The sequence below is a fragment of the Cytobacillus citreus genome, assembly GCF_018343665.1.
In the GTDB taxonomy this organism is placed as follows: Bacteria; Bacillota; Bacilli; order Bacillales; family Cytobacillaceae; genus Cytobacillus; species Cytobacillus citreus.
The window spans coordinates 295,028-352,698 of the sequence record NZ_JAGYPM010000004.1 but is presented as its reverse complement, the minus strand read 5'-3'; the positions used below and the strand labels follow the sequence as shown (position 1 = coordinate 352,698).

At 36.9% G+C, this 57,671-nt stretch carries 46 protein-coding genes (2 of these 46 running past the window's edge); 10 read left to right on the top strand and 36 right to left on the bottom strand.

The features are described 5' to 3' along the window. On the bottom strand, positions 1 to 646 hold the 5' portion of the coding sequence (locus tag KHA94_RS18250) for a hypothetical protein (RefSeq protein ID WP_213103557.1). 116 nt of this gene lie to the left of the window's left edge; 646 of the gene's 762 nt are visible here — the first part of the coding sequence; it begins with the start codon at positions 644 to 646; its stop codon lies beyond the left edge, outside the window. Between the two features lie 137 nt (positions 647 to 783). Between KHA94_RS18250 and KHA94_RS18245 the strand changes: the two genes are divergently transcribed. Then, complete coding sequence (locus KHA94_RS18245) at positions 784 to 1,839, top strand: lactonase family protein (protein ID WP_213103556.1); 1,056 nt, start codon at positions 784 to 786, stop codon at positions 1,837 to 1,839. 315 nt (positions 1,840 to 2,154) lie between these two features. Here the strand turns inward: KHA94_RS18245 and map are convergent, their stop codons facing one another. Together map and KHA94_RS18235 are read right to left on the bottom strand one after the other, a co-directional pair. Then, complete coding sequence (map, locus tag KHA94_RS18240; RefSeq protein ID WP_213103555.1) at positions 2,155 to 2,898, bottom strand: type I methionyl aminopeptidase; 744 nt, start codon at positions 2,896 to 2,898, stop codon at positions 2,155 to 2,157. Positions 2,899 to 3,131: 233 nt separating this feature from the next. Continuing rightward, positions 3,132 to 3,914, bottom strand: coding sequence for a MerR family transcriptional regulator (locus KHA94_RS18235; RefSeq protein WP_213103554.1), 783 nt, complete (start codon positions 3,912 to 3,914; stop codon positions 3,132 to 3,134). Between the two features lie 257 nt (positions 3,915 to 4,171). Between KHA94_RS18235 and KHA94_RS18230 the strand changes: the two genes are divergently transcribed. From KHA94_RS18230 to yunB, 5 genes are all read left to right on the top strand, one after another. Then, on the top strand, positions 4,172 to 5,908 hold the full coding sequence (locus KHA94_RS18230) for a sensor histidine kinase (RefSeq protein ID WP_213103553.1): 1,737 nt from the start codon (positions 4,172 to 4,174) through the stop codon (positions 5,906 to 5,908). Further along, positions 5,909 to 6,640 (top strand): LytR/AlgR family response regulator transcription factor, encoded by a 732-nt coding sequence (locus tag KHA94_RS18225; protein WP_213103552.1) that lies wholly within the window; start codon positions 5,909 to 5,911, stop codon positions 6,638 to 6,640. Between the two features lie 311 nt (positions 6,641 to 6,951). Then, complete coding sequence (locus KHA94_RS18220; protein ID WP_213103551.1) at positions 6,952 to 8,403, top strand: carbon starvation CstA family protein; 1,452 nt, start codon at positions 6,952 to 6,954, stop codon at positions 8,401 to 8,403. Next, positions 8,385 to 8,552, top strand: a complete 168-nt coding sequence (locus KHA94_RS18215) for a hypothetical protein (protein WP_213103968.1) — start codon at positions 8,385 to 8,387, stop codon at positions 8,550 to 8,552. Before KHA94_RS18220 ends, KHA94_RS18215 begins: the two co-directional genes overlap by 19 nt. A gap of 190 nt (positions 8,553 to 8,742) precedes the next feature. After that, positions 8,743 to 9,510: a sporulation protein YunB gene (gene yunB, locus KHA94_RS18210; RefSeq protein ID WP_213103550.1), complete on the top strand. Its 768-nt coding sequence runs from the start codon at positions 8,743 to 8,745 to the stop codon at positions 9,508 to 9,510. A gap of 260 nt (positions 9,511 to 9,770) precedes the next feature. Here the strand turns inward: yunB and KHA94_RS18205 are convergent, their stop codons facing one another. The 12 genes from KHA94_RS18205 to KHA94_RS18150 all read right to left on the bottom strand — a co-directional run bounded on the left by KHA94_RS18205 (position 9,771) and on the right by KHA94_RS18150 (position 26,420). Then, complete coding sequence (locus KHA94_RS18205; protein WP_338030818.1) at positions 9,771 to 11,612, bottom strand: M6 family metalloprotease domain-containing protein; 1,842 nt, start codon at positions 11,610 to 11,612, stop codon at positions 9,771 to 9,773. 446 nt (positions 11,613 to 12,058) lie between these two features. Continuing rightward, positions 12,059 to 13,048 carry a LacI family DNA-binding transcriptional regulator gene (locus KHA94_RS18200; RefSeq protein ID WP_213103548.1) on the bottom strand — a complete coding sequence of 330 codons (990 nt, stop codon included), beginning with the start codon at positions 13,046 to 13,048 and terminating at the stop codon, positions 12,059 to 12,061. 13 nt (positions 13,049 to 13,061) lie between these two features. Continuing rightward, positions 13,062 to 14,111 carry an aldose epimerase family protein gene (locus KHA94_RS18195; RefSeq protein ID WP_213103547.1) on the bottom strand — a complete coding sequence of 350 codons (1,050 nt, stop codon included), beginning with the start codon at positions 14,109 to 14,111 and terminating at the stop codon, positions 13,062 to 13,064. Next, positions 14,108 to 15,613 (bottom strand): UDP-glucose--hexose-1-phosphate uridylyltransferase, encoded by a 1,506-nt coding sequence (galT, locus tag KHA94_RS18190; RefSeq protein ID WP_213103546.1) that lies wholly within the window; start codon positions 15,611 to 15,613, stop codon positions 14,108 to 14,110. The genes KHA94_RS18195 and galT overlap by 4 nt, the downstream gene beginning before the upstream one ends. A gap of 10 nt (positions 15,614 to 15,623) precedes the next feature. Then, positions 15,624 to 16,613: a UDP-glucose 4-epimerase GalE gene (galE, locus tag KHA94_RS18185; RefSeq protein WP_213103545.1), complete on the bottom strand. Its 990-nt coding sequence runs from the start codon at positions 16,611 to 16,613 to the stop codon at positions 15,624 to 15,626. Then, a complete protein-coding gene (locus KHA94_RS18180; protein ID WP_213103544.1) occupies positions 16,614 to 17,795 on the bottom strand; it encodes a galactokinase in 1,182 nt (393 codons plus the stop codon). A gap of 604 nt (positions 17,796 to 18,399) precedes the next feature. Continuing rightward, the gene (mglC, locus tag KHA94_RS18175; protein ID WP_213103543.1) at positions 18,400 to 19,422 is read right to left on the bottom strand and encodes a galactose/methyl galactoside ABC transporter permease MglC; all 1,023 of its coding nucleotides are present in this window, start codon (positions 19,420 to 19,422) and stop codon (positions 18,400 to 18,402) included. 12 nt (positions 19,423 to 19,434) lie between these two features. Then, positions 19,435 to 20,937, bottom strand: coding sequence for a galactose/methyl galactoside ABC transporter ATP-binding protein MglA (mglA, locus tag KHA94_RS18170; RefSeq protein WP_213103542.1), 1,503 nt, complete (start codon positions 20,935 to 20,937; stop codon positions 19,435 to 19,437). Positions 20,938 to 21,033: 96 nt separating this feature from the next. Continuing rightward, positions 21,034 to 22,098: a galactose/glucose ABC transporter substrate-binding protein MglB gene (gene mglB, locus KHA94_RS18165; protein ID WP_213103541.1), complete on the bottom strand. Its 1,065-nt coding sequence runs from the start codon at positions 22,096 to 22,098 to the stop codon at positions 21,034 to 21,036. A gap of 274 nt (positions 22,099 to 22,372) precedes the next feature. Further along, positions 22,373 to 23,959 carry a response regulator transcription factor gene (locus tag KHA94_RS18160; protein ID WP_213103540.1) on the bottom strand — a complete coding sequence of 529 codons (1,587 nt, stop codon included), beginning with the start codon at positions 23,957 to 23,959 and terminating at the stop codon, positions 22,373 to 22,375. Then, positions 23,953 to 25,419 (bottom strand): sensor histidine kinase, encoded by a 1,467-nt coding sequence (locus KHA94_RS18155; protein ID WP_213103539.1) that lies wholly within the window; start codon positions 25,417 to 25,419, stop codon positions 23,953 to 23,955. Before KHA94_RS18155 ends, KHA94_RS18160 begins: the two co-directional genes overlap by 7 nt. Further along, entirely contained in the window at positions 25,419 to 26,420 is a 1,002-nt protein-coding gene (locus tag KHA94_RS18150) for a sugar-binding protein (protein WP_213103538.1), read from the bottom strand. Before KHA94_RS18150 ends, KHA94_RS18155 begins: the two co-directional genes overlap by 1 nt. Before the next feature lie 389 nt (positions 26,421 to 26,809). Between KHA94_RS18150 and KHA94_RS18145 the strand changes: the two genes are divergently transcribed. Further along, positions 26,810 to 27,541 carry a DUF3784 domain-containing protein gene (locus KHA94_RS18145; protein WP_249365595.1) on the top strand — a complete coding sequence of 244 codons (732 nt, stop codon included), beginning with the start codon at positions 26,810 to 26,812 and terminating at the stop codon, positions 27,539 to 27,541. Between the two features lie 53 nt (positions 27,542 to 27,594). Here the strand turns inward: KHA94_RS18145 and KHA94_RS18140 are convergent, their stop codons facing one another. Next, entirely contained in the window at positions 27,595 to 30,036 is a 2,442-nt protein-coding gene (locus KHA94_RS18140) for a S8 family serine peptidase (protein WP_213103537.1), read from the bottom strand. 308 nt (positions 30,037 to 30,344) lie between these two features. Here KHA94_RS18140 and KHA94_RS18135 point away from each other — a divergent pair, with 308 nt between their 5' ends. Beyond that, positions 30,345 to 30,809, top strand: a complete 465-nt coding sequence (locus KHA94_RS18135) for an SRPBCC family protein (RefSeq protein WP_213103536.1) — start codon at positions 30,345 to 30,347, stop codon at positions 30,807 to 30,809. Positions 30,810 to 30,911: 102 nt separating this feature from the next. Here the strand turns inward: KHA94_RS18135 and KHA94_RS18130 are convergent, their stop codons facing one another. From KHA94_RS18130 to KHA94_RS18115, 4 genes are all read right to left on the bottom strand, one after another. After that, positions 30,912 to 32,228 carry an alpha/beta hydrolase family protein gene (locus tag KHA94_RS18130; protein ID WP_249365594.1) on the bottom strand — a complete coding sequence of 439 codons (1,317 nt, stop codon included), beginning with the start codon at positions 32,226 to 32,228 and terminating at the stop codon, positions 30,912 to 30,914. A 24-nt stretch (positions 32,229 to 32,252) separates the two neighbouring features. Further along, the gene (locus KHA94_RS18125) at positions 32,253 to 33,347 is read right to left on the bottom strand and encodes a DUF1648 domain-containing protein (RefSeq protein WP_213103535.1); all 1,095 of its coding nucleotides are present in this window, start codon (positions 33,345 to 33,347) and stop codon (positions 32,253 to 32,255) included. A gap of 33 nt (positions 33,348 to 33,380) precedes the next feature. Continuing rightward, entirely contained in the window at positions 33,381 to 33,758 is a 378-nt protein-coding gene (locus KHA94_RS18120; RefSeq protein ID WP_213103534.1) for a GntR family transcriptional regulator, read from the bottom strand. Positions 33,759 to 34,409: 651 nt separating this feature from the next. After that, entirely contained in the window at positions 34,410 to 34,919 is a 510-nt protein-coding gene (locus tag KHA94_RS18115) for a ribonuclease H-like YkuK family protein (protein ID WP_213103921.1), read from the bottom strand. Positions 34,920 to 35,200: 281 nt separating this feature from the next. Between KHA94_RS18115 and KHA94_RS18110 the strand changes: the two genes are divergently transcribed. Then, complete coding sequence (locus KHA94_RS18110) at positions 35,201 to 35,929, top strand: DsbA family oxidoreductase (RefSeq protein WP_213103533.1); 729 nt, start codon at positions 35,201 to 35,203, stop codon at positions 35,927 to 35,929. 53 nt (positions 35,930 to 35,982) lie between these two features. Here the strand turns inward: KHA94_RS18110 and KHA94_RS18105 are convergent, their stop codons facing one another. Further along, entirely contained in the window at positions 35,983 to 37,011 is a 1,029-nt protein-coding gene (locus tag KHA94_RS18105; protein ID WP_213103532.1) for a DUF2332 domain-containing protein, read from the bottom strand. A gap of 161 nt (positions 37,012 to 37,172) precedes the next feature. Here KHA94_RS18105 and KHA94_RS18100 point away from each other — a divergent pair, with 161 nt between their 5' ends. Then, on the top strand, positions 37,173 to 37,928 hold the full coding sequence (locus tag KHA94_RS18100; RefSeq protein WP_213103531.1) for a class I SAM-dependent methyltransferase: 756 nt from the start codon (positions 37,173 to 37,175) through the stop codon (positions 37,926 to 37,928). 56 nt (positions 37,929 to 37,984) lie between these two features. Here the strand turns inward: KHA94_RS18100 and KHA94_RS18095 are convergent, their stop codons facing one another. The 15 genes from KHA94_RS18095 to KHA94_RS18025 all read right to left on the bottom strand — a co-directional run. Beyond that, positions 37,985 to 39,259, bottom strand: a complete 1,275-nt coding sequence (locus KHA94_RS18095) for an MFS transporter (RefSeq protein WP_213103530.1) — start codon at positions 39,257 to 39,259, stop codon at positions 37,985 to 37,987. Next, complete coding sequence (locus KHA94_RS18090; RefSeq protein WP_249365593.1) at positions 39,260 to 39,736, bottom strand: ArsR/SmtB family transcription factor; 477 nt, start codon at positions 39,734 to 39,736, stop codon at positions 39,260 to 39,262. It lies immediately after the preceding gene. 405 nt (positions 39,737 to 40,141) lie between these two features. Further along, positions 40,142 to 41,152 carry a tagatose-bisphosphate aldolase gene (lacD, locus tag KHA94_RS18085; RefSeq protein ID WP_213103529.1) on the bottom strand — a complete coding sequence of 337 codons (1,011 nt, stop codon included), beginning with the start codon at positions 41,150 to 41,152 and terminating at the stop codon, positions 40,142 to 40,144. Between the two features lie 15 nt (positions 41,153 to 41,167). Then, the gene (gene lacC / locus KHA94_RS18080; protein WP_213103528.1) at positions 41,168 to 42,103 is read right to left on the bottom strand and encodes a tagatose-6-phosphate kinase; all 936 of its coding nucleotides are present in this window, start codon (positions 42,101 to 42,103) and stop codon (positions 41,168 to 41,170) included. Continuing rightward, positions 42,100 to 43,266: an N-acetylglucosamine-6-phosphate deacetylase gene (gene nagA, locus KHA94_RS18075; RefSeq protein WP_213103527.1), complete on the bottom strand. Its 1,167-nt coding sequence runs from the start codon at positions 43,264 to 43,266 to the stop codon at positions 42,100 to 42,102. The genes lacC and nagA overlap by 4 nt, the downstream gene beginning before the upstream one ends. Before the next feature lie 19 nt (positions 43,267 to 43,285). Continuing rightward, entirely contained in the window at positions 43,286 to 44,452 is a 1,167-nt protein-coding gene (locus KHA94_RS18070) for an AgaS family sugar isomerase (protein ID WP_213103526.1), read from the bottom strand. 16 nt (positions 44,453 to 44,468) lie between these two features. Then, complete coding sequence (locus KHA94_RS18065; protein ID WP_213103525.1) at positions 44,469 to 45,359, bottom strand: ROK family protein; 891 nt, start codon at positions 45,357 to 45,359, stop codon at positions 44,469 to 44,471. Positions 45,360 to 45,806: 447 nt separating this feature from the next. Further along, on the bottom strand, positions 45,807 to 48,383 hold the full coding sequence (locus KHA94_RS18060; RefSeq protein WP_213103524.1) for a beta-galactosidase: 2,577 nt from the start codon (positions 48,381 to 48,383) through the stop codon (positions 45,807 to 45,809). 129 nt (positions 48,384 to 48,512) lie between these two features. Next, on the bottom strand, positions 48,513 to 49,391 hold the full coding sequence (locus tag KHA94_RS18055; protein WP_249365592.1) for a carbohydrate ABC transporter permease: 879 nt from the start codon (positions 49,389 to 49,391) through the stop codon (positions 48,513 to 48,515). Between the two features lie 4 nt (positions 49,392 to 49,395). After that, a complete protein-coding gene (locus tag KHA94_RS18050; protein ID WP_213103523.1) occupies positions 49,396 to 50,277 on the bottom strand; it encodes a carbohydrate ABC transporter permease in 882 nt (293 codons plus the stop codon). An 84-nt stretch (positions 50,278 to 50,361) separates the two neighbouring features. Further along, the gene (locus tag KHA94_RS18045) at positions 50,362 to 51,645 is read right to left on the bottom strand and encodes an ABC transporter substrate-binding protein (protein ID WP_213103522.1); all 1,284 of its coding nucleotides are present in this window, start codon (positions 51,643 to 51,645) and stop codon (positions 50,362 to 50,364) included. A 332-nt stretch (positions 51,646 to 51,977) separates the two neighbouring features. Then, positions 51,978 to 52,577, bottom strand: coding sequence for a YesL family protein (locus KHA94_RS18040; RefSeq protein ID WP_213103521.1), 600 nt, complete (start codon positions 52,575 to 52,577; stop codon positions 51,978 to 51,980). Beyond that, positions 52,574 to 54,193, bottom strand: a complete 1,620-nt coding sequence (locus KHA94_RS18035) for a response regulator transcription factor (protein WP_213103520.1) — start codon at positions 54,191 to 54,193, stop codon at positions 52,574 to 52,576. Before KHA94_RS18035 ends, KHA94_RS18040 begins: the two co-directional genes overlap by 4 nt. 2 nt (positions 54,194 to 54,195) lie before the next feature. Next, positions 54,196 to 55,962: a sensor histidine kinase gene (locus KHA94_RS18030; RefSeq protein ID WP_213103519.1), complete on the bottom strand. Its 1,767-nt coding sequence runs from the start codon at positions 55,960 to 55,962 to the stop codon at positions 54,196 to 54,198. A 600-nt stretch (positions 55,963 to 56,562) separates the two neighbouring features. Next, on the bottom strand, positions 56,563 to 57,671 hold the end of the coding sequence (locus tag KHA94_RS18025; RefSeq protein WP_249365591.1) for an endo-alpha-N-acetylgalactosaminidase family protein. It continues 3,055 nt past the right edge of the window; only the last 1,109 of its 4,164 coding nucleotides appear in the window; its start codon lies off the right edge, out of view; it ends in the stop codon at positions 56,563 to 56,565.

The following is a 57,671-nucleotide window of genomic DNA, read 5'->3' as shown; positions in this document are numbered from 1 at the left end:
TAAAAATTCCTTCCGTAGTACTTAAAAAGCTCTCCCAATTGTAGAATTCCCAATGGGCAATTTCATTTTTATAAGGTGTTCTAACTTCCAAAAGGGGTCTCGGATCGATTTGATTTTGTGAAAATTCAGCAGCTTTTAAGAATAAATTCTTATCTATTGGTTCTGTATTATAGATTTGGTTAGAAATTTTCCCATTAGGTCGATGATAGTTCACCTCTAAGTGAACACCTTCTACATTCACTTGAACTAATGCAGCTGGAAAGAATCCGCTATACTTTTCACCTGAGAAGTCTTTACGTTGTTGATCAATTAATATAGGATTTAACCACTGATCTCCTAAGTCACATAAATAGCGTCTCCCCTGTTCGTCTAATGCAATGACTGCCGCATGTGCACTTTCTGAATGGATGTTATGACCAATTGGATAAGCTTCAATCCCATCCTTCTTAAATTCATCCAGCAGCCAAATAGCGAGGTCAAAGCAATTCCCCGAAATTCTATACTGGATTCGATGCTCCTTCATAAGGGATACATCTCTTTGCTTTTTACTATTTGTCTTATTGTGGAACCAAGCTTTAGTTAAAGTCTCCATAGGAAAATCATCAAATTTTCTCCATATGGAGAGAATATATTCTGGTGCTAACATGTAACCATCCTCTCGTAGACCTTAGGTATGGATTATTCTATCTCCGTTAATTATAATCCTTTTTTGAGAAACGAAGGTCATTTTGCCATTAGAATTTTTGTGATAGAGTTAAGGAATAAAACGGAGGTCATAAAAAAATGAAAAACAATAAATATATTGGATATGTCGGTACATATACAAATGAGAAAAGTGAAGGTATTTATTCCTTTATTTTAGATGGTGAAAAGGGGCAGCTTTCTGAGGTAAAATTAGCCGCGAAGCTTGATAATCCAACGTATTTAGCTATTAGTGAGGATCATCAGTTTCTGTATTCAATAATAAAGGAAGGCTCATCTGGCGGGGTAGTTGCATTTAAAATTAATCCTGAATCCGCTGAGCTGCAAGCATTGAACCAAAATGTTTCTGAAGGTGCCCCTCCTTGTCATGTAAGTGTTCATCGTGATAACAGCACTCTCTTTAGCGCAAATTACCATAAGGGCACGGTAGAATCTTATTTACTTAATACTGATAACGGTTCTGTTTATTCGCCCACATCTGTTATCGAGCATATAGGATCAGGACCTGACGAAAGACAGGAAAAAGCTCATACCCATTATGCTGGCATTACTCCTGATGAGAAATATGTAATAGCTGTTGATCTGGGAATCGATAAAATTTTTACTTATACAGTTCATCGGGGAGAGTTAACTGAAAAGAATAGCCTTTCTGTCAAACCAGGCAGTGGACCAAGACATCTTGTATTCCACCCAAACGGAAAATATGCATATATCATGACTGAATTTAGCTCAGAAATTATCGTGTCACAATACGATTCAAACAACGGGGAATTTACTCAGATTCAAATTGTTTCAACTCTTCCAGAAAACTTTAAAGAGAACAACCAAGGTAGCGCTATTCATATTTCTTCTGATGGGCGTTTTATCTATGCAGGAAATCGCGGACATGACAGCATTGCTGTGTTTAGTGTTCATTCGGAAACAGGAGAGCTTCAATTCATTGAACATACTTCTACAGAAGGGCATTGGCCGAGAGACTTTGTACTTGATCCTACTGAAAAGTTTATCGTTGCATCTAATCAAAAATCAAATAATCTCGTCCTATTTTTGAGGAATGAAATGTCAGGAAAACTTACTTTATTACAATCAAATATCTTTGTTTCAGAACCAGTATGTATAAAATTTATCACCGACTAACAATCAGAACGAATCGACACAAAGTCTTCGTTATAATCAATCAGTAGGGGTATCGACTTTGAACCCCTACATGATGATCAATGGAAACCAATCAAGGCAGTTTATAATTATTTATTATATCCTCCATATCATTAGCCATATGTAACAATGGATGAGCTAATTTCCTCAATTGTTGCAGTCTGTTGCTGCGAGTTTTTTTGCATATTCTAAACAATTCTTTTAACCAAAAAAACTCACTGTTTATAGGAGAAATTCTCGCTACAAACAGTGAGTTTAAAATTTTTTTACAGTAATCCATGAACTGTTCAATCCATATTACAGCGTAATAATAATCGGTTCTCCCTTTGTAACGACAATAGTATGCTCGCATTGAGCAACAAGGCTCTTGTCTGGGGTAACGAATGTCCAGCCATCATCGAGTTCGATTACGTGTTCCGCTCCTGTTGAAATAAATGGTTCAAATGCAATAACCATTCCTTCCCTTAATAGCTGAGAATCCCATGGTTCAAAGTAATTTAAAATATGATCAGGCTTCTCATGAAGGGATCTTCCAATTCCATGACCAGTTAGATTTTTTATTACCGTATAGCCATGCTGATTAGCCGTTCTGTTGACTACTTTTCCAATCATGCTTAGTTTTGAACCTGCTTTTATTTTTTTCAAGCCCTCTTCAAAAGCCTTTTGTACCGTCTCACAAAGTTCAATGAGCTTTTGATCACTATTACCAACTACGATGGACAGACCTGTGTCTGCAAAGTAGCCGTTTTTGGAGCCAGATACATCAATATTGACAAGGTCGCCTTCCTTGATTACACGGCTTCCTGGGATTCCATGGGCAACTTCCTCATTGACACTAATACAAGTGTATCCCGGAAAGTCATACTCTCCCTTTGGACCAGAAATCGCTCCATATTTTTCAAAAAGCTCACCAGCATAATCATCCAGTTCCTTCGTTGTCACACCTGGTTTTGTTCGCGCAATTAATTCATCACGTATGGAAGCAACAATCTTCCCAATCTCTTTAAGAGCTAACAATTCTTCTTCATTTTTAACAATCATTTCTTTCCTGTCCCTTCACTAGTTGTTTTCTTTTCTTATTATATTCTATTTTAGAGTAACTTAAGAAAAACTTTGCGAACGTCAAGTCCTTTCGTGGAATTCTACATTTCTTATGCGATCTTTATCGTTGTTACCTTATCGAAATGGCAATTTCGCTTCTGTTCGTTTATTAATTTTAACATTCCTATTTGCAAAAAAATAGAGCTGCCTTGGCAACTCTATTAAAATGAATCTTATTCTTGATTATCCTGTGGATCAACCATACCGTTTTGAACCATATAATATTCCATTGCCTGATTTAACCAGTCCTCTTCTTCCTTTGTAAATGGAGAAGGCACCATCTCTTGCAGCTTATCCGCTTCACTCAAATCCATTTCTGCCAAAGCGTGCATTGCTTCCTCTCCAATAAAATCAAGAGTAGCTTTCGTATATTGATCAATTAGCTCCTGTACCTGCGGATCTCCGAATGGCAAGCCGACTAATTCCTTAACCTTTTTTGATAAATGAATATATTCCTTGTCCAATGCCAATACATCATCTTCTGATTTATTATATAAATAATTGACTACATCTTTAGTAGTCCGCTGCTCAAGCCATTCACGCATGTTTCTTTCTGTTTGAACCGTATTGATTAAACTCATTAGGATCGCACTATCCACTTCTCCTTCTTCTTCAAGCAGCTTAATAGTTCGATTAATGGATGTAAGCGCCGCTTCAATATGAAGTTTCTCCTCCTCTAAAGCCTTCTTTTGGATTTGCAATGATTCATTTAAGCTAACATCATAACTGGACTCATGGATCATTCCTTTAATTTGCTCCAGACTATAACCTAGGAATTTCAAGCTAACAATTTTTTGCAATGTTAATACATCCTTATCTGAATAATGCCGGTGACCTGAGCTTGGATCCTTATCTGGTTTAAGAAGGCCAATTTCATCATAATAATGCAATGTCCTCACTGAAGTACCTGTCTTTTCAGAGAATTCCCCAATTAAAAATGTTTTCTTCTCATTCATATCAGTTCCTCCTAGCTAAATTGAAAGTTTTCTTTATAGTTCGATCATAGTCCCTAACGTCACTGTAGGTGCAACAATTAAATTTAAAAATTGAAATTAATTTTTTCTATAAGTGAGTTACATTCGATCGTTAAGAATTGCAGCCATTAAGGCAGTTTTTTCTCTTTAAAAATAGTTTGAATAATCTAAATTTATATTATTTTTTATGTTTTTATTTTAAAATAGATGAAACAATTACTAGCTAAAGGAGAAATCATATGTTTGAATTGCTCTTTACGATGCTAGAACGTCTAGGAATTATTGTGACGATTGCTTTTATCCTAACACGGCTGCGGTTCTTTAGAGATATGATTTACCAAGAACAATTAAATCGGCAGCAGCAGTATAAAGCCATCCTTTTCTTTGGCTTTTTTGGAATTATCGGCACTTATTCTGGTCTAGCTTTTAGTACAGAAACCCTACAATTCAATCGATGGGCTTCTGGTCTTGCATCCGATGAGGCTCTTGCAAATTCTAGAGTTATTGGGGTTGTAATTGCTGGACTTCTTGGTGGCTATAAAATCGGAATAGGAGCAGGCTTAATTGCCGGAATTCATCGGTTTACACTGGGGGGATTTACGGCCATTTCATGCGGTTCCGCTTCAATAATTGCCGGAGTTATTGCTGGGGCTTTTTATCGAAAAAATAAGCATGTAAAGCTTTCATCTGCCTTCCTAATTGGAGCTGTTGCAGAAGGCATTCAGATGCTCATTATCTTATTAGTTTCCCGTCCCTTTGATAAAGCACTATCACTAGTTGAAATGATTGGTGTGCCTATGATTATCGCAAATGGCCTAGGCTCAGCGCTCTTCCTTCTGATTATAAAAAATGTAGTGAACGAAGAAGAAAAAGCTGTAGCATTCCAAGCACAAAAAATACTTCGCATCGCAGATCAAACACTCGTTTATCTTCGGAAAGGCATGACCAACTATTCTGCAGAGGCAGTCTGCAGAATCCTTCACAAAGAAATACAAACTAGTGCCGTTGCCATGACAAATCTGAGTGATATATTAGCTCATGTAGGTGTTGGTGATGATCATCATCGTGCTAATATTTCCATTCAAACTCAAATAACGAAAGATGCGATTAGAGAGGGAAAAATTACTATAGCTAATGACGAAACGATCCATTGCCAAAGTTATAACTGCCCTCTTGGTGCGGCAGTCATTGCTCCTTTGAAACAACGAGGTGTAACAATCGGAACATTAAAGTTTTATTTTCATTCTGAAAAGGAAGTGACTCCTTTTGTAAAAGAATTAATAACAGGATTAAGTGTTCTCCTCAGCCATCAGCTTGAGATTGCCGAAGCTGATAAGGCATACCAGTTAGCTAAGGAATTAGAGATCAAGTCACTGCAAGCCCAAATTAGTCCACATTTTTTATTTAATACATTAAACACGATTGTTTCTTTGATTCGTATTGATCCAGGAAAAGCAAGAAAGCTGCTTGTTTCCCTCTCCCATTTTTTGCGGCAAAACTTGGCGGGAACAACATTAAGTATGACAACACTTGAACAAGAGCTCAAGCATGTAAAAGCCTATCTTGAAATAGAAGAAACGCGATTTGTCGATAAACTTGAGGTCATCTATGATATTGATGCTGAAGCATTGTTAGTCAAGATTCCGCCACTAACCTTGCAGCCGATTATTGAAAATGCCATCAAGCATGGGATCAAGGATATGGATAAAGATTGTGTGATCAAAATCTTGATAAAGAAGCAGGAAACTTGCACTCTTGTCTCGATTGAAGACAATGGCAAGGGGATGCATCAGGAGAGAGCCAATTTAGTTGGAAAAAAAATTATTGGTTCGGAATCTGGAACAGGTCTTGCCCTTTACAATGTCAACCGAAGACTAACTATGATGTTCGGAAGTGAAGCAGCTATTCAGACGAGAAGTGAACTTCATAGAGGAACTGCCGTTACATTTGCAATCCCACTTTTGGAGGAACAATAAATGGAACAAATCATTAAAGCTTTAATTGTTGATGACGAACGATACAGTCGAGATGAACTTAAGCATTTATTAAAAAGCTATCCTTTTATTCAAATTGTAGGCGAGGCAGAATCTGGTGACGCCTCTATTATGAAGACTATTCAATTACAACCTGATGTTGTTTTTCTGGATGTCGAAATGCCAAAAATGAATGGGATGGAAGCTGCAAAATTGTTAATGGAATTAAGGAAAAATCCATTAATCATTTTCACAACCGCTTTTCCACAATTTGCAGCAGAGGCCTTTCGCTATGAAGCAATCGATTACTTGCTCAAGCCATATGATGAGGAACTGCTTCATGAAACGATTCATCGCATTGAAAAAAAATTGCAGTCTCATAGAAATTATAAAATAGCTAAACCATCGGGAAAGCTTGCTGTGGAGGAAAATGGGGAAATCTTCTATATTGAACCAAAATATATCTTATATATGTATAGAGATGATAAAGTTACAAAAATAGTTACAAAAACTGGAGAATTCGAAACAAAGACTCCTTTAAAAGAACTTGAGAATCGACTTAATCCTTTTTCTTTTTTTCGAATCCATAAAGGTTACCTCGTAAACCTTGATTATGTTACCAGGCTAACCCCTTGGTTCAATGGTGCCTATCAGCTTGAAATAGAAGGAAGATATGAATTGCTTTCCGTCAGCAGGAATTATGTTAAGACTTTACGAGTTCGTCTAGAAATTTAATATGATCTTAAGCATCGGACCTCTGATGCTTTTTTTCGCTACTAGGAAAGTTTAAGTTTATTAACGTACTAAAGTAAAGTGTGTTTTTAATTAAATATCTGCTAATAAGATCGCATAAGTAAAACTAAGGCATTCGCCAAATAGGAATTGGCGAACGCCAAGTTTTTCTAATATTTAAATGCGTTTTAATCTATTCTAGCTACATGATAACCTCTTATTTATGCATCTTGATCACAAAATGTTCTTGATTACTGAAAATCTTTTATAATTTTTGTAAACGCATTCATCTTTTATTATAAGGAGGGAATCTTTTGATTACTTTTTTAGCCTGTATTGCCCTTTTAATTGTCGGATACTTTACTTACGGCAAGTTTGTTGAAAAAGTATTCGTGGTTAATGAAGGAAGACCGACCCCAGCTTTCACACATGAAGATGGTGTTGACTATCTGCCAATGAATACAAAGAAAAATTCTTTAATCCAGCTTTTAAATATCGCAGGTGTTGGGCCGATTTTTGGACCGATTATGGGAGCTCTTTACGGTCCTGTCGCGTTCCTTTGGATCGTGCTTGGCTGTATTTTCGCTGGGGCAGTTCATGATTACTTAACAGGAATGATTTCAATCCGAAACCGTGGGGCTCATCTTCCTGAGCTAGCTGGTAAGTTTCTTGGAAAAGTGATGAAGCATGTCGTCAATGCCTTTGCTATTCTTCTTCTTTTATTAGTTGGTACAGTATTCGTAACAGCGCCTGCTGACTTACTTTATAATTTATTGAACGGTAAGGTTGGTTTAGGACTTATTATCGCAGCTATTTTTATTTACTACATTTTAGCAACACTCCTTCCTATTGATAAAATTATCGGAAGATTCTATCCGTTTTTCGGTGCATTACTATTAATAAGTGCTATTGGCGTTGGTGGTGGCTTAGTGGTTACTGGTGCACCAATTCCAGAACTTTCATTACAGAATTTCCATCCAGATAATGCACCTATTTTCCCATTACTATTCTTAACAATTTCTTGTGGGGCGCTGTCTGGATTCCATGCTACACAAACACCGATCATCTCTCGGACAACGCAAAATGAAAAAAAAGGCCGTAAAATTTTCTACGGCATGATGATTGCTGAAGGAATTATTGCGATGATTTGGGCTGCTGCAGCTATGAGCCTTTTTAATGGTTACAATGGACTTAATGATATGCTTGCAAGTATTGGAACTGCAGGAATAGTTGGTGAAGCTTCTAAGATGATGCTTGGCGCCATTGGCGGAACATTAGCTATTCTGGGAGTTATCATTCTGCCAATTACGTCTGGCGATACTGCGTTCAGAAGTGCACGCATGATTATTGCTGATTATATGAACTTTTCTCAAAAGAAAATCTCGAGTCGTCTATGGATTGCTCTTCCACTATTCGCTATTTCAATCGCTTTAACGAAAGTTGATTTCACGATCCTTTGGAGATATTTCTCTTGGGCTAACCAATCAACGGCTGTCATCGCATTATGGGTCGGTGCAATGTATCTTTTCATCGCAAAGAAAAATTATTGGATTGCCATGATACCTGGTACTTTTATGACAATGGCAACAATGACTTATATCTTAAATGCAAAAATTGGATTTGGTTTATCGTTAAACACTTCGTATATCGGAGCAATCATCATCACAGCTGTCATTATCGTCCTATTCTATATCGGTGCTAAAAAGGCGAGAATGAATAATCTCCCTCTCGAAGATGATGTCTCCGGATGGAAAAAGGTGTCATAATGGGCTGCTGTAGTCCTAATTACCGGAAAATCGTAAATGAAGACGAGGATAAGGTGAATGAGAAGGGGAAAGAGTCCATTCCCCTTTTCGTTAAAATAATTTCTGCTGTCATCATAATCGGAGGACTAATGATCGCATTTCTTATTTAAAAAAGTGCACGTGAATCGTGTACTTTTTTTAATGAGTAGCTTCTTTCAACAAAACCCTTCTAATAACGACAAAAAGCTTATGTTTATTTTCTCATTGTGGACATATATTTGTACAAAGCCCGATTTTTCAAAATGATGGATTTGTCAATGATTCGAAACAACGAGAACTTTCAGAACGGGAGGGTTTTATTTGCGAAAAAAGAGAAGAAGGAGATGGACTTTCAAAAAAGGGCCTTTGCCATTCAAATATGTATTTCTAATTACATTAATGATCTTTTCACTATTAACCATTTTCAGTTTAATCATTATTAACAGAAACTTAGAGCCATTTTTAATGGATATTGCTAAAACGAAAGCGACCCAGTTTGCTGTCCAAGCAATCAATGATGCAATCGACAAAAATATCTCCGAAAGCATTGATATAAACGAACTCATTGTAAAACATGAAAATGCAGGTGAACCAAGCTACAGCTTTAATCAACAAATGGTCAATAAAGTCAATTCTCAGGCTGTCAAAAGGATTCAGAAATATTTAGATTTAGTTGAGGCTGGCGAATTAGATAAATTAGATAATTTTAAGAATGATATTAATATAGATCCTGAAAAAACGAAGGATGCCAATGGTATTGTTTATCATATTCCTTTAGGGATGGCAACAAATATGACATTACTATCTAATTTAGGCCCAGAGATTCCTGTAAGATTACAAATTCTTGGGGACGTCACACCTAATGTGGAAACAAAGATTGTTTCTACGGGCATTAACAATACTTATATTGAAGTCTATATTAAGGTGAATGTTCAAATGAATGTCATTATCCCTCGTATGGAAGAGCCAATCGAAATTTCCAACCAAGTTAAAGTTGGAGATCTATTCCTCCCTGGGAAAGTTCCACAATATTATAACGGTCCAGGTTCTGAAAACTCAAGCCCTATTGTAGTGCCGCCACCGCAATAAAGTGAAACTTCCATCAGTGGGGGTTTTTCGACGCACAGGACGTGCTAGTGCCGACGTTGCCACACGATGTGGCGCTTTTAGTCTGTGTTCATTTTATGGGCCTTTACGGGCAGTTGATCCCCCACTTAGGTTTCTTTGATTCTTTCGCAAACTTGTAGTGGGGGTCTTACTGCCCGTTAATCTGCGATAAATTCACATTCAATAATCTTGTTCAATAGTAAAACCTGATTCTATATTTAGAATCAGGTTTTACTTTTATATTATTTGTTACCTTGATTTGACTTGTAGTAGAATTTAGCAGTGATTGAACCGTCGTTATTTTCAACAATATCTGTTACATGGATTCCAGAATCAGCAGGTTTTGAGTTTTGGCCCTTCCAGAAATAATAGGATCCTGTATGAACATTACTTGATACAGGTGTTAACTTGCTTCCAGTTTTGAAGAAATCTCCTGCATCTCCACGGTTCGCATTTTTCTCAAGATCATATTTTCCATCTGCTTGAATGACAGATAAGCCATAGTGCGTAACAACTGTTCCATCACTAGCAGTTTCGGACTGATTGTACTGGAACCTCTTGTTCATCCAGTTTTCCACATTGTTTGGACGGAAGCCGGCAGTTTGATAGAGATTAATAATATTTTCATCGACATGCCATGCCACTAATCCATGTGCATTTGCACCTTGGCGAATTAATCCTTTATTAAATCCGTCTTGTTGGACATTTTCAAATAAGAAATACTCTGTTCCATTTGATCCTGGAACTTCCATTTTCACAATTCCGTTATCAGCTGATGCTTTATTAATTGAAGGTAAAGTAATTTCTTGAACACCATCTTCTGGTTTTACTTCGATTGGATTTGCCCATCCTAAGAAAATTTTCGAGAATGGATCGAAGTGAGTTGGTGAGTTACCTGAATAGGCTGCACTATCAGGATAGCGCATCCACGATCCGCCTGCCATCATTGAATAGTTACCTACTCCTTCAGATGAATACGCTGTGTCGTAGAAATCTGGCAATCCTAAGGCATGACCGAATTCATGTGCATACACCCCAGTTTGGGCTGGATATGGGCCTGTCTTTTTCGCGTCATTGTATGCTCCGGTAGCAGTATCAAATCCGGAAACATTTCCGCCAATTGCTGGCTGAATATTATAGTTGTTTACGATAACGCCATCATAAATCATTTCTTCAGCAATTGTTTTATTTACCCAATCATCTTCGCTCATCCCGGCATGAACATCTGCAGTTTTCCCAGTTTCATAATACTTTCCATAGTACATAGCACTTAATAGATTCCATTTATGGGACCAGATTTGTGCTGGATCCCTGCTGAACTCAGCACCTGTTCCTTCATGTACGATAAAAATATTCGGAACCTCTCCGTCTTCAGCATATTGGGAAAAGTCGATTTGCTCGTCCGCTGCCTTCAATAAATCACGAACAAGTTCCCCCATATGAGCGTCTCCATTTTCATTTCCAATAGCATATTTGCCACTTTCCGCATATTTGCCCTCTTGATCTAAATAGTATGATGCACCATGAGGCAATTCAACCCACACAAATTCCGTGTTTTCTTTACGAACGAGATTTACCTTTCCATTACTAGATTCCTTATAAACATTTTGCATTGTACGATCCGTCGAAACTTTCTCCCCATTAAACTCTGCATATTGTTTAAACTGGTCAAGCTCATATGGATTATATTCCGTTCCAAATATTAAATCCTCATAATAGTGAGCAGGAACCTGCCCCTCCATATCCCCTACTGGCTCATCACCATCTTTATATTTTGCTAGAATGACAAGAACAGGAATATCTCCTTCTGCCTTTTTATAGGCAACATGATTATTTCCTGCTTGCTGAAATTTCTTCCCTTGCTTAGCCGCTTTTTCAGCAGGATCGACCTTTGACAAATCAACTCCTAATCTTTTTGCTTGTTCCGCAAGCTCTGGAGCAATGCCTACATGATGAGCTAGGTCCATATTATATGTACTCTTCTCTTTGGCGGTTATATCCGCATTGTTTCCCCCTGTAAAAATCGTACTTCCAGCTAAAGCTATAGCTAAGGCTGAACTTGATAGAACCTTTAACAAATGCACCACTCCTTCAGAACTATTTTTATTCTCAGAATCAATAATACTAAATATTCTGTATTTTCAGAATAAGTAATTAGTACTCTTTTTAAAGAAAGTTTACATACCAAAAGACTTATTTCATTTTACTTAAAAAATAATATAGAATTGAATTTCAATTCGGTAGAGTGTTAGTTTTTTGTGTGGCTTATGTATGTAATTCCAAGAAAAAAATTGTAGCTATATTATTTGTAACTGCACTTTTCATGTCTATGGAATGCTAGTTAAAAAAAACTCGCCGATTGGCGAGCCTTGGAAAGGTGAAGATAGATGCGTAGTAGTAGCACTGATCGCGCACATACATGCCACGGCCTCCCAAAAGCTTCTCTTTTGGTCGTGCGATGTATCTCTGACGAAGATTTCCTTATCCTGTGGCATTCGCCCAACTAGGACATCCTCGTAAAAGCTATCACTTAAAAACTACTGTCCCTAATAATCAGCTTCGTTGCGATCATAATTTTTTTAGATGTTTTTCTGCCTTCAATTCTCTCCATTAACGTATCAACGGCTGTTTCGCCCATTGATTCCGTATCAACCTTTACCGTGCTTAAAGATGGAAAGACATATTTTGTAATACTAATATCATTTACACCGATGATATTAACACGATCTGGAACAGAAATTCCTTTCTCCAATAAGGCTCTTAATGCACCTACTGCTATGGAATCATTTCCAGCAAAAAAAGCGGTTGGCAATTGCTCCCTATGTTCATCAATCGCCTTCGTCATCAAATAATGACCATCCCGAACAGAGAAATGGCCAATATACATAAATGCTTCATTTAACAACCCTTTTTCTGTTAAATAGCGCTTGAATATAATTTCCCTTGGATCTTCGATCATGGAAGTTTTGTCTCTATAAGATTCTCTTCCTCCGATATAGCCAATTTGTTTATGTCCTTTATCCATAAAATGGTCGAGTACTTTTTTGGTTGCCCTTTCAAAATCAATGACAATCGAATCAAATCGATCTTCGTCAGGTGAGCTGTCAACAAAGACTATATTACTAGTAATTGTAAGTAATTCTTCCACCTGATTATGACTAAATTTACCTATAGCAATAAGCCCTTGAAAATCAGCTTCTTTCAATTCATCAATGTTATCTTGAAAGTATTTGTGTACTTGTACACCTAATTGACGGCAGCGATTTTCTACCCCTAGTCGAATCGACATATAATACAAATCTTCTAGTTCCTCTTTTTCTGTATACCACTGCAAAAGAGCAATTCTCCCAGTCTCTAGTTTCCGAATACCCTTCTTTTTATATGATAATTCTTCAGCAGTTTCGAAGATTTTCTTCTTCGTTTCATCACTAACAGAAAGAGTACTATCATAGTTTAATACCCGCGATACAGTGGCAATCGAAACACCTGCCATTTTAGCAATATCCTTTATTGTAGCCATTAATCTAAACTCCTCACTTATCGAAAAGAAAACGATACTTCGTTGTTGAATAGTATAGTTCCTCTCGTTCTAAAATGATAGATGGAAAATCAGGGTGATTGATCGCATCTGGAAACACTTGTGTCTCAAGGCAAACCCCTAAGTATTTTCTCGCTGGGACATCTGATATAGAAAAGGGGCCTTCCAATTGATTTCCTGAGTAGAGAACAACACATGGTTGATCAGTTGTAACAAGTAAAGTGCGCCCACTTTCCTCCTCCCTTAACACCATTGTATGCTCACCATCGTTAGCGAAAACAAGCGGATGGTCATAACCTTGACCAACAAGAACATTTTGGGGATGGGACGAATGGATGCCGTCCTTTAACTTTCGACCTTGCTTAAAATCAAATGGAGTGTTCTTAGCATCAAGTAATCTCCCAGTAGGTGTAAAATCAGGACTTAACTCTAAAAAGAAATCCGTTTCTAATTGAAGGCTATGCTCCAAACAATCCCTTTTTAAATTACCACTTAAGTTAAAGTAAGAATGATTCGTTAAATTAACCAAGGTCTTTTTATCCGTCTTTCCCTCATACGTAATTTTCAGTTCATTGTCATTCGTTAAAAGATACGATACGGTTACATCTAAATTTCCAGGATACCCTTCTTCTCCATCAGAACTATGATAGAAAAACTTCAGACCAATTGCATTTTCTTCCTCCATTTTTTCCGTTTTCCAAATGACGGAGCTAAGGCCTTCTTTTCCACCATGTAAATGGTTATGATTGTCATTAGCTGCTAGGCTATATTTCTTACCATCCAGGTTAAACGATGCACCTTTAATCCTTCCAGCCACTCTTCCTACTATCGCTCCAAAGTACGGTGACCATTTTAAATAGGCATTAAAATCCTCAAAACCAAGGACAATATTTTCAACGTTCCCATTACGATCAGGAACCATAATTTTCGAAATGATACAACCGTAATTTAGGCATGAGACTGACATTCCTGAATCATTGTAAAGAGTATATTCTTTGACGGATTCACCCTTGTAATGGCCAAACAACCGTTCAATTATTTTCATTGGATTATCTCCCCTTTTGGAGCAGATAAGGAATGGATAAAGCGATGAAATCCAGCGAGCCCTGCTTCATCCCGTTTAAAAACACCTGCATCTTCTAATGCTTTCAAAAATTTCTTCCCTACTTCTTCTCTCATAATCGATTCGATATTTGTTTCGTTAGCAACAGAGAGATACTGCCTTTTTAACTCTTTAGCCCATTCTAAATGATAATCCGCAACGACTTTTGTTTTATTAAGAATGTACTCTCCAACTTCTTCAAGTTCATTCTTTAGTCGCGCAGGTAACACAGCCAGCCCCATGACCTCAATAAGACCAATGTTCTCCTTCTTGATATGGTGAACATCTTCGCGTGGATGAAAAATCCCAAGTGGATGCTCGGAGTTCGTTCGGTTATTACGAAACACTAAATCTAATTCAAATAAGTGGCCATTTTTACGAGCTATCGGGGTAATCGTGTTATGAAGGTCCTCCCCTGTTTTCGCTAAGATTCCTAATTCTTCGTCACTGTAATTTTTCCAAGCTATTAAAATTCTTTCCGCTGCTTCAACTAGTGTGCTCGATTGTTCCGATTGCAACCGAATGACAGACATTGGCCATTTCAAAACTGAACCTTGAACATCCCGAAACTCGTGCAATTCAAAAGTCCGGTCAACGTCCGCTCTAGCCATAGCAAATTCATAACGACCACTCTGATAATGATCATGAGATAAAATCGAGCCACCTACGATAGGTAAATCGGCATTGGATCCAACAAAATAATGTGGGAATTTCCCAACAAAGGTTAACAATCGTTCAAATGTCTTTCGGTTAATGACCATATTTGTATGTGTTTTGGATAAAACAATACAATGCTCGTTGTAGTACAGATAAGGTGAATACTGTAAGCACCAAGTTTCTTCCAATAAATCGACTCGAATCATACGGTGATTGGAACGAGCTGGATGACCGATTCTCCCTGCATAACCTTCATTTTCAATGCAAAGCAAGCATTTGGGATAGTCCCTTTTCGGAGCTGCCCGTTCTAATTCAATACTTTTTGGATCTTTTTCTGGTTTAGACAAATTAATGGTAATATCTAATTCACCATATTCAGTCGACACCTTATACTCAATATTTTTCTTGATTTGCTTCATCTGAATATAATTACTATTTTTACTTAATTGATAAAAAAAGTTTGTGGCTGATAGTGGATCCTGTTTATATTTCTCATAAAAAAACTTGTTTACAGTTGATGGGCGCGGAAGCAAGCAGTTCATGATTTTACTAGAGAATATCTCCTTTTCATCAGATCGGTTCTCAATGATCCCTTGTTCACATGCATAATCAACGATTAAATCAAGTAAATCTGGAATCATTACTTGCCCTTCCCCAATTGATTCTTTATATTCAGCTAACTGTAAAAGGGAAAGGATTTGATTACGCGCATATATTTCATCGTCCTGCTCCATTAATTGAGCCGCAATCGCTTGATCGATTAATTGTTGTACGTATTGAAATATCATCTTTTCACCTCTATTTTTGATAACCATTCGGGTAATGTTGATGCCAGTTCCAAGCATCATTAATGATTTGGTGAATGGAAGTTCTCGATGGTTTCCAGCCAAGTAATTGATTTACTTTTTCCGAAGAAGCGATGAGAGTACTTGGGTCACCAGAACGTCGTTCACCCTTTTTTACCGGAATATCGATGCCGGTTACCTGTTTTGCCGTCTCAACAATTTCTTGAACAGAAAACCCTTGATTACTACCAAGATTAAAAATGTTACTCTCCCCACCATTTTGCAGATAACGAAGTGCTAAAAGGTGAGCTTCAATCAAGTCCTCTACATGAATATAATCCCTCACACAAGTTCCATCTTTTGTATCATAATCATCACCAAAAATCGTAACAGCTTCCCTCTTTCCTAATGCAGCTTCTAAAACAACAGGGATAAGGTGTGTTTCAGGATGATGATCTTCTCCTATTTGACCGTCACTTCTAGCTCCAGCAACGTTAAAATAACGGAGGGATACATACTTCAAATCAAAGGCTTTTTCGCACCAAGCCATCATTCTTTCCATCGCTAGTTTCGTTTCGCCATATGTATTCGTTGGTATTGTACTAGCCTCTTCCGTAATGGGTACAACTTTTTGTTCCCCATAAACAGCCGCTGTCGAGGAAAAAACAATGTGTTTAACGCCAAATTCCTTCATCATTTCAAGAACAATCTGCGTACCATACACATTATTATCAAAGTACTTTAATGGCTCAATCATTGACTCTCCTACAAGAGAATTAGCTGCAAAATGCAAGATAGCTTCAATGTTTTCTTTTTCGAAAACAGATTTCATAAATTGTCGATCGCGGATATCTCCTTGATAAAAATGAGCCTTTGGATGGATCGCATCTAAGTGACCTGTTTGTAATTGATCTATCACAACCACTTCAAAATCATGATCGATTAACTGATAAACCGCATGCGAACCAATATAACCTGCTCCACCTAGCACAAGAATACTCATTTACATCGCCTCCGTCATTGCAATTTCTTTAGCACCATCCCCGATGCTAGCTACATAAAAATCAGCATCATAGCCGATAAGTTCTCGATAAACTGCACCAACATTCGCTATAAAGCAATCTACCTCGTCATTCGCGACAATTGCAATCGCACAACCCCCGAATCCTGCTCCAGTCATCCGCGCTCCAATAACTCCCGACTGTTTCCATGCCGTTTCTACTAAGCTATCAAGCTCCTTCCCCGTCACTTCATAATCATCTCGTAATGATCGGTGTGAGTCGTTCATTAATTGGCCAAATGCCTCTAAATTCCCTGCTCTTAGCTCTCTAAGTGCCTTTATAGTTCTTCTATTTTCATAAACCGCATGCTTGGCACGCTTTCTGACAACTTCATTTGAAATGAGAAATTGATTTTCATCAAACTCTTTTTCAGAAAGCTGCCCAAGAGCTTCAATTGGAAGCTTTTGCTGAAGCTGAACCAGCGCTTCTTCACATTCACTTCTACGCTCATTGTACTTCGAATCCGCTAACTCTCTGCGCTTATTCGTATTCATGATTAATATTTTATATCCCTCTAGCTGGATGGGTGCGTACTCATAGCTAAGTGTCTGGCAATCTAGCAATATCCCCGCATCTCTAACACCCATACCAATCGCAAATTGGTCCATAATGCCACTATTTACCCCAATAAACTCATTCTCAACTCGCTTTCCAAGCTTGATAAGATCAAGACGTGGAATATTTAAATCAAACAGGCCATTCAGCATTACACCTGTTAACATTTCAAGCGATGCAGAGGAAGAAAGACCTGCACCATTGGGAATATTCCCATAAATAAGCAACTCAAATCCTGAAGTCACTTCGTACCCTGATTCTACTATGTAACGGATCATACCTTTCGGATAATTTGCCCAATTATGTTGCTGAGTATAATCTAATGAAGTTAAATCAAACTCAATTAATCCCCTGTGAGGGAAATTAATCGAATACATCCGTATGGTCTGGTCCTCACGCTTTTTGACAAGAGCATAAGTACCATACGTAATTGCACATGGAAAAACATGGCCTCCATTATAATCGGTATGCTCTCCAATTAAATTAATCCTCCCAGGTGCAAAAAACGCTTCTTGTGGTGACGCATAATATAACTCCTTAAATTTAGTGATTAATATGTCCATATTCATACTGAACGTCCCCCATGACAAACGTGTTTTCTTTATTTTATTCTTTTAAGTAAAATATTTCTATAATTTTTACTAAAATTTTACTAAATTTTTCCCCTTTTAATTTACTCATAAAAAAGATATAAACCGGCAACATTTTATCTGGCTATTTAAAAATTTCACATTTTGCAAGGAGAGGATAACCGCAAACACTTCAAATCAAAAAGCCAGTTCAAATCGGGAATCGTGAGCATTCTCTATATTCCTTCCTTCCATTTTTTCATAATGCAAAGCCCCTTTTAATAGTGTATTAACACGTTATTAAAGGGGCTTTTTAGCTATATTCAATTTTTCTATTCATTTATCCCGCATTAACGGGCAGTAAGATCCCTACATTAAAATTGAAAGAGACGCAGAAGATAGGTGGGGGATAACTGCCCGTAAAAGCCCGACGACGGACACGATTTCCTAGTCAGGCGAAAGCAACTGGACAAGGAGTACTTCATCCGCATTTCATCGCACGACCGAAAGCAGAGCTTTTGGGAGGACGTGGCGTTTTGAGCGTGATTGGTTCAACTAACCATCAGTGGGGGATGAAGAGCCTCCCACTGATGGAAGTTTCACTTTATTTCTTCTTTGCATGCTTACGCATATCAAATGCAACAGCCACAATAATGATTGCACCTTTGACGATGAATTGAATGTATGGGCTTACTCCAAGGAAAGCTAGACCATAGTTGATGATTTGGAAAATCAAAACCCCAGTAATAACACCAGGTACCGTACCAATACCACCCGATAATGACACCCCTCCGACAACGCATGCTGCGATAGCATCTAGCTCATACATATTACCAGTATTATTCGTAGCGCTACCTACACGTCCAGCTTCAATTGTTCCTGAGAAACCATAAAGAAGGCCGGCGATCATGTAGATAATAATAATATTTTTGGCAACGTTTACGCCAGAAACCTTAGCTGCTTCAGGGTTTCCTCCGATTGCATACATGTTTTTACCTAATTGTGTTTTATTCCAAATAACCCAAATAATAACAGAAAAGATAATAGCATAAAAAATAAGAAATGGAATTTCATAGTCTCCTATTGGTATTCCCCGTTGAGCAAACTTTGTAAAGCTTTCGCTTAGTCCGCCAATTGGTTGTGCACCGTATGGAGGGCGATCAAAGTAGATAGACGTTATTCCGTACACACTTATCATCATCCCTAAAGTAGCAATGAATGGAGGTACATGAAATTTTGAAACAATGACACCGTTTAAAATACCAAATAGACCCGTGACTACCATGGCAATGATAATCGGAACAAAAAAAGGTAGTTCCGGCAAGTTAGGATACATTTTATAAGCATAATCACCTGCTTGCAGTAAAGATGCCGACACCACAGCTGCAAGACCGACCATTCGCCCAGCAGAAAGGTCCGTTCCGGCTGTAATCAGAATTCCCGCTATTCCAAGCGCAATAATAATACGTGAAGATGATTGACTTAATATATTGATTAAATTGGTAACCGATAGAAAATCAGGAGAAGCGATTACTATTCCAATTACAAGAAGTATTAAAAAAACATAGATTACATGATCGAATAGCCATTTGGTAATTTTAGAATTTTTCATGGCCTGTGTACTCATTTACATCTCCTCCTAATACAAAGCTGCTAATCGCATGATTTCTTCTTGAGATGTTGTGGCCGTATCCACGATTCCAGCTGCTCTCCCATTACTCATTACTAAAATTCTGTCTGTTACGCCCAAAAGTTCTGGCATTTCAGAAGAAATCATGATGATACCTTTTCCGTCAGCTGCTAGTTGATTAATGAGTTGGTAGATCTCATACTTTGCACCAACGTCAATTCCTCTGGTAGGTTCATCTAATAATAAAATTTCCGGATTAGTTAACAACCAACGTCCAATGATTACCTTCTGTTGGTTACCACCGGATAAACTGCCGATGGATGTCTTTTGAGATGGAGTCTTTACCTTCATTGAATCAATTACCCATTTAGTATCATCGTGTACTTTCCGGTCAGAAAGGAATATACCTTTTTTATACTGAACTAGGTTAGCTATGATCGAGTTAAAGCTAATGCTAAGATCAGGGTAAATTCCTGTTGATCTTCTTTCCTCTGTCACGAGGGCAAAACCATTTTTGATGGCATGCTGAGGTGAATGATTATGAACTTCCTTACCATGCAGTTCAACCATCCCTGAACTTAATGATCTCATGCCAAATAATGACTCCATTACTTCCGTCCGTTTAGACCCGACTAGACCTGCAATACCTAAAATCTCTCCTTTCCTTAGCTCAAAATTGATATTAGAGAAGGAGGATTCGTTTTCAGCTGTTAAATCTGTGACTTTTAATATAACGTCGCCAGGTTGATTCATCTTTGAAGGGAACCGCTGTGAAAGATCCCGGCCAACCATAAGCTTAATAATCTCCTCGGTTGTTAAATCTTTCGCACTTTTTGTAGCAATGTACTGACCGTCACGCATGATGGTTACTTCATCCGAAACCTTCAAAATTTCTTCCATTTTGTGTGAAATATAAATAATAGCGACATTTTCACTTTGTAGTTTTCTAATGATTTTAAATAGATGGTCTACCTCTTTTTCAGTTAGAGATGAAGTAGGCTCATCCATTACAATAATTTTTGAATGATAAGAAACCGCTTTTGCAATCTCCACCATTTGCATCTCAGAAACAGATAAAGTGCTCACTCTACTTCGTGGATCGATCGAGATGTCTAGACTATTAAAAATAGCAACCGTATCTTCATACATTTTCTTTTCATCTATAAAAATGCCTTTTTTCGGATAACGCCCTAACCATAAATTATCCATGACATTTTGCTGACGGACTTGATTCAATTCCTGATGAACCATAGAAACTCCGTTTTCTAGTGCTTGTTTGGAATTGGCAAATGAGACCTCCTTTCCATCCAAAAGAATCTTGCCCTCATCCATTGTATAAATGCCAAATAAACATTTCATCAAAGTTGATTTTCCTGCACCATTTTCGCCCATTAAGGCATGTACAGTCCCAGCCTTCACTTTAAGTGAAACATTTTGTAGTGCGATTACACCAGGAAATCTCTTTGTTAAATGACTCATTTCAAGTATATTAGTCGTTCTGGCTTCTGACATGAGTGAGCCTCCTTTTAAAACCATTGAAAAATATGAGAGGCACTTAATGAGCGCTTCTCATATTTCTTATTGCATCCGGCAGTCGCCTCCGCTTTTCTATTTATAAGCATCCTTACCTACTTGTATATTATCGATTGTTACTTCAACGTATGGAACACGAACTGCTCTAGAATCATCTAATGTCCAATCTGTTCCTTCAAGAACGTCTTTGCCGTTTGCAGCATTTGTAGCAAGATCAATAGTCGCTTTACCTTGATTAGTAGCGTCATTTAATACCGTTCCAAACATTTTACTTTTTTCAATCATATCAAGAGCTTCTGGAATTGCGTCAACACCTACAACTGGCATAAACTTGTCTCCAGAGAAATATCCTGCTTTTTCTAGAGAAGCAATGGCACCTAAAGCCATACCGTCGTTATTAGCAATGACAAATTCAATTTGTTCATTGAATTTAGCGATCCAAGCATCCATCTTTTCTGTTGCTTTAGTTGCATCCCACATTGCTGTATCCATAGCTAATTCCTCTACTTCGATCCCTTTTTCTTTAATTGTATTAACCGCAAATGTTGTACGAGCTTCTGCATCTGGGTGACCTGGCTCACCTTTTAGTAATACATATTGAATTTTTCCATCGCCGTTTTTGTCATATTTTTCAATGTTTGCTTCCCATGCTTTCGCAATCATTTCACCTTGAATCACACCTGATTCTGATGATGTTGTTCCAACATAGTAAGCTTTTTCATAACCTTGTAAAACAGATGAATCTGGCTCTTTATTAAAGAAGATAACAGGAATATCCTTCGCCTTTGCTTTGTCAATAATCGTCTGTGCTGCCTTTGGATCTACTAGGTTAATAGCCAATGATTTAGCACCTTTTGCAATTAAAGTATCTACTTGTTCAATTTGTTTTGCTTGGTCATTTTGGGAATCATTCAACATCAGATTAATTTTCCCTTCAGATGCCGCTTCCATTGCACGACGAACATAAGACATAAAGTTATCATCAAATTTGTAAATCGTTGCTCCAACAGCCGGAAGCTTATCGCCTCCCTTATTTTTGCCAGAATCCGAACCACCAGTAGAACTACTGCAGCCAGCCGCTAATAGAATGCTAGAAGCAACGGTTAAAGATAAAATGAATCCCTTTTTCTTTTTAAACATGTGATTATTCTCCTCTTCTATTTAGTAAAGACAACGGTAAATTAACACTTACCTTTCATTTTGAAAGCACTTACAAACATGTTAGCATGAGGCGATTTCGTTCAATAGGTCTAACCAATAGCACAAAATTGCGAATTTCTAGATTTTTTTGTAAACGTTAACAATTAATAGAAACTAATCTACTAGAGGACATGAAAAAGACCAATCCACTAAAATCGAATTGGTCTTTTTCAAAGTCTATAAAGTTATTCACTTATTGCAAAGACAGTCTTTATTAACTCACAGTAGCTTTACGGAACTCAGATGGGGATAAACCTGTATGCTTCTTAAAAACTCTACTAAAATAATTTGGATCTTTATATCCGACTGAATAGCATATTTCCTTTAAGCTTTTTCCATCGTCTAGCATTTCCATTTTTGCCTGATTCATTCTTACTTCTGTTAAATAATCAATAAATGTAATACCAAATCGGTCTTTAAACAATTTGCTGAAATAAAACGGACTTAGCTCCACATATTCAGCAACTAACTCCAAATTAATGGATTCAGCATAGTTCTTTTCAATGAACTCCTTCGCCTTTTGAAGCATACCTTTTGCATGATTATTTCGCCAATCCTGTACGTGATGAACGACCGATAGCAAATAGGTCTTTCCCTTCTCATAAAAAATGTTCAGATCTTCAGACTGATTAATGGTAGGCGTTTGTTCATAGCCTATGCCCAGATCATGTAGCATTCGAGAAACGAGAATAAACAATTCATCAAAAGATTTACTAAACATTTTCGGACTCTTCTGTTGATTAGCGGAAAGTTGCCTTACAAATTGTTCAAAAATGACGGATACTTGGTTAACATCTCCTTGACGTACAGCACCTAACAGATGCTTCTCGACTTCTAATACATTTGTCGAAGAAGATATTTCAGAGCCTCTTTCATGATTACCGAATAAAAACTTTTGGTTAGGCATTTTTATTAATTGCTGTAGGGCAGATTGTGCCTCGTGATAGGATTTATACTGTTCACATGCATGCGTATATGGTAAACCCACCCCTACCCTTAACTCTGCGTGAAAAGATTCCTTTTGAAAAAGATGGTTCATATCTTCTATGATGTTAATGGCATTCGTTTTAAAATGTACTTTTTCAGTCGTTTTTCTGCAAAGGAATAAAACAGGTACTTGTGTATCAATGATAGGCCCAACCATCAATTCATATTTTTTCACGACCAATTTTAATGCGTCTTTCAGCCATGAATACCAGGTTTTTTTATCGTTTATGAAATGTTCAGACCGGGCGACCTCTTGAAGCGAAAAAAGCATCATGTATCCATAAGTAATTTCTACTCCTAGCAGTTCACTCCACTCATCAAAAGTAATATCCTTAACCTGGTTCATTAATAATGTATTTACCCATTCCTTGCCCGCAATCGATACGGCACGATCCAAATTTTCCCGTAAACTTTGCTCCTCGTTTATTCGTTTACGTTCCTCGCGAATTTCAACCGATACACGTTGTAAGCTCTCAAGTATATCTTGCTTTCTACTTGGTTTCAAGATGTATTCCTTTACTCCCTGCTGCATCACTAATTTAGCATACTCAAAGGTATTAAAAGCAGAAACCATAATAAACCTTATACTAGAATCGATCTTTTTTATTTCCTTGACAGCTTGAACACCATCAATACCTGGCATTTTAATATCCATAAAAATGATATCAGGTCTATCTTTTAACGTCATCTCTATTGCTAATCTTCCGTTGGGGGCTTCTCCGATGACTATAACGTCCTCTGAAAATCCATTAATGATTTTCGTTAATGCCTTTCTTTCAAGAACTTCATCATCAACAACCAGTACCTTCAGCAAGCTTCTTCCCCCTCTTCCTTAGCCATATAAGGGATGGTTAGTCTGAAATTCGTTCCTTTATTCGATTCCGATTCAATTTCAACAACATCATTTCTTTGATAAAAAAGCTGCAACCTTTTAATTACATTTTTCGCACCTATGCTTGTAGAATGACCAGTTGATTTTTCTGGTGAAAAGACCTCCTCAGAATCCTTCCCTTCTACGTAATTAAGTAATCTAGTTTTCGTTTTATCATCCATCCCATGCCCATTATCTATCACCTCTACATGGATCCGGTCTTGAAAACGGTAAATATTTAGGCTAATCTGCGCATTTTCTTCATATGATTCAACACCGTGTATGAATGCGTTTTCTATAACTGGTTGCAAAATTAAGGTAGGTATTTCAATATCTAAACAATCATCCTCTATATTTGTAGTAAATTGGATTCGGTCGCCAAATCTTGTTTGTTGAATAAAAAAATACTCTTTAACAATTTTTACTTCATCCCTTAGTGTTGATGCCTTCTTTAAATCACCAAGATTATAACGCAGCAGTGCTGAAACAGCCTCAATTAATCTGGAAGTATGCTCCGCTTCCTCCAAATAAGCCATTTTTGAAACGGTATTTAATGTATTAAAGAGAAAATGTGGATTGATTTGATTTTGAAGACTCCTTAACTCCAATTCTTTTAACAGTTTGTCTAACTCTGACTTTTGTTTAATTTCCGAGACGAGTTGCCTAAGATTCGTTCGCATCTGGTTAAATGTTTCCGTTAAAGGCTTTAATTCATCATTCGTTGTTATTTTTATATCTTCTCCAGATAAATCACCCTTTGAAATCCGCCTTGCTGCTTCTGATAATTTACTAATGGGTTTTGTAATCCCACCGGAAATCCATAATGCTAACAACGTGCTCAGAAAAAAAGTAGCAGAAAAAAGAGAAATGGACATAAGCTTATAATAATGATTTTGCAGTTCCATTTGATCATAGAACATTTGATAATCGGATAATTTATTATTTAACAAGGCAAGTGTACTCTCTTGAAGATATCCGTTTATTTTTAATACTTCATTAAAATGATTGGAGTAGTGGTTAATATCATCTTTCTGAAACGACCTTACGGTTTCATCCGTTTCCTCTAAAAAGCTATCAATCATATTTTTATAGTTTGTTAATGATATATCACTCGTCTTCATTACCTCTTGAAGTTTTCTTTTATCATTGATTAATTTTAACTTTTCCTTTTGGTAGTCGGATAAATAATGCTCTTCTTTATCCAAAATATATGCATGCAGCTTCTTCGTAATGAAATTTGTTCTTTGTGAAATATCATTAAGCAAGAGAAATTGTTCAAAGCCATCATCATACTTATTGACAAGCTTTTCACTGCTTTTATAAAAAAAGAAACCCACTGATGACAATAAAACGACTAAAACAATGAAATATAGAAGCAGCTTGGATCTGATTCGGAATAACATTAACGTTTAATTTCCCTTCTATCCATATGACTTACTTGTAAATCTTCTGCCCTCATAATTCTAGTATTCGTATGGACAATGGTAGGCACCTTTCTTCCCTCTATTAGATCAATCATCATTTCTACCGATTTAAATCCCATTTCATAAGGTTCCTGTACAACTGTGGCTTTAATGATTCCTTGTTTTATGTAATTAATCGTTTCGGGAAGTGTGTCAAAGGCAATTATCGTCATACTGTTTTTCATTTTATATTTCTCGACCTCTTGTGCAATACCAATCCCATCTAAAGCACTTGTCCCATAAAAAGCATTTACCTCAGGATAGTCTTGTAAAATTTGGTGCGTCTTCTCAGCAGCCCGAACACGACTAATATCTGATTCTTTAACCGTAATAATGCGAATCCCTTTTTCTTTTTTCACTGCATCCTGAAAACCCTTTACACGCTGTATTTGGTGATTCTTATAATAATTACCAGTTATGATTGCAACATTGGCGATTCCATGTGTCTCTTCAATCATTGCTTTGCCGGCCAAATAACCTGAGTAATAATTATCTGTTCCAATATAAGCGATTCGCTTACTATTTAACGCATCTGTATCGACTGTAATTACCGGAATTTTTTTCTCAACAACTCGATCAATTAACGGCGTAAACTGCTCGTCATTTAACCCTTGCATTAGAATGCCATCTACTTTTGAGGCTGCAGACATTTCAATTGTTTTTACATGCTCATCAATATTGGCTTGCTTAGGTCCTACATACTCTAGAAGTACATCATACTTTTCGGCTGCAGTCCTTGCCCCTTTCTCCACAAGTCTCCAATACTCATTATCTTGTTCTTCCGGGACTAAAACGAAATGATACTTATATTTTTCTAAATGGTTACTCTCCGTAGGCAATTTATGGGTGACCACTTTATATCCATAATAAATAGAAAAGAAGCAGCTTATTAGAAAAAAAAGGGTCCCCAATATGTACGCAACATTCGCAAACCTGCTCACCAAACTCCCCCTATACCGCCTGTCTCTTAAGGATATTATACTGACACTGCCTAAAAGCAACAATGGAGTTTTTAATGGATAACATTCGAAACTAGCTTCCACAAATGTTCATGTTTTTCTCTTTATTATTACCAGAAGCTTCATTGTGGTTACTGCATCCCGCTAGTAGACAACAGTCACCAACCAACTATAATAAATAAATTTCAATTGCATTTCCTATTTAAAAATTATTGCAAAGATTTTTTGTTTAATATACCTCATTTACTTATGGTAAGATTCAGCGAGCTTTATACTTCTAATTTTCTAAATGATGAAACTATTAAATGCTACTATTCGTATAAAGGTTATTCTAACCCGAATGTTTATTCACTAAAAAGGAGGCTTCCACTTTGATAGGACTTATTGCAACACTTATCATTATGATTCTAATTTTTGGTTTACTAGGCTGGGCTATTCGGTACAAGAGAGCATATTTTCTTATTTCTGGTTTTGAGTCTCGGTCAGAGGAAGAAAAGCAAGAAATAATAGCAAATGGATTACCGCAAAAAACTGGAGGCTTATTACTCCTAACCGCTGCTGTCATGCTGCTCTTACTACCGCTCCTTTTCACACCCTTTAAGTATGCAATAGAATTTCAATTTGGAGGGATGCTGGTTTTCTTGATGGGAGGGATGATTTACCTATCTAAATATGAAGTTCCAAGGAAAAGAAAGCGGAGCTATGTGATTAGTATTTCTCTATTTATAGCTGTCATTGGTTCATTAACAGCCCTTACCCTTTTTAGCTATCAGGGCTATCAATTAATTGTAAAGGAAGATCGCTTTGAAATCACAGGAATGTATGGTGATGAATGGAGGATTAAAGATATTAAAAAGGTTGAATTAATGGAAACAATGCCTCAGGTTACAGCAAGAACAAACGGCGTTGGCCTGCCTACGCTTTCAAAAGGTCATTTCAAGGTAAAGGATTATGGAAGCAGTCTTCTCTTTATCCAGAAAGGGGCTTCCCCTTATATTTATATTGAACTTGAAAATAGGAAGATTTTTATCAATGACAAGGATTCCAATAAAACTAGGGAATGGTTTCAGCAACTAAAGGAACAGGCTGAAAATACAAAGTAGAGATTGGAAAGAAGGCCATCGTTTTTATTTACGATGACCTTCTCGCCTACTCATTACTTAATAAGAATATTTGCACCCGCTAAATCCTTTTGACCTAAGTATGTTGCATATGCATAAATATTGTAATAATATCCTGCTGGGAGCTTTGTTCCATCAGCAAGCTTTCCATCCCATTTGAAAGTTGTGTAACCAGCTTTTACATCTTTGTAAACAGTAATATCACCTAAGTAGCCTACAGGTTGTCCATCTTTATTAGATAGATAGACAAATAGCTCAACTTCCTCCGCGCCTCCTGGGAAAAAGCCCTCTATCTCAAATTGTCCATCACCGATTTGATTGACCCCTAAATATTCAACACGAGGGTAATCAGGTTCCTTTACGAAAAGAATCGTTGGTACATCAAGTGTTTCTGTACCATTACTGATCGTAATCGTACCTTCATAATAACCTGGTGCAAGTTTTCCAGCATCAACCTGTACATTGAAATTCACATCTTGTGATTGACCTGGATTCACTTTTATATTATTGCTTGTCATGACTTTAATGGCATCAGAATTTTCGCCCATGTTTACTTCGAAACTATAAGTCTGGCGTTCTGAAGATAGATTTTTAATGGTAAATTTCTGCTTTTCAACCTGCTTGCCTTTATCTTTATAGAATGTTCCAAAAGAATGGCTTCCTGGAGTAACAAGTGTTTTTGCGTTAATCGCATCCACTACCCTAATGCTTCCGGCACCTTGAGCATTATGCGGATACGATTTTCCTGTAGAAGGATCTGATATGTTTTCTGCAGTATTCATTAATGCAGCCTTTACTTCTTCCACACCCCAATGAGGGTTCGCTTGTAAAATAAGCGCTGCTGCCCCAGCCACATGTGGTGATGCCATACTTGTTCCCTGCTTCGCCCCATATCCATGAGGATTCGCTGGATCACCAGTTGGAACTGTACTTACGATATTCACCCCAGGAGCAGATACATCCGGCTTCACCATCCATGTATAAATAACTGGACCTCGTGAAGAGAAATCCGCAACTGTTTCACCAACACGGTGTGCAAAATCAATTTGGAAAGAAACTTTATTATTTCCGTTTTCTAATTCTTTAAGCAGCTTTTCGCCATCCTCTAATGATAATTTAATAGTAGGCACGTCCATTCCAGCTACGTCAGGCTGTTCACCAGCACTATGATTAAATATAATAGCGCCCACTGCTCCTGCATTTTTTGCATTTATTGCCTTGTCAACGAATGCGATGTCTCCACGCTTCATTAATGCAATTTTCCCTGTAAGGTCTTTCCCTGCAAATTCATTTGGAGTTCCTAATCCTACATTAACAAACTCGAGCTCTTTCCCATTCAATGCTAAAATATCTGCATCGCTAGCGTAGCCCATTACTTTCGAAGAAGGGTAGCTAATCCCGCCTGTAGTAGCAATGGCAGCATTATATACATTATAAGGCAGCTGAGTAGCACCAACGGAAATGGCATCACGAGCCGTTCCAGGTGAACCTACTGTCCAGTTATTCGGACCGCTGTTGCCGTTTGATGTAACTGCGACAACACCTTCAGCCATTGCCCAATCTAATGCGATGCTTGTTGCATAATCTGGATCATTTATTGAATTTCCTAATGATAGATTCATAACATCAGCACCATCTTGAACAGCCTTTTCGATTCCAGCAATGACGTTTGCAGAAGTTCCACGACCTCCAGGACCTAATACACGGTAACCAAGTAATGTCGCATCAGGTGCTACACCTTTGATAAGGCCATTAGCCGCAACTGTCCCTGCAACGTGTGAGCCATGAGTGGTTGCATCTCCTCTAGGGTCTCCAATTGGCGTTTCTTGTGGATCATTGTCATTATCTACGAAATCCCAGCCTTTATAGCTTCCAAATGCATTCTTTAAATCTGGGTGTGTATAATCGACTCCCGTATCAATAACTGCTACCTTAACGCCCTTCCCAGTATAGCCTGTTTCCCAAGCCTCTTTTGCTCCAATAAAAGGTGCGCTATTTAGCATATTTGGACTGTATTCCTCTTGAGAGATTACTTCTCCCTCACCTAGGCTAGTAGTTTGATATTCAACATCTGGATATACTGCTTTTACGCCCGGTATAGCTAAAAGTGATGGAATTTCATTTTCAGCTAGTTCAACTGCGAATCCTGAAAATACATAGTCATATTCACGACTAACATTTGAGCTTTTTGCTGCATTGATAACGTCTGATTTAACTTGATTACGAATTTTTGATAGATTAGCCTTAGATTGACTTTTCCCTTTATGCTTTGCTTCGACAAGGGATGGCTCTGTTAATTCAACAATGACACTCGTTCGATTGGAAGAAGTGAGATTAAACTCTCCAACCAATTTTGCAAGCTGAGAAGCCTCTTGACTATCTTTTTTACCAGCAGCTCCGGCTCCGGTGCCTAAGGAAGAGAATGTTAAAAGAAATACTAGTGTGATTAATAAAGATTTAAAATGTCTTTTAGCCATTAATTGTTTCATCTCCTCTTATTTATTTCTATTTTCTCTTGCGCTATTCTGTCTTCACCTCCGTTGTCCGCTCTTTTTTCAGAATATGTATAACATTGTTAATATTCAGCGGATATTGTCGTTTCCCCTTGAACCTTTATCCCTATTTTAAGGATAAATTTACTAGTGTTTTTGTCCTACAAGCAATTTCCCCAAGCAAAAGTTTCCTACCACAAAGTAAAAACATTCATTGGTATACCTCACCATCTTCTTGAATAGATATTCATGTAGAGCATCACCAGAATAACTTTCAAAGGGGCGGTAAAAGTATGCCGAGTTATACTCATCAAGTCGAAGTGAACGCACCCATTCAGACTGTATGGGAATTTGTAAGCAATATTGATCATTGGGCACCACTCGTACCAGGATATATTGAACACCAAATTTTAAGCGAAAAGGAATCCACTTGGTGCTTTAAAAGCGATATTGGATTCATGAAGAAAAAAATTGAATTGAAAGTCGATATTATTAAATGGGAAGAGCCAACTAGAGTAACTTTTCAATTAAAGGGGATAAACGAGAAATTCACCGGCCACGGCTATTTCTTTGCCAAAGAGAGCGGCAGCAGGTACTGCTTGATGACTGGCTACCTCAATATAACAGCGGAAGGGATGATGGCAAAGGTTGCTAATTCTATTCTAACTACCTCCCTTCCTGAAACAACAGCAGAACTAACTAAAGCAGTTGCTGCCAAAATTGAAGAATACGCTCTCAATCATACGAACATACGATAATAAGCATATACAAAAGAAAAGTGTCTTTACTTATACAATCTTTGAACAGCAAAGCTCTAATAAAAAACAAGAGCATTCTCACAAGGAGAAATGCTCTTGTCTTTATTTTTGCAATACCTCGTTTTTCTCTAGAAAACCAATGATATTATCCATGAGACCTTTTGCTAAAGGCAATGTTGGGTTTGAATATGTTGCGATATTTCCTTCCCGATCCTCAGGTGCTTCCTTCAACACATGGTTCATTCCTTCAACAATGAATAGCTCAGAATCTTTTTTTGCCTTATGCAAAACCTCTGCATCCGTTACAGGTACTTGAATGTCCCGATCTCCATTCACAATGAAAACAGGGATATCCAATTTTTGCAATTGTTCCTGAGGGTTGTATTGTAACCAAGAAATCATATATGGTTGCACAGACCGGCGGAATAAGCTTTGCAATTCGGTACTAACTGATTGAACCTCTTCACCTATCTTTAATTTATCCAAAATGTCCTTAGATTCCTGAAGAAGATTTTCTGGCATCTGTCCTTCTAGCTGTTCAAGCAGCACTTGATCAATCAGTCTGCCTACTCCGGCAATAGAAATAAACGCATCCGCATCTGTTTCACTAGCTGCAATCATTCCGATTAAGGAGCCTTCACTATGACCAATAATTCCAACCTTTGAAAAGCTCTTATCCCCTTTTGCAAACTCTACCCATGACGAAGCATCTTTAATAAAGTGATCAAAGCGCATATCCTCTTCTTTTCCACCTAAGTTTACGTTCTGACCAATTCCTCTTTTATCATAACGGATACTTGCAACTCCATGAGCTGCTAGATCTTTAGCTAACATTTTCAAACTATCATTCTTTCCTGGCAGTGCAGCTGAATTTCCATCCTTATCAGTCGGGCCAGAGCCAGCAATAATGATCATGATCGGGAAAGGACCGTTACCTTGAGGAGTTGTTAAAACTCCCTGCATCGTCCCATCCTTTAATTCTATCTGTACTGCTTCACCAACTTCTTCAGCCTTATCATCAGAAGCTTTCATTAACTCAAAAGGTAAAGATTGACCCTGCTGCTTAAATGTACCGGTAATCTTTTCACCTTCAACCTTTCCATTAAACGTAATGTGCTGCCCTTGGATATCCATAGAAAAAGACAAGCTTGAATCAATTAACTTCACATTTGACAGTGGATATTGATCGCCCCCTTGCACTGGAATGCTAATCGTTCCGCCCTTGCTCGAAAATTGAACAATAATAGGCAGCGGCTGATTCGGTATTTGTATAGAGCCTTCCCATTTCCCCTCAATGCTTTTCAATGAGCTCCCTCCTTTTTCTTTTGTTTCTATTTCTTTTTTGTTCTCTTGGCTGCAGCCTAATAATAATAAAGAGAGGCTTACAACAACGCAAAGGAGCATAGATAATTTCTTCATATTTCCCCCTCCAAAATCATAAAACTATGCAAATAATGAAATGAGAATAATAATCACAATCGGTCCAAATATAATGAAATATCCAATTGGATTGGCAAAATTTAAAGTCCAGCCAACACCAAACCGTTTTTCAACAAAAATGGAAGGATCGTTTTTATTGAAATAAAAAAGTCCACCCTTCCAATACTGATCTTCATCAAGATCAGATACCCCGCTTCCCGATTGAAAACCTACATTTTCACCTGCGTTTCCAACTTTGACGGCAAAAATAATAGAACCAATCATGACGATGAGTAAGAATATGATCGGCAGAGCCATACTCACAACCCCATCAGCTAAATCTGGATAAATCATTTGCAATTGTAAAAAGGAAAAAAGCATTGTTATCAGAACACTTATCAAAAACATAAACCAGCTCGAATATTTTCTTAATGTAAGCTGGCGAACTCGTGATGCATCAGGTCTAGTGGCGCTTAATTTTATTCCAGAGCGTCTAGTCATTTCATTTATACCTAGAAACATCAATTGCATTGTAAACATAATAAGGGGCAATGCATTCACAGAAAATGGATTTTTTACTGTAAAGGCATCAGGCTTTCCGTCTGGTCCCCAATGAGTTGGAATTTGCTCAGGAAACATATTATATTTCAAAAGCGTATAGCCTATTACCCCAAACGTAACGGCGATTGGCAACAAGTATATATACCAAGGGAGCATAGTATCCTGTGAACGTACTGTCAAATCTATCATTTTCACTTGCTTTAGGTTATCTCCCCACCTCATTGCTTTCTTACGTTGTAAAGTTTTTGCATGAAAATAAAAATAGAGAGCTGTACTAATAAATATGATGCCAAATTGAATGGCCGGTCCCAATAACACCTGAAACGCCTCTGTCGAATTTCCTTTCAACATCCAAAATAGATATATGCTGACAGCAATTAAACCCAGTATAAAAATCAACAGTGCATACATTTTTTTAAAGGATAATAGTTTTGAATCACGGACAAATTCATCTGGGATGAATACCCCAAATACGGTAGTTCTTTTTGCGAGAAATGGAATCGCCATTTCGATTGCTACTAAAAATATTATGATTATTAAAAAAAGCATAAAATCCATACCGTTTCTCCTCCTTTTCCACTTACAAAAGAGTTAAGGCTTCCCCTTTATATCCTGAATTAGTGATGTTACGAGTTCCTGAATTTGCTCTTTATCCAAACCTAAAACCAATGCTTCTGCAATCATCGGCTTAAATTCTTCCAAGAGCCGTTCTGAATTATTACTTATTTCTACCGGAGAATTAATCACTGCCCCGGATTTAGGGATAATGCGAATAATGCCTTTTTTCTCTAATTCATGGTAGCTTTTATTAACTGTATGCATGTTCACTCCTAGATCTGCCGCAAATGCTCGTACAGATGGGAGTGAATCTCCTGGATGCATATATCCCCTGGCTATTCCTTCAATAATTTGATTGGTTAACTGAGTGTAGATAGGAACATCAGACTGGGGCTCAATTTGAATGATCAACCTTATACCCTCCATTCTGTTCTATTTTCAATATAACAATTTTGTTATAGTTTGTATAGAACAAATTAGAAAAACGGAAGCGCCTTCGGAACAATCAAAATACAGATTGTTCCTGAAGAAATCTACTCTGAAGACCTTTCCTTAATGCTCATACTAAGACAAGCACAAGAAGTTAGAAAAACTTGGTGTTCTCCTAGTCCTTTTTGGAGAATTCCTCAATTTCTCTTATACGTCTTATTAGTGGATATTTAATAAAAATCACACTTTACTTTAGCAAGTTAAAAAAACTTTAATTTTTCTAATAGAAAAAAAAATGCCTTCTATTTTTTTGAAATAGAAAGCATTTTTGGACTATACCCTTTAAATCAATTCTTCGAATACAAATCAGTAATTTCGTGAATTTCTTTGCATTTCTTCGGCCGATATTGCAAAAATATTACTATCTTCAATTAAATACCACATTCTGGTTCAAACAAAGGTCGTATTTATCATCTAAATTTCCGCTTAAATGAAGATATCGGCCAGTTTGGCTAATATATCGGTCACTTTTTCATTATATCGGTCAGTTTAAGCATTATATCGGTCACTTCCATATAAGCTATACTTTAGCCACAAATAATCCATCTCTGGAGTTCTCTATACATTTATTACTCACTTTGTATATCGATTTGCATAACTAGAAGCAACGAAAGCGTCAGGCTTAATTTTTGGCTCTACTCCCATTGATTCCATTCTGGAAACCATCTCTTTAACAAATTCGCGTGTTTTATTTCTTTTTCCAATACCAATATCAAGATGTCCCTCCATCGTAAATGTTGCTCCTTGGTAAATATATGGAAGGATTAGATCAATTACTTCGTTTTTCCTTTCAAACGTAAATAGTGAAACAACCTGTTCTGTTAATGAGGTTTCATATGAAATTCGCTCATGCAAATGAAGCATTTTCCTCGGAATAATATGTTTTCTAATACATGCCCATGCCCCTTTTCCTTCGTTTTGAATGACGATCCCTGTAATAAAAACAGTGCGATCGCAATGTACCTGTGAGTCCGTGCCAACCATTAAACGGTAGTTTCCACAGGGGCTTCTGCTTATGAACTTAAGTATTCTAGAGAAAACCATATCAAACGTCAAATTTCGTTCCTGTAAATTTTGAAACATGTAATTTCCATCATGATCAGACTTCACCTTTTATCACCACATTATTGTTTTGAATAAGTGAACGAAGTATATAATTAGTATATTGATGTAATGGAACCAAGTTTCCCTTTTTCTAAGTTTTTCCACAATCATTTCAAGCTAAACAGAGTGTTTCTTGATTTATGAGCATCTTTGAAGGATTTCGTTAATGAGTATGCTACCATAATGATAAAGTGAAGCTTCAATCAGAGGGGCTACAGCCCGTTAATCTGAGATAAACTATGAACTAGAGGTGATCATTTATGAAAATCGAAGTGTGGTCGGATTTTGTTTGTCCGTTTTGTTATATTGGAAAGCGCAGATTAGAGAATGCTCTAAACCAATTTCCCCATAAAGATCAAGTTGAGGTTGAATTTAAAAGCTTCGAGCTCGATCCAAATTCCCCCAATTATAATGGAACGAGTATTTACGAAATTCTTGCAGGAAAATATGGAATGAGTATTGAGCAAGCCAAACAATCATGCGAGGGTATTGGGAAACAAGCAGCTACAGTAGGCTTAACTTATAATTTTGATGGAATGAAGACTGGTAATACCTTTGATGCACATCGATTGGCCAAATTTGCAAAAGAGCATGGAAAAGAAGCAGAACTCACAGAAAAACTACTTCATGCTTATTTTACAGATTCCAAGGATGTAGGGGAACATGAAACATTAATAAATATTGCAGAAGCTGTCGGACTTGACCGGAACGAAACAATCAATACACTGCAAGATAAAAATTCTTTTGCCAATGACGTACGGATTGACGAAGCAGTTGCTCAGCAATATCGCATAACAGGAGTACCATATTTTATCATTAATCAAAAATATGCGATATCAGGTGCGCAGCCTGCGGAAACATTCGCAAATGCTCTTCAGAAGGTTTGGGAAGAAGAAGCTGCAATGCCAGCCTTTCAAGACCTATCCACAGAAAGTGCAGAAGATGCAAGCTGTGTAGATGGAAACTGTGCAATACCGAACAAGGAGTAATATAATTTAAGAAAGCAGTTCTCTTTGAGGATCTGCTTTCTTTTATATATCTGTTAAAGCTCCCACGTAAACCATCTTCCATGCCCATCTGTTTCTCCAATAATCCTGAGCTCCTCTTTCCCCTGACAATAGGAATCCAGATGTAATTTTCCATCCCAAATATTATTATAAAGATGGAAAACATCCCTTTTCCCTCCGATTTCTTTTATCTGGACAAGCAGCTTTTCCTTCATTTCCTTAGTCATTTGATTAGCAACATGAGTATGGAATACACATAGGGTCGATTCAGATGGAATCTTAGAAGCAAATTGATGCAGCAGTTCTACTCCATCTCCTTCAATAAGATTAATTTCGCTTTTATATTGCTTTATACAGCTGGTTGCCTTTTCAAATAGAACTTTTCTCTCCCTGTGTTCCGGCCAAATAAGGGCATTCAACCATAGAGCATCCTCATTATCTATTACATCATTAATATGTAAATCTAAGCCAAATCTATTTGAAACAGGCGGGCTTTTCAGAAGGAAATCTGGTATGCCACCACCTTTAATTTCTGTTTCGATTACCAGGTTTGAATCATTATTTCCGTAAAAATATTTCCCATTATAAGAGTAAGAGTATTTATCCCATAGAAGCTGAAAGCCTGCACTCGTTCCAATTTCAATTAACGCTAACGGTTTTTTCGTCTTGTTATAAATATAAGAAAAAGATGGATAAAGATAACCACATCGTCTCACTTCATTTGTTTGGACTAGCTTATTTTTAAGAATGGAAATGATATCTTCCCTATTATGGTGGCAAAAATCCTTGAAATGAGGAAAAGAATCTTCAATAATACTAGCATTCTCAACAATACTTGGATAAAAATCCTTTAAAGAATGGTCTACTCCTTTTATTAAAAGATAATGAATCGCCCCTAAAAATAGGTTCGGAACAGGCTGCCCTTCTCTTGCATGGGAGCTAAGTTCAAGCATTTCTTCATCTTCTGAAATTTTCAAAGACAGCCACTCATACAATGGACTGGAATCATGGCATTCCCGTACAGCAAATTGATAAAACCGTTTAGATAAAAGCTCTTTGTTCATAAGCACCCCCCTCCAGTAAATATCTGGGAATTTTTTTCTATTATAACACTCAGTTTATTAATCTACTAATTTGTTTTAAGAATTATTAAAATTTTCAAGAAGGAAGTTCAAGTTCTTGTGTTGAAAGGTTTATTAAACATATGGATAGGAGATTAAAATGGATGGAAAAACTCGAAATGTTAAAAATCAATAAGGATTGTTGGGATGTGGTCGCACCAAAATTCTTCGGGGTGGAGTCTCTTCCGGAATACGGACCGTTAACCGTTACAGAGGATGAAATAAAGCTATTTGATGATATCAATCATAAGAAGGTGCTTGATATTGGCTGCGGAAGTGGACATTCTCTGAAATATATGGCAGATAATGGGGCCCATGAATTATGGGGGATTGATTTATCATCAACACAAATTGAAACTGCAAAGCAAGTTTTAAAAGACTATAATCCTAGATTGTTTTGTGTAGCAATGGAGGATCATACGTACCTGCCTCAAGACTATTTTGATATTGTTTATTCCATTTACGCACTCGGCTGGACTACTGACCTACCAACAACTTTGAAGTATATTTATTCCTATTTAAAAAAAGATGGCACTTTTATTTTCAGCTGGGAGCATCCGATTTATCCTCATGTTAAGGCCGAAAATAATTCAATCATTCTACAAGGTTCATATCAGCTTGAGGAGCCTGTTATGTTTAATTCCTTTAAGGGCGAGCAGCTCCCAGTCATTTTACATAGAAGAAAATTAGAAACTTATATTAACTCATTAATAGAAGCGGGTTTCAAAATTGAAAGATTGATTGAAGGTAATGCCTCAAGTAGGTTCAATTCGGAGGAAGACGCATTTACCGAAAAGTATTATTCCCTTTATAAAACTAGAATGGTTCCGAATACATTTATTATTAAGGCAAGGAAGTAAATTTCATTGAAAAAGACGTTGTTCTCGCGACCAAAGTCTTTTTCAGTTTACTAAGCTTATGCTTTCAAAGCCATTTCTTTCGGTTTATCTATGTTTCGCAAATGCTCGACAAATGTCTTCTTTTTAATATGGTAAAGAATAAGCGAAATGATGCTAAGTCCGCAGATAGCGAGTAAAATCCAAACTGGCATTTTCTCAAGAACAAAGCCAAAAAGAATAAATCCTAAAGGTGACATGGCACTTGCACCAGTTTCAAGCAAGGACATCACTCTACCTCGATAATGATCCGGCGTGCTTTTTTGGAGCAGCACCATAATTGGCATATTTACGATCATAATAAAGGTTGAAAGAAGCAAGACCATCAAGATTAAATACGGAAAGAAAATCCCATTCGAGACATTCGTCATTCCTGGAAAGTTTGGAAGCCCAATTAAAATTAGAACACAGGACATAGCAATTAAGCCTCCAAGTATACTTAATTCCTTTCTTTTGATCTCCGCTCTTGTTGAAAGGAAAATCGACATAAATAACATCCCAACAGAAAATGATCCTTCGATAATACCTAGCTGGTACGATTCCATTTTCCGAACAGTTAATACTAGATAAGGCAATGCAACTGGAAATACGGCAAACCAAAAATTAAGGAAGATGCTTATCATAATGAGATTTTTAATGAAGGCCTGTTCCTTCACATAAGAGAAACCTAATTTCAAATCTGTAAAAACGGTATTACCGCTCGTTTTTTCCTTTTTTTCTGCAAATAAATCATATTGGATGAAAACACTTGCCAACCCCGAGATTGTAAAGGTGATTATGTTAATAATCATGAAGGTGGTTATATTAAATAGTCCGAAGAAAACTCCTCCGAGAACTGGACCTAAAATAGTGGACAATGAAGCTGCTGCCTGATTCAAAGACATCGCCTTCTGTAGATGATCTGGGCCAACCATATTGTAAATCGCTGATGTGACCGCATTGGAGTAAAATGTATTGAGGATGCTAAGAACAGCGGTTGCCAAATATAAAACCCATATTTCCGGATACAAAAAGGTAAAAATAAAAAACACAATCATTAGCCAAATCGCACAAGCAAAATCAGAAGTAATAATGATGATCTTCCTATTCCAACGATCACTAATCGTGCCTGTAATTGGCGAAAGCAATATCCTTGGCAAAGCACTTAAAAGTAACGTAATGGCAAAGTTGAGGCTTGATCCTGTTTTGGCTAAAATATACAAGCCAATGGCAAAACCATAAATAGACGAACCAAGAACAGCTGTCATTTTTCCAAGGAGAAATAACATGAGATTCTTTTGGATAGCTCCTGCCATTTAATTGTCCTCCTCGTCCATTAACTTTTCAAACTGACATAAAATACGATACGGAGTACGTACATGATCATCTATTACTGTTTTCTTTGCATATTTTATTAATAAAGCATCAAAATCTGCTTCAAACGCTCTTAATTCTTCTTCTGATAAGGATAGGCTCGAACCTCTTGCGCGATTCCTTTTTTCTTGTTCATGTGCATTAGCATCGACTAATCGAAAATGGGTCGCGATTGCACGATAATATTTCTCAATAATCCCTTTGTTCTCTCGCGTCTCTTCAATTTCTAAAATTCCTCCATTATATAGCTGCTGAATATGGTAATGTATACTTCCAGCACTCTTGCCTATTTTATCTGCCACCTGCTTTGCAGTCATCGGACGTTCGTCTAATAAGTAAATAATCTTTACTCTAAGCGGACTTGATATTAACTTTTGTTGTTCTAGATTAATGCCCATTGTTTTTTGTTCAAATTGCATATCGGTCAACCTTTCTGAAAATTTATATCATTTTAATTTTATTATATGTTCTAATTTTTTAGAACACAACAGATAACTTTGAAATATAGAAACAAAAATAAAGTAGGGAAACGACTCTCATGGCTTCCTCCTTATCAAACCGTACGTGAATCTGTCTAACAATCTCAAATTATTTGTTTTTTAAAGAAGAAAAAGAATCCCCTCAATGTGATTGTCCTTTCCGGAATGTTGGGAGGAACGCTCTAATCTTGAAAATACTTATTTCAATAGAAAATGGCCGGTTTCACATGATGAAACCGGCCTTTTTTTCAAATTAGAAGAGCGAAGTTGGAATTCATGTAACCAAAACTCTTGGACAGAACTCGATTATATGTAAAAATAAAAAATATTTACTTAGCTACTAAATTAAGAAGATACAAGGTTATTATTATTTTTTATCTTATCAAACCATGAGCTGGCGGACTCTTTTAAAACAACATTTAATTCATTAATATTCTTTTTACCAACTACTTGAAACCATTCACGGCTAGCCTGTTCACCATCGGAAGCAAATGGCGCAACGCCGTCTTTCCAGGTGGCGCGGCCGCATAACACGCCATTAAAGCTGGAACCGGATTTTTTGGCAAACTTCAATGTTTCCTGGAATAATGCCGCACTTACTCCAGCACTTAAAAAGATAAACGGAAGCTCCGTTGCCGCACTTTGCTCTTTGAAATACGCTGCAGCTTCTTCCTTGCTATAGACGGTTTCACCTTCTGTGTAACCTTCGACAAAGTTCATATCCACAGGAACTTCTACTTTCAAAACATCAACACGATACTGTGGTTTAGAAAATTCCTTCATTGCCTCTATCACTTTATGCGGTTTCACCTTTGCATACTCTTTACTTTTTACATCATCAATATTGGCATCATAAGATACGATTTCCAAGAAAAACGGAATATCTTCGGCTGCACACTCGGATCCTACTCGTTCCATATAGACGTGCTTATAATCATTAATTCTCTCGTCTTCATCCACATCATAGTACAGTAAAAATTTAACAGCATCAGCACCAGTTTCCTTCAATCGTCTCACTGACCACTCTGGCAATAAATCAGGCAGACGGCCCACTGCTGTTGCATCGTAGCCTGTTTTTTCATAGGCAACCAATAAACCGGCGTCTTTGCTACGGACTTTAGTAGCCGGCAGTCCATATTCTGGATCTAATAGAATCGCAGTTGAATAGGGTGTCAACTCTTCAGAAACCAATTCTTTAAAACGGATGATGCCTTCATCCCCGATAGGATTCGCACTTCCCGCTGCAATCATTTTTTTCAATGAGCCGCGTTGATCAATTGCTAAAGCCCCGATCACACCATTTTCATCAGATAGACGCTTTAAAGCTGCCAATTTGTTTTTTGTTAACTCTAGCATCAATATTACCCCCTATCAATCTATTTTTTCTACTTTTACCAAATCAAAATACTGATTGAACTTAGTCATGTTAATCGAACCGGTTCCAGCTTCTATCGTATTCAGCATACCCGTGGTCATAGCCGTTTTAAGTACTGCCGTAGCAGGCTGATTCCGATTCAGTGCCACCGCCAGCCCGGCAACGGTCGCATCTCCGGACCCGACTGGATTCACGACTTCTATTTTAGGAATGGTAACCCGGTAATCAGCCGCACCAATTCTAACAAAGGCACCTTCACTAGCCATTGAGACGACAATCCACTCAATCCCTTGAAACAACTCATGATCCAAAGCTTGTTGCAAATGGCGTATCCCGCTATCCACTTTCATGCCGAGCAGCTGCGACAATTCCGTAATATTCGGCTTAATAGCAAATGGTTTTTCTTTATATAACAGGGCTTTCCTTAACGGGTCACCTGACGAATCCAATATCACAGGAATACCCTTCCTCTGACTTATTTCTATCATTTGTTGATAATAATCAGCTGGCAGCCCCTTCGGTAAACTGCCTGAAATCGTCACCAATGAAACTTTAGACAGCAGATCCTCAAACTTCCCTAAAAAATCAGCCCCTTCTTCTTTCGTTAAGGTTGGCCCAGATTCTAAAATTTCCGTTTGCATGCCTTCATGAAGAATGGCTATACAATTTCTTGATTCTCTTTCGATATTTAAAAAGTCATTGGAAATATCACTTTTATTTAATTCCTGGACGATGTAATCACCGATAGTTCCTCCGAGCACACCGGTAGCCAGGACTTTTTCTCCCATTTGTGCAATCACTCGGGCAACATTCAAGCCTTTACCGCCAGCCGTTTTTCTGACAGTTTCCACACGGTTTACAGCATCTAACTTGAATTCATGAAGTGGATAGGAAATATCAACCGATGGATTCATGGTTACCGCTAAAATCATCTCACTCCCTCTTTCCGTAACTGATAACGACAAACACCATCAAGGTAAGTTGCAATTAAATCGAGATCAGGATTCAACACAATAAAGTCAGCAGCGTATCCCTCAGCAATCTTCCCGCATTCGCCATCCATCCCAATACTTCTTGCGGGAGCGGTACTCGCCATATAAATCGCTTCCTCAGGTGTGGCAATTCCCCAATCAACGACATTTTTAACGGCATCTTTCAGCTGTAAAATACTGCCTGCTAAACTGCCTCCTTCGATGCGGGCAGCCCCAGCCTTCACCTCTACAGGAAATTCTCCCAGCTGATAGGTTCCTTCCGGCATTCCCCCAGCCATCATGCAATCAGTCACCAAAACAGTATGATCTCTGCCACGGACATTCATTAAAATATTGGCGGCGGCAGGATGTACATGGTTCCCGTCACAAATGATTTCGGCAAAAACATCTTTTAAATTCATCGCTGCCCCGGCCATCCCCGGCTCCCGATGGTGCAGAGGGCTCATTCCATTGAAGGTATGAACAAAGATCGAAGCTCCTTTTTCAACAGCTTGCTTTGCCTCTTCATACGTGGCATCGCTATGGGCTAACGCGACCGCAATCTCTTCTCTCACGGCATATTCAATAAATTCAACCGCTCCCTTTCTTTCAGGTGCAATCGCTATTTTTTTAATAAAATCATTGGATAATTTTTGCCAAACTTTCAACTTTTCAAGAGATGGGTCACAAAAATAGTTCGTATTTTGTGCCCCTTTATGCTTTTCGGTAAAAAACGGCCCTTCTAAAAAGATCCCTTTAATTTTGGCCCCACAAACTTTCGTGTAATTATTACCAATCATTTCGACAACGTTATTCAACGATTCAGTCGAGGAGGTTAGGGTTGTCGGTAAAAAGGATGTGACGCCACACGAGAGTAGCCCTTTGGAAATCTCATTCAATCCTTCAAAATCATTATCCATAATGTCGTGATTATTAAATCCATGTATATGCGTGTCAACTAAACCTGGAGCAATCCAATGCCCCGTATAATCAAGGATTTCTACAGCAATATCTGGTCTTCGTTCTGAGAAATCACCGAATTTTCCATCTTTTATTTCCAAAAAACCGGGACCTTCTACTTTGCCTTCAAGAAAAAAACGATCTGCAAAGATAAAAATAGACATACTACTTTCCCCTATCGATTTACTGATATTCATAAATGGTTACGCCTTTAACGACACGGTTCACCGTTCCTGTCGGCGAAGGGGTATCCGGTGTATTACCAACTTTTACGGAAGCTAGCAGTGAAACCGTTTGTCCTATCATGACAAAAGGTAATGCCAAGTATGCATCTGGTACGGATTGGGCCTCGCTGCCGAAAACGAACGAGTTCCCATCATAATTGGTTTCTCCAGCAACCTCGATGGCACAAATATAGCGGGCAATATTATCCTGCTGCATTTCTTTTAACATATCTAAATCGTATAGACGTGTATAAGGACGGTTAGAAACAAACAAAAAAACCAATGATTTTTCATTCACAAATGATTTTGGACCGTGTCGGAATCCCAACGGTGAATCAAAGGCCGTGACAATTTTTCCAGCAGTTAGCTCTAATATTTTTAACTGAGCCTCTCTCGCCAGGCCTTCAAAACTTCCGGATCCAAGATAAATGATTCGGTCAAAATCAAGATCGATCATCTCTTGGATGGCGTCTTCCCTTCGAATGACACTTTCACCCATAAGGCGAATCGTATGAACAATTACCGACTTTTCTTCAACCGACAAAGGGTCAAAAACCAGTAAAGCTGTCAAAGCCATGCAAGTATAGCTTCCCGTCATCGCAAAGCCTTGATCATTCGATTTTTCAGGCATCAATAGTAAGAAGTTATTTTCATCCCCTTCTGCCCGCTTGGCTAATTGACCATCTTTTGCGCAAGTAATCGTCAACTGATACAAATCGGTTACGATTTGCTGGGCTAAATCTACGGCAGCAACACTTTCCGGGCTATTACCGCTTCTAGCAAACGAAACAAGTAAAGTTGGAATATCTGCTTTAAAAAATTGATATGGATTAGATACTAAAGTGGTTGTCGGAATACTGAGTATTTCCCACTGTCTTTCATCCATTTTTTCTTTTATGTATGGTGTGACTGTATCACCTACATAAGAAGATGTTCCGGCACCGGTAAAAATGACCCGAACCCGGCCATGTCTCGTTGATAAGTTTAGTAAAAACGCTTCAATTTCCTTGCTTTTCTCAAAAAACAATTCATAGGTTTCAGTCCATAGCTCAGGCTGCTGTTTTATTTCCGCCGTTGTTATCGATGCACCTAATGGCACTAATTTTTCATGATTTAATGTAAACATATCCGATAACTCCTCTTTAGATTCTTTCGAATACTCTTAATCCTGCACCAACAACTCCATTATTCTGCGCCAATGAACTGATGCTCATCTGATCTAAAAGATGTTGTTGTTCAGGTATTTGATAGATTTTTAACTTTTCTTTGATTAACTCAAGCAGAAAAGGATTATTCACAATGACACTGCCACCGAAAACCATCTTATGTGGATCTAATAAACATGAAATGGAATAGAGACCTTGAGCTAAATGCCCAGTCACCTCATTAATGATAGATTGATAACTTGGATCCCCATGGATAAATCCAGCAAAGACATCCTTGGTTGAAATTTGTTCTTCATGTAATTCTTTTTTTGCTAGTTTCTCAACCCCTGGACCGGCAGCGATGAATTCCAATCGTTCGTTGCCTTGCTTCGAAAGAACTGGAATCAATCCCAGCTCTCCTGCGAATCCAGCTCCCCTAAAAAAAGAACCATTATGGATGATAGAACAGGAGATTCCAGTGCTGACAGTCACATAAACAAAGGTTTCATTCCCTTTTACACGTGCCGCTTTCCATTCAGCAAAAGCCGCCATATAGACATCGTTGTCAATGGTGATTGGCTTGGCGCCAAATTGCTCCTGTAATCGGGCAGTTATGGGAAACTGCTGCCAAGGCAAATTGTTTTGAAAGACAGCGATACCGTTCTCACGATCGACCTTGCCAGGTACCCCGACGCCAATACCTTCTATCTCAGAAAACGATGACCCTTCAAGAACTTGTTCCACCACTTTTACTACTTGTTCAAACATGCTTTCGCGGTCGGATGGATCACTTTTCACTTCCTTTCTGTTAAGCAATTCTCCCGATTCCGAAATTATTCCCGCTGCAATCTTTGTCCCGCCGATATCAATGCCGATTGCCTTTTTCATTTTTTCTCCGCCTCAACAATCAATTTTCTATTTTATGAGCAGCGCTTCACAGCACTTCTTTAACTTTTTCCTACTTTCACCCAGGCAATAGCCTTATGCGAGATTACTAGCCTCTGTAACTGTTTTCCACATGACGCCTATCTGACTATGCTTCTCGGAAGTGAAACACGGTTCCCGCATTTCTCAATCCTCCCCTTTTAAAAAGGCATGTTAAAAATATATCACAGAAAAAGATGGGTTGTTGGTACAAGTCGTAATAAATAAATTATACCACTGTCACTTGTAGTGTCAACCCAACAAGTTAAATGTTTTCATTCCGATTGATGGCGATCATTTCTTTATTATTCGATTATCCTATTTATTTCACGACAATAATTTCTTCTATTCCGCCAATCCTCTTTCGCGACTCGGCCATATGACCATGTATCAACATATTCCGAAAAATAGTCAATTAGTGACAAACTCCTTTTTTTCTGACTTTACCAATGGAATGTAAGATTGAATAACCACATGTTCTGGGTTCAGACCTTCTTCATCAAAAATGACAATCTCATTCTGTTTAGTTAGCAAGGATGCTGGAATCTTATATTCCTCCTGTGGGCCTATGTTCCAGTAACGACCTAAACATTGGCCATTAACCCAAAAACACCCTTTGTTCATACCATCTAACCGAACTTTTACAATCGGACCGTTTTCTGGCTTCCAGTCGAAAGAACTTTTATACCAGCGTGGAGAAATCGTTTGCGGATCCACAACTGTCCATTCCTTTTCCTCTTCTAGCTGAGCAAATGATTTTGTTTTCCAGTTGCTAATTTGCTCCCCTTCCTTAAATAAATAGAGATCAAACCGGCCAATACTAGAAATATTCTGAACATCTAAATCTAATACATTCTCTCCCTGCTTTAAGGCAACGCTAATATCCGCAACCCCGTATACAGCACTGCCTCTTGACCAAGCCGTTTGACTTTCCATCAACATTTTTACTGACCTTCCATTCACCTGAACTCGTGAAACTCCCTCACCAACCAGAATTGCACGGTCATAACCCTGATTCATGAATGATCTTAAAAACCCAATTCGCCCTTCAATTTTCGGAATATTGGATAAATGATGACGTACACCGCACCCTTCAACCAGCCATCCTTCCCTTATTGATAAATACTTTCCATTTAGTGCAGGCGCTTCACTCATCCCTTTTGGTTCACCGATGGCTTGAGAATAATTGTATCTTCCCATATTCTGGACAAGGCATGTTAGTATATTTTTCCCTTTTTTAACAGGAACCTCAATAGCTGCAGCCCCAATCATACTAAGCTTGCCGACATATTGACCATTACAGAAGACCATGACGGGATCCTCGATTCTCGAAAAAACAATCGTCGTATCCTTCGTTTCCTCAGCATAAAATTCACTTTCATAACCTAAATACCCACTAAACTGTCCGAAGCTGCTAAAATCAAGCGGTTTATCAGCCTCTTTCACGTTTCCGCTTAAAAAACAAAGCTTTTCATCTGCCGCTTCCCAATGTAATGGATAATTTGCTGAGCACTTTTCCAAATGAGGAACCGATTTTTCTAAAGATTTTCTTGAAACCACTTGAATCGAATAGCTGGTACCATCTTCAAATGAAAGCTGAACGGTTTGTGGCAGGCTTCCATGAAATAAATAAAACACAACCATACCATCTTCACCGATTTCAAAGCGGTTTGGCATTGGACAATGTATTTCAGCCTTTCTATTAAGCTGTAATTTTAAGAATGAGCGTTGACCCTCCTCATGATAAATGACCGCCTGATTGGATTCGAACCCTGTCGTCTGGCCAGTAAGTTTTTTAATGGTAAAACTATTTCCTACATTCACATGAAGGACAATTGGTAAAATTGCATTCGCCTCAATCGTAAACGGAACGATTTCACCATCAAGTAAAGCCTGTGATTGAACTCTTTCCTGTCTATCATTCTCAATAAATATCACTTCACCATGAGGACTGACGACCCGTTGAGATTTTATATCACTAGGAAGCTTTAAATCCATACCCGTTTGTTCTGCATTTGTGAATACCGGTTCGAGCCACTTAGTAAATGAATGAAATCTTTTTAATACCTCATATTTTCTTGTTGGCTGTAAATATTCATCAATGGCGACATCATAATCATACGATGTCGTGGAAAAAATCTGTTCTCCACCTGTCCTGCCACCCCAATGGTCAAAATTGGTGCCGCCAAAATACATGTAATAGTTGATGGCCGTGAATCCATTCCTTAACAGCTGGTAACACTCACGTTCAAGCTGCTCGGGTGTTTTTTGATCCGCTTTATTACCGCCCCAATGTTCAAACCAGCCAATCCAAAACTCCATAACCCCTTTTGGTTGATTGGCAAACCGTTCATCTAAGATATTAGCGGCGTGTTTGGCATGCGACCAAAAATTACGGAACTCCACAGCACCATCCACGGCTCCGTAGCATGTAACAAATGGTACGTCAATGCCCCTCGCCATCATACCGTCCCGCAAGCTTTCCATATACTGTTTGTCAGGTTTACCAAATGCCTGGAATTCGTTTTCTACCTGGACCATAATGACTGTCCCATTTTTCGTTAACTGGAAGTCATCAATGATTGGTATGACCTGATCAAAATATTTATCTACATATTGTAAAAAGATAGGTTCATTGGAACGATATTGAATCCCCTTTTTCGTAGAGAGCCACCAAGGAAATCCGCCAAAATCCCATTCCGCACAAATATATGGCCCTGGTCTCGCAATCACATATAATCCTTTGTCAGCGCATAGCTCAAAAAAATGTGCTAAATCCTTGTCGCCAGAGAAATCCCATTCCCCTTCATTCATTTCATGAAAATTCCAAGAGATGTACGTTTCGATTGTATTGCAGCCCCCTGCTTTCGCCTTATCTAAGACATCGCTCCACTCTGCCTTTGGAAGGCGGAAATAGTGGATAGCAGCAGATAGGATAAAGATTCTTTCATTATTAATTTTCCAGCTTTTTTGGTCATAAGTAATCATTGATTTCCCTCCAAAATTTTTAGCCGATAGGAAAGGATAACTTTCCTATCAAATATAAGTGCAGCTACACCTCTAACTTCACCTTATGATTAAACCCTTTATTCATTCCTTTGATGGATAGTACCATCACTATTCCTTCACAGCACCTGCTGCTATTCCACTAAAAATATATTTCTGGAATATAAAGTAGATTAATATAGTTGGAATCATAACGATAACCGCTGCTGCACTTAGCATTGGAATGGAAGACGTTCTAGGATCTTGTATACAATTAAGAAGTAAAGTACTTAAAGTTCTATTCTCCACTCCTGGCATATATAAAAATGGTATATACATGTCATTTAAAACATCAACAGCTTTAAGTATGCCTAAAGTAGCTGTTGCAGGAATTACCATAGGAAAAATTATTCGCCAGTAAATTGTAAAATATGATGCTCCATCCATCATGGCACTTTCATCTACTGAAACCGGTATCTGCTCTAAAAACTGTTTATAAATGTATATTTGCATTAAATCTGCACCGGCATATATGAGTATAGGTGCTAAAAGAGTGTCATATACATGAATATTAGTCATTAATCCAAATCTTGATATTTCAGTAACAATACCTGGTATTATTAATCCAACTAGGAATATTGCAAAGTATACTTTTTTTAACTTGAAATCAAATCTAGTTAAACAATATGCAACCATCGTGCTAAGTAAAGAATTTATAACAACTGAAGCTACAACCAATATCGTGGAATTTTTAAATGCAATAAACACATTTGTACTTTTAAGAACCTCTTTATAATTGTCAAAATTAAGACTAGTAGGTGGTTTAAGTGCTGATTCTGAACCGATCTGAGGTAAGCTTTTAAATGATGCAAAAACTGTAATTAGTATTGGCAAAATGACTAAAGCTGATATAAATATAAATAGTAGTATTTTTAGTACTCCTCCTACACTGCCAGATCTCCTTGACATATTAATAGTGGTTTCCTTTTTGATTTCTAAGTTAGCTTCCATTGCCTCACCCCTTTAAGTTAAATAATTTTTTTTGAATAATGGAGAAAATTATTATGATGATCATCAATACAATTGCCATTGCACAGGCTAATCCAAAATTTTGATATTGAAAGGCTGTATTTATTGTTTGTACTGTAAAAGTTTCACTAGCATGATTTGGACCACCGCCAGTCATAACATAAGGAATATCAAATATCTGCAATGCGCCTCTTATGTTCAAAAATAATACTATTTCAATAACAGGCTTTATATTTGGTAATACAATGTGATAAAACTGTTTAAAGGTACTTGCTCCATCAATAATAGATGCTTCAATCATGTCCGTTGGAAGGGATTGAAATGCCGCTAAAAAAAGGATTATATGGATACCAGAAAATTTCCATAGAGAAACTCCAGTAAGAGAATAATTAACAATTTCCGAGTCGCTAAGCCATCCTATTTTATCCATATGAAAAAACTGCAGCATACTATTTAATACTCCATCTTGTGAGCTAAAAAGGAACATAAACATACATGCAACTGCAACTGTGTTAATAATATAAGGTAAAAATGTAATAGTTTTGAACATCTTACTGAATCTCACTCTTTTGTCTAATAAAAATGCTATAAATAATTCAATAGGTATAAAAATCAAATGTCCCACAAAATATACACCGTTATTTTTCAGCGATACCCATACCTCAGGTGAATCAAATATTATTTTCTTGAAATTTGTTAATCCCACAAAGGTTTTTGTAGGACTCAGTCCATCCCAGCTTGTAAAGCTTATTACTACTAGATTTATTAATGGATATATCATAAATAAACTTATTAAAATAGTGGGAATAAATAAAAAAGTAACTAGCACAAAGTTCTTCTGCATCTTTAAATCATTTTTTTTAAACATACCCCGACTCCTTGCCTGCTAATTAAAAGAAGAATAAAGTAGCTAAAGGCACCTTATTCTTCTTAAAATTAATTATTTTACTTTTTAGTTACCTCTTGCTTTTTTCCATTGTGCATTTAAATCTTTCATTATAGAATCTAAACTATTTTTTCCTGCCACCATCTGTTGTCCTATGCCCTTAACATCAAATTTCATGGCATTCATTACCTTGTTATAATTATCATCATAGAAAATTGTTACTGGCTCAGCATCAACATCTTCAAAGGCTTGAGCAAAGAATTCATCATTATAACTTACACCTTTCATTGTAGGCTTAATATTAGTAGTAGTAGCAAGTTGTGTATAATAATCACCAAAGAACCATTCAAGGAATTCTTTTGCTTCCTTTTGATTTTTACTAGTTTTAGGAACTCCCCAGAAGAATTCAGTCATTGCAGTAGTGTAGAATGGATCGCTAGTAGTATTCCTTGTCGGTAATAAGAAAACTCCTAAGTTCTCTTCCTTACCACCATTTGTGATGTAATCACTCTTATACCAGGAGCCAGCTGCTAACATACCAGCTTTTCCGGCTACAAACATTGCTCTTTGCTGATCCCAACCATATCCTAATGGATCATCTCCCGAAACCTTAGCATCATATAATTTTTGAATCTTTGTATATGCATTGTAGAATGGCTCTCCTTTTGTAAAAGGATCATCCTTGCTAGCCATCTTGTTGTAGTATTGTCCATCTCCTGCTTCAAGCATTGGCATATATTCATTTAATGGATAATTTACCCAAGAATCCTTTAAGCCCAATGCAAGTGGTGTATATTTCTTACCATCTTTTATTGTTTGACAAACCTTTATAAACTCATCCCAAGTCTTAGGTATTTCTAAATTGTATTCTTGGAAAATGTTCTTGTTGTAAAAAACAAATTCATTAAATACTGCTTCCGGTAACCCTATTACATTTCCTTTAATCATCGTTTCCTTAGCATATAAATTGTTTTCAGTTGCCTTTAATTCATTTAGAGGTACCATAATATCTGCGTAAAGTGAAAGATTTGCTTGTCTAACTGGAAATACATCTGGTAACTGACCTGCTGAACTTCTAATTTTCATTGTATTATCATATTCTTTTGGTGCAATTTTTTCTATTTCTAAAGTTACATTAGGATGCTCCTTTTTATAAGCATCTGCAATCTTATTAGTTTCTGACATATACTTATACTCGTCATCGCCCCAAAGAGCGATTTTCAGTGTTACCTTTTTATCGCTATCTGTTGATGTGCTATTTGCATTTGAGCACCCTACAGCAATGGTGCTTAGTAGTGTTGCTCCTACTAAAGCTAAGGTTAATTTTTTAAATATTTTCTTTTTAACCACTTTTTTTCCCCCTTTACACTATATAATAATATTTTAAATATTTTTACAATTTAATTGAATGATATTTTTTAATGTTTCTTTGATTTATATTATCCTCTTAATTTAAACTTACATAATTGTGGTCCAGGAAGTCTCCTGATATGAACGAAACTGTCAAGGTTATTGAACATGATTAGGACAAAATAGCCCCCCTAAGATTGAAAAAGACGACTCAATTTTCACATATGTGAATTTTTAAGTCGTCTTTTTTGGGTTGTGCGATAAAGTGCCCCTTTAAAAACCGGAGATTTTTCAGTGCCCTCGCAAAAGTACAGGTGTTTTTATTACTAGGTTTAGTTTTTAATATATCTTTTAAGTACCTTCTCAATTAAATAGGTGGAAACTAGAGCATAAAAGCTAACGAAAAATAATACAAAGGAAGGCTTATATATGGTAAACAATATTAGTGCTATAAGGAGTGCCACAGAGGTAGTACTTTTAACTATGTGCTTATAAGCTAAAATAAGTGAATTCTTTAGTAAATCAATAAGCTTCATATTAACCCTAGCAATTAAAGGGAAAATAAAAACACTTATAAGTAGTATTTGAAAGATAATAAATAGTTGAACGCCCTGAAGCCATAGATATGCACTGCCCATATTATTTAATTTAAATATGTTATAAATACTGAAAGATAAAACTATTGTAATAACTGCTCCTATAGGTAAAGCTTGCTTAAAATTTTCTTTGTATCCCTTAATAAAGTCACTATATATGTTATAGCTTTTTTCTCTTACCTTTTTTCCGTAAACATAATATAGTGCAGAAGTGGAAACTCCAATTGTAACTATTGGCAAGCTTCCTATAAACCATAATAAATTCAACATAAAGGTTTCATAAACTAATACACAAAACTTGTACAATGGTCCATCAAAGTTAAATAATCCTTTCATTCGGAACACCTCCTCATTCTGTCATTTTTATACTGCATAGGGCTAATGCCTACATGTTTTTTAAAGGTTCTGCTGAAATGTTCAATGTTAGGATAACCGATTTTATCACATATCTCATATATCTTCATATCAGTTTTAGCTAAAAACTCCTTTGCCTTTTCTATCCTTATATTCGTTAAATAAGTAGTAAAGTTATACCCTGTTTCTTCTGTGAAAATTTTACTGAAATATGCCTTACTAAAGCCTATAGATTTACTTACCATATCTAGGGTAACTCTATCACCATAATTCTTATGAATAAAATCCTTTGCCTTTTTAATTGCCCCATTCCCCCTCTGGTTTATTTTTCTTGAAGAATTAATAACTCTTGTTAGAAGCATTAGTATCCATTCCTCAATTTCTAATTTAGTATCAAATTTTCTTACTTCGCTATAAAAATCCAAATCTTCTCCAATAATAGCTTCAAGATTATCTTCTTCATCCTTAATGATGTAGTAAATGACCATTAATACTATCTCTAAATAATAAATATAGAAGCTTTCTATTTCACTTGCTCCAGATAGTTCATTCAACTGAAAAACCCTTTTCATCTCTTCTAAACACTTTTCTTCATCTAACCTATCCAACGCTTCTAAAAGCCCATTGTCCTTACTCATTTCTAGAAATATTTGTTGAGTTATTTTGTAATTCTTAGTTTTCTTTATCTTATTTAACTCTTCAACATTCTCAGGATAAATATTTTTTCCCTTGCCATAAATAAATCTAAATCTTGCATTTTTCTGTGCTTCGTCCATTAGTGAGCTTATTTTTGTAATATCGCTGCTAACCTCACTTATACCAACAGTTACTTCAATATTCAAAAAATTAAAAAGAGCATTTCTTATTTTATTTAAAATATCTGAAAGTTTTTCCTTTAAACAGTTAACATATGAATTGTCGAAGGCTAAAATAATCCCATATTCTTCTGGAGACATTGGTAGAATTTCTCCCATATTTACTACTTCAAACAGTTGAATAACAGCATTTTCTACAGAACTCATAAGTTCCTTAAGATCATTATCCTCATACCTTTTCTTAACTATATTAAAACTGTCAATTAGTAGTGAACAGCAAATATAATTTTCTCCTTTTAATCTTAATGCACTATTCTCCAAATCCTTCTCGGTAAAATCTCCAGCCATTAATTTCCTAACTAGTTCATTTCTATTAACACTCTGATTTTTACTACCTTTTTTTCTTTTTTTGTCCTCTAAAGCAGCCATAACCATTTTAAGAATTTTATCCGGTTCCATTTCTGTTTTTAAAATATAATCATTTATTCCGAGCTTAAAGGCACTTCTTACAAGTGAATAATCATCATAAGCACTTAACACTAAAAACTCAGTATTAATGCCAAGTCGTCTACTTTCCTCAATAAGCTCAATGCCATTCATAACAGGCATATTAATGTCTGTTATGACTATATCAATATCCCCTCTAGCTTTAATTATCTCTAAAGCTTTATTTCCATTAGATGCCTCTAAAACCTCATCGAAACCATAATTATTCCAATCTATCAAGGACTTTAAAGCAAGCCTTACAATAGGCTCATCTTCAACTAACAGCATTTTATACATACCTAGCTCTCCTTTTTTAGTATAGGAAGAATAAGTTTTACTTTTGTGAATTTATTCTTTTCACTTTCTATTTTTATTCCATACCCTTGTCCACAATTTAGTCTTATCCTGCTTTCAATATTTTTTATTCCAATATGATTAAAGCTTTTGTTGCTTTTTTCTTTACTTGTAAAAATACTTTCAATTTCTTCTTCTGACATCCCTCTACCATTGTCTTCTACTTCAAAGATAAGATTTTCCTCTGACACATATCCAGCTATAATGATATTTTTTTCTCCATCAATTTCATTAATTCCATGAACGATTGCATTCTCAACTATAGGCTGTAATACCAATTTTATAATATAAAGATTTCTTACTTCTTCCTCCACCTTAACCACTAAATTGAAATCATCTCCAAACCGAACCTTCATTATATCTGCATAATTATCAAGATATTCCAATTCTTCTTTTACAGTTATAAAGGTGGATTCACTTCTAAAGGTTGCCGATAAAAGCTTCATAAAGGAATCTGTTACCTTTCTAATGCTCTCTGCCTTTGAGATCATAGCCATTAATTTAATTACATTTAAGGTATTATAAATGAAGTGGGGATTTATTTGAGCTTGTAAGACCTTCATTTCTTCCTTAGAACGTTCTCTTTCCTTCAAATCCCTCTCTACCATAAGGTTCTTAATATCATGAATCATCTTATTATAGTTGCTTCCTAGCTCATTAATTTCTTCCAAATTAGTATTTATATTTGTGATTTCATCAAGCCTTCCATCTTTAATACCATTCATTTTTTTTATAAGTTCTTTTATCGGCTTTAAAATATCTTTAAAGAAGGTTTTACAGTATAAAATAAAAAACAAATTGAATACAACAAATATGGCAAATAGTATTTTCATAATGTTCGTTGTATCCTTTGTTAGTGCCTTATCGTCAATTATATTGATAACAGTCCATCCTGACTTTTCTGAGGTGTATTTTGATATATACATAGTGTCTTTTTTATATTTATAATAATTATTGTCCTTATTGTTAATATCCTTAAGATATTCTACTTGAGAAACATTTTTTCCAAGCAAACTTTTATCCGGTGATATTACAACTTTCCCCTTAGGATCAGCGATAATCATTTTTCCTACAGAATCATATGTAAATCTTGAATAGATAGAATTTAGTGCCTCTGTTTTAATTTCACAATATATAAACTCAGTAGCTGTATTGTACCAACTGTATTCAGGACTAATTCCAACTAAAAAATCAACTCCATTAGCATTTACATCATCAGAGCTATTAAAATTATTTATACTAAACACTTTGTCTCTATTTTTTATACTTTCCTTATACAATGAACTGTCTTTTACATCAGAATCATTTTTATATAGAGGGTCCTTATACTTAAATATCTGGCCATTCTTTGAAAAAAATACAATTGAATTTATCATCCCTTGATAGGCAAATAAATAATCAAGCTTTGATTCTATCTTTGAGGAAATTTCAAGCTTTTTAACAGAATCCTTTTCCTCATACCAATTATTTACTAGGAATAATAGTTCATTTTCATTTGAAACCTTTGCTACATTGAGGTATATCCGCCTTAACTCAAGCTCAATATCCATTGATAGCTGTTCCATATTTTGCTGAGTCTTTTCATTGTAGTGAGAAACCAAAACTCCTTCATAAAGCTTATTAACTACAACACTAGTGATAATAAAGGGTATAACTATAAATAATATAAAGCTACTTATAAAATTTTTTGACATACTTTTACTCTTCATCATATAATTACCACCTCATTTTAATAATAGTATAAAATGGCATATATTATAAATATAAATATTAAGGCTGTTTACGCAAACTTTGTTGCTATTTGAAAAGGGGTAGGTTGATTTGCGCTCCAGGTTGCTCGCTTTCCGCGGGGCGTGCGCTGAGCCTCCTCGTCGCTTTGCTCCTGCGGGGTCTCACCTGTCCCGCTATTCCCGCAGGAGTCTCGCACCTTCCGCTCCAATCAACCTTTTTGCAAAAGTTTACGTCCTTAAAACACATTACAAAAAAAACAAGCTTTTATAAAACAGCCAATATTAAAGAGCATCTACGAAAAATGTAAATGCTCAAAGCTACTATCTGACATGAAAAGAGCCAGCAAGTTTTAATCGCTGGCTCTTTTTAGTCACGTATTCTAGCATTGAAAGAGAAAAATGCATCCTCTTTCCTCTACAGTATTATTTATTTGAGATTAATTTGCACAGAATATGATTTCCCATCATCAAGAGAGATAGTTAATCTATAAGTACCTGTGGTCAAACCTCTTTTTTACTTCAATCATGCTTGGGAGTATTGGTGTTTTACCAATTACTGTACTTACTTTTACTTCAGGAATTTCAGTGATTGTTTGGATCTGTAACTATAACAATAGCCTGAGCTTTTATTTTAGTTCCTGTTACCCTACCCTTTACGTTGAATGATCCAATATTCTTATAGCTATCTTTAGCTATTTTATCCCAAATTACAGGTACATTTATAACTGTACCATTTGATGTGATCATCTTCGCAGTTTCTGGCATAACAGGTGAAGTTCCTACTGTAGTGTAAACATTCATCACTTTTGCATCTACTATATCAACTTCTTCACTAGCCGTTACGGTTACAGTCGCTGTAATAGCTGCAGCTTCAACGCCATTAATGTGTCCTACTACTTCAAATGATCCTTCTTCAGCATATTTTGAAGGGGCAATTGCTGGCCATTGAACTGGCAATTCCATTTCTGTGTTATTGCTCAATGTTGCCTTTACTGTTGAAGGCATTTCCGGGTGCATTCCCACTGATGTGCTGACCTCAACGGTATCTGGTCCAGTTATGGATGGAGCTTCTTGAGCAACTCTCATCTCAGCTACAGAAGCATATCGGTTAAGTCCTTCTAATGCAGTTAACTTAACGTGAGTAATTGGCTTCGAACTGTCAATAGCTACTTGTTTTGTAGCAACTGTTCTTTCCCATGTTCCATTTGAAACAACTTTAGCAAAGTCTTCAGCATCTGCATACTTAACATATAGGTCATATTTTGTAATGAAGCCATTACCACTTGCTTCTCCTCTACTATTAGTTTCCTGTCTTGGAGTTACATCTAATCTGTTTACATCGTAAGCTTTACCTAAATCAAGAGTAATGGATTGTGGTAATGCATCGCTTCCATCCCAAGCTGTGTGCCACAATGAACCTGTGTTTCCATCAAGAACATTTTCAGGGTTATCACCTTCTTGATAACCAGTTGCACTTGCTTTGATACCATCTACAGGTATAACAGATAAGTCAACAGGTGTAATTGGTAGCGGTTCAATTGTAGCATCCTTTGCTTCCTTAACCACTAGATCATCAAGGATAAAGTCTCCTGCTGAACTTCCGGCCGTATTTCTTGTACCTATCCAGAAATCTTCCGTACTTGCTGTAAATTTAACAGTGAACTGTGTAGGAACGGTTGCCTGTGGCATTG

Bases quoted from the DNA above. Each gene is read 5' to 3' on its own strand.
- KHA94_RS18245 (WP_213103556.1), top strand. From the start codon at position 784: ATGAAAAACAATAAATATATTGGATATGTCGGTACATATACAAATGAG.
- map (WP_213103555.1), bottom strand. From the start codon at position 2,898: ATGATTGTTAAAAATGAAGAAGAATTGTTAGCTCTTAAAGAGATTGGG.
- KHA94_RS18235 (WP_213103554.1), bottom strand. From the start codon at position 3,914: ATGAATGAGAAGAAAACATTTTTAATTGGGGAATTCTCTGAAAAGACA.
- KHA94_RS18230 (WP_213103553.1), top strand. From the start codon at position 4,172: ATGTTTGAATTGCTCTTTACGATGCTAGAACGTCTAGGAATTATTGTG.
- KHA94_RS18225 (WP_213103552.1), top strand. From the start codon at position 5,909: ATGGAACAAATCATTAAAGCTTTAATTGTTGATGACGAACGATACAGT.
- KHA94_RS18215 (WP_213103968.1), top strand. From the start codon at position 8,385: ATGGAAAAAGGTGTCATAATGGGCTGCTGTAGTCCTAATTACCGGAAA.
- KHA94_RS18200 (WP_213103548.1), bottom strand. From the start codon at position 13,048: ATGGCTACAATAAAGGATATTGCTAAAATGGCAGGTGTTTCGATTGCC.
- KHA94_RS18195 (WP_213103547.1), bottom strand. From the start codon at position 14,111: ATGAAAATAATTGAACGGTTGTTTGGCCATTACAAGGGTGAATCCGTC.
- galT (WP_213103546.1), bottom strand. From the start codon at position 15,613: ATGATATTTCAATACGTACAACAATTAATCGATCAAGCGATTGCGGCT.
- galE (WP_213103545.1), bottom strand. From the start codon at position 16,613: ATGAGTATTCTTGTGCTAGGTGGAGCAGGTTATATTGGTTCGCATGCG.
- KHA94_RS18180 (WP_213103544.1), bottom strand. From the start codon at position 17,795: ATGAATATGGACATATTAATCACTAAATTTAAGGAGTTATATTATGCG.
- mglC (WP_213103543.1), bottom strand. From the start codon at position 19,422: ATGAGTACACAGGCCATGAAAAATTCTAAAATTACCAAATGGCTATTC.
- mglA (WP_213103542.1), bottom strand. From the start codon at position 20,937: ATGTCAGAAGCCAGAACGACTAATATACTTGAAATGAGTCATTTAACA.
- mglB (WP_213103541.1), bottom strand. From the start codon at position 22,098: ATGTTTAAAAAGAAAAAGGGATTCATTTTATCTTTAACCGTTGCTTCT.
- KHA94_RS18155 (WP_213103539.1), bottom strand. From the start codon at position 25,419: ATGTTATTCCGAATCAGATCCAAGCTGCTTCTATATTTCATTGTTTTA.
- KHA94_RS18140 (WP_213103537.1), bottom strand. From the start codon at position 30,036: ATGGCTAAAAGACATTTTAAATCTTTATTAATCACACTAGTATTTCTT.
- KHA94_RS18135 (WP_213103536.1), top strand. From the start codon at position 30,345: ATGCCGAGTTATACTCATCAAGTCGAAGTGAACGCACCCATTCAGACT.
- KHA94_RS18130 (WP_249365594.1), bottom strand. From the start codon at position 32,228: ATGAAGAAATTATCTATGCTCCTTTGCGTTGTTGTAAGCCTCTCTTTA.
- KHA94_RS18125 (WP_213103535.1), bottom strand. From the start codon at position 33,347: ATGGATTTTATGCTTTTTTTAATAATCATAATATTTTTAGTAGCAATC.
- KHA94_RS18115 (WP_213103921.1), bottom strand. From the start codon at position 34,919: ATGTTTCAAAATTTACAGGAACGAAATTTGACGTTTGATATGGTTTTC.
- KHA94_RS18110 (WP_213103533.1), top strand. From the start codon at position 35,201: ATGAAAATCGAAGTGTGGTCGGATTTTGTTTGTCCGTTTTGTTATATT.
- KHA94_RS18105 (WP_213103532.1), bottom strand. From the start codon at position 37,011: ATGAACAAAGAGCTTTTATCTAAACGGTTTTATCAATTTGCTGTACGG.
- KHA94_RS18100 (WP_213103531.1), top strand. From the start codon at position 37,173: ATGGAAAAACTCGAAATGTTAAAAATCAATAAGGATTGTTGGGATGTG.
- KHA94_RS18095 (WP_213103530.1), bottom strand. From the start codon at position 39,259: ATGGCAGGAGCTATCCAAAAGAATCTCATGTTATTTCTCCTTGGAAAA.
- KHA94_RS18090 (WP_249365593.1), bottom strand. From the start codon at position 39,736: ATGCAATTTGAACAAAAAACAATGGGCATTAATCTAGAACAACAAAAG.
- lacD (WP_213103529.1), bottom strand. From the start codon at position 41,152: ATGCTAGAGTTAACAAAAAACAAATTGGCAGCTTTAAAGCGTCTATCT.
- lacC (WP_213103528.1), bottom strand. From the start codon at position 42,103: ATGATTTTAGCGGTAACCATGAATCCATCGGTTGATATTTCCTATCCA.
- nagA (WP_213103527.1), bottom strand. From the start codon at position 43,266: ATGTCTATTTTTATCTTTGCAGATCGTTTTTTTCTTGAAGGCAAAGTA.
- KHA94_RS18070 (WP_213103526.1), bottom strand. From the start codon at position 44,452: ATGTTTACATTAAATCATGAAAAATTAGTGCCATTAGGTGCATCGATA.
- KHA94_RS18065 (WP_213103525.1), bottom strand. From the start codon at position 45,359: ATGAAAAAGGCAATCGGCATTGATATCGGCGGGACAAAGATTGCAGCG.
- KHA94_RS18060 (WP_213103524.1), bottom strand. From the start codon at position 48,383: ATGATTACTTATGACCAAAAAAGCTGGAAAATTAATAATGAAAGAATC.
- KHA94_RS18055 (WP_249365592.1), bottom strand. From the start codon at position 49,391: ATGGAAGCTAACTTAGAAATCAAAAAGGAAACCACTATTAATATGTCA.
- KHA94_RS18050 (WP_213103523.1), bottom strand. From the start codon at position 50,277: ATGTTTAAAAAAAATGATTTAAAGATGCAGAAGAACTTTGTGCTAGTT.
- KHA94_RS18040 (WP_213103521.1), bottom strand. From the start codon at position 52,577: ATGAAAGGATTATTTAACTTTGATGGACCATTGTACAAGTTTTGTGTA.
- KHA94_RS18035 (WP_213103520.1), bottom strand. From the start codon at position 54,193: ATGTATAAAATGCTGTTAGTTGAAGATGAGCCTATTGTAAGGCTTGCT.
- KHA94_RS18030 (WP_213103519.1), bottom strand. From the start codon at position 55,962: ATGATGAAGAGTAAAAGTATGTCAAAAAATTTTATAAGTAGCTTTATA.